Source organism: Stenotrophomonas sp. YJH_SMC_37 (genome assembly GCF_059370035.1).
The window spans coordinates 1-42,144 of the sequence record NZ_JCAFTG010000021.1; the positions used below are offsets into that span (position 1 = coordinate 1).

General features: G+C 67.5%; 41 protein-coding genes. 1 reads left to right on the forward strand and 40 read right to left on the reverse strand.

Features of this window, described 5'->3' with window-relative positions; genetic code table 11:
* From AC5P8J_RS19395 to flhB, 16 genes are all read right to left on the reverse strand, one after another.
* A partial coding sequence (locus AC5P8J_RS19395) for a HAMP domain-containing methyl-accepting chemotaxis protein (protein WP_495217070.1) occupies window positions 1–1,623 on the reverse strand: 1,623 nt, incomplete at its 3' end.
* Between the two features lie 386 nt (window positions 1,624–2,009).
* Window positions 2,010–3,998, reverse strand: a complete 1,989-nt coding sequence (locus tag AC5P8J_RS19400) for a chemotaxis protein CheA (RefSeq protein WP_049397386.1) — start codon at window positions 3,996–3,998, stop codon at window positions 2,010–2,012.
* A 45-nt stretch (window positions 3,999–4,043) separates the two neighbouring features.
* Window positions 4,044–4,409, reverse strand: a complete 366-nt coding sequence (locus AC5P8J_RS19405) for a response regulator (protein ID WP_005409521.1) — start codon at window positions 4,407–4,409, stop codon at window positions 4,044–4,046.
* Window positions 4,406–4,714 (reverse strand): STAS domain-containing protein, encoded by a 309-nt coding sequence (locus tag AC5P8J_RS19410; protein WP_019659587.1) that lies wholly within the window; start codon window positions 4,712–4,714, stop codon window positions 4,406–4,408. The genes AC5P8J_RS19405 and AC5P8J_RS19410 overlap by 4 nt, the downstream gene beginning before the upstream one ends.
* 112 nt (window positions 4,715–4,826) lie before the next feature.
* Window positions 4,827–6,038: a chemotaxis protein CheW gene (locus AC5P8J_RS19415; protein ID WP_494540128.1), complete on the reverse strand. Its 1,212-nt coding sequence runs from the start codon at window positions 6,036–6,038 to the stop codon at window positions 4,827–4,829.
* Window positions 6,035–6,817 carry a ParA family protein gene (locus AC5P8J_RS19420; RefSeq protein WP_019659589.1) on the reverse strand — a complete coding sequence of 261 codons (783 nt, stop codon included), beginning with the start codon at window positions 6,815–6,817 and terminating at the stop codon, window positions 6,035–6,037. The genes AC5P8J_RS19415 and AC5P8J_RS19420 overlap by 4 nt, the downstream gene beginning before the upstream one ends.
* Before the next feature lie 4 nt (window positions 6,818–6,821).
* Entirely contained in the window at window positions 6,822–7,838 is a 1,017-nt protein-coding gene (motD, locus tag AC5P8J_RS19425) for a flagellar motor protein MotD (RefSeq protein WP_049397376.1), read from the reverse strand.
* Window position 7,839: 1 nt separating this feature from the next.
* Window positions 7,840–8,580, reverse strand: a complete 741-nt coding sequence (locus AC5P8J_RS19430; RefSeq protein WP_010482457.1) for a flagellar motor protein — start codon at window positions 8,578–8,580, stop codon at window positions 7,840–7,842.
* A 103-nt stretch (window positions 8,581–8,683) separates the two neighbouring features.
* Window positions 8,684–10,516, reverse strand: a complete 1,833-nt coding sequence (locus tag AC5P8J_RS19435; RefSeq protein ID WP_026346971.1) for a chemotaxis protein CheA — start codon at window positions 10,514–10,516, stop codon at window positions 8,684–8,686.
* A 2-nt stretch (window positions 10,517–10,518) separates the two neighbouring features.
* On the reverse strand, window positions 10,519–11,124 hold the full coding sequence (locus AC5P8J_RS19440) for a protein phosphatase CheZ (RefSeq protein ID WP_019659591.1): 606 nt from the start codon (window positions 11,122–11,124) through the stop codon (window positions 10,519–10,521).
* Window positions 11,124–11,516, reverse strand: coding sequence for a chemotaxis response regulator CheY (gene cheY, locus AC5P8J_RS19445; protein ID WP_019659592.1), 393 nt, complete (start codon window positions 11,514–11,516; stop codon window positions 11,124–11,126). The genes AC5P8J_RS19440 and cheY overlap by 1 nt, the downstream gene beginning before the upstream one ends.
* Window positions 11,517–11,573: 57 nt before the next feature.
* Entirely contained in the window at window positions 11,574–12,317 is a 744-nt protein-coding gene (locus AC5P8J_RS19450; RefSeq protein ID WP_019659593.1) for an RNA polymerase sigma factor FliA, read from the reverse strand.
* Window positions 12,314–13,201 carry a MinD/ParA family ATP-binding protein gene (locus tag AC5P8J_RS19455; RefSeq protein WP_005409532.1) on the reverse strand — a complete coding sequence of 296 codons (888 nt, stop codon included), beginning with the start codon at window positions 13,199–13,201 and terminating at the stop codon, window positions 12,314–12,316. Before AC5P8J_RS19455 ends, AC5P8J_RS19450 begins: the two co-directional genes overlap by 4 nt.
* Window positions 13,188–14,804 carry a flagellar biosynthesis GTPase FlhF gene (flhF, locus tag AC5P8J_RS19460; protein WP_026346972.1) on the reverse strand — a complete coding sequence of 539 codons (1,617 nt, stop codon included), beginning with the start codon at window positions 14,802–14,804 and terminating at the stop codon, window positions 13,188–13,190. The genes AC5P8J_RS19455 and flhF overlap by 14 nt, the downstream gene beginning before the upstream one ends.
* 145 nt (window positions 14,805–14,949) lie before the next feature.
* Complete coding sequence (gene flhA, locus AC5P8J_RS19465; protein ID WP_180832666.1) at window positions 14,950–17,010, reverse strand: flagellar biosynthesis protein FlhA; 2,061 nt, start codon at window positions 17,008–17,010, stop codon at window positions 14,950–14,952.
* Window positions 17,011–17,054: 44 nt separating this feature from the next.
* Window positions 17,055–18,185: a flagellar biosynthesis protein FlhB gene (flhB, locus tag AC5P8J_RS19470; protein ID WP_134732470.1), complete on the reverse strand. Its 1,131-nt coding sequence runs from the start codon at window positions 18,183–18,185 to the stop codon at window positions 17,055–17,057.
* A 196-nt stretch (window positions 18,186–18,381) separates the two neighbouring features.
* Here flhB and AC5P8J_RS19475 point away from each other — a divergent pair, with 196 nt between their 5' ends.
* Window positions 18,382–18,801 carry a hypothetical protein gene (locus tag AC5P8J_RS19475; protein ID WP_235643019.1) on the forward strand — a complete coding sequence of 140 codons (420 nt, stop codon included), beginning with the start codon at window positions 18,382–18,384 and terminating at the stop codon, window positions 18,799–18,801.
* Between the two features lie 292 nt (window positions 18,802–19,093).
* Here the strand turns inward: AC5P8J_RS19475 and AC5P8J_RS19480 are convergent, their stop codons facing one another.
* The 24 genes from AC5P8J_RS19480 to AC5P8J_RS19595 all read right to left on the reverse strand — a co-directional run.
* A complete protein-coding gene (locus AC5P8J_RS19480; protein ID WP_207049056.1) occupies window positions 19,094–21,229 on the reverse strand; it encodes a putative bifunctional diguanylate cyclase/phosphodiesterase in 2,136 nt (711 codons plus the stop codon).
* A gap of 274 nt (window positions 21,230–21,503) precedes the next feature.
* Window positions 21,504–22,295, reverse strand: a complete 792-nt coding sequence (fliR, locus tag AC5P8J_RS19485) for a flagellar biosynthetic protein FliR (protein ID WP_049397365.1) — start codon at window positions 22,293–22,295, stop codon at window positions 21,504–21,506.
* Between the two features lie 13 nt (window positions 22,296–22,308).
* The gene (locus AC5P8J_RS19490; RefSeq protein ID WP_005413254.1) at window positions 22,309–22,578 is read right to left on the reverse strand and encodes a flagellar biosynthetic protein FliQ; all 270 of its coding nucleotides are present in this window, start codon (window positions 22,576–22,578) and stop codon (window positions 22,309–22,311) included.
* Window positions 22,579–22,638: 60 nt separating this feature from the next.
* Window positions 22,639–23,418, reverse strand: coding sequence for a flagellar type III secretion system pore protein FliP (gene fliP / locus AC5P8J_RS19495; protein WP_207049057.1), 780 nt, complete (start codon window positions 23,416–23,418; stop codon window positions 22,639–22,641).
* 1 nt (window position 23,419) lies between these two features.
* Window positions 23,420–23,839: a flagellar biosynthetic protein FliO gene (gene fliO, locus AC5P8J_RS19500; RefSeq protein ID WP_014037105.1), complete on the reverse strand. Its 420-nt coding sequence runs from the start codon at window positions 23,837–23,839 to the stop codon at window positions 23,420–23,422.
* Window positions 23,836–24,171, reverse strand: coding sequence for a flagellar motor switch protein FliN (gene fliN, locus AC5P8J_RS19505; protein ID WP_005409543.1), 336 nt, complete (start codon window positions 24,169–24,171; stop codon window positions 23,836–23,838). Before fliN ends, fliO begins: the two co-directional genes overlap by 4 nt.
* Window positions 24,168–25,172, reverse strand: coding sequence for a flagellar motor switch protein FliM (gene fliM, locus AC5P8J_RS19510; RefSeq protein WP_021203860.1), 1,005 nt, complete (start codon window positions 25,170–25,172; stop codon window positions 24,168–24,170). The genes fliN and fliM overlap by 4 nt, the downstream gene beginning before the upstream one ends.
* Before the next feature lie 10 nt (window positions 25,173–25,182).
* Window positions 25,183–25,698 carry a flagellar basal body-associated FliL family protein gene (locus AC5P8J_RS19515; protein WP_019659602.1) on the reverse strand — a complete coding sequence of 172 codons (516 nt, stop codon included), beginning with the start codon at window positions 25,696–25,698 and terminating at the stop codon, window positions 25,183–25,185.
* A 192-nt stretch (window positions 25,699–25,890) separates the two neighbouring features.
* Window positions 25,891–27,036: a flagellar hook-length control protein FliK gene (locus AC5P8J_RS19520; protein ID WP_494540130.1), complete on the reverse strand. Its 1,146-nt coding sequence runs from the start codon at window positions 27,034–27,036 to the stop codon at window positions 25,891–25,893.
* Window positions 27,036–27,503 (reverse strand): flagellar export protein FliJ, encoded by a 468-nt coding sequence (fliJ, locus tag AC5P8J_RS19525; protein ID WP_021203862.1) that lies wholly within the window; start codon window positions 27,501–27,503, stop codon window positions 27,036–27,038. The genes AC5P8J_RS19520 and fliJ overlap by 1 nt, the downstream gene beginning before the upstream one ends.
* Before the next feature lie 3 nt (window positions 27,504–27,506).
* Window positions 27,507–28,892 carry a FliI/YscN family ATPase gene (locus tag AC5P8J_RS19530; RefSeq protein WP_005413257.1) on the reverse strand — a complete coding sequence of 462 codons (1,386 nt, stop codon included), beginning with the start codon at window positions 28,890–28,892 and terminating at the stop codon, window positions 27,507–27,509.
* Window positions 28,889–29,530 carry a FliH/SctL family protein gene (locus tag AC5P8J_RS19535; protein ID WP_019659606.1) on the reverse strand — a complete coding sequence of 214 codons (642 nt, stop codon included), beginning with the start codon at window positions 29,528–29,530 and terminating at the stop codon, window positions 28,889–28,891. Before AC5P8J_RS19535 ends, AC5P8J_RS19530 begins: the two co-directional genes overlap by 4 nt.
* A complete protein-coding gene (gene fliG / locus AC5P8J_RS19540) occupies window positions 29,527–30,513 on the reverse strand; it encodes a flagellar motor switch protein FliG (protein ID WP_024958226.1) in 987 nt (328 codons plus the stop codon). Before fliG ends, AC5P8J_RS19535 begins: the two co-directional genes overlap by 4 nt.
* A 7-nt stretch (window positions 30,514–30,520) precedes the next feature.
* Entirely contained in the window at window positions 30,521–32,167 is a 1,647-nt protein-coding gene (gene fliF, locus AC5P8J_RS19545) for a flagellar basal-body MS-ring/collar protein FliF (RefSeq protein WP_021203865.1), read from the reverse strand.
* A 13-nt stretch (window positions 32,168–32,180) separates the two neighbouring features.
* Window positions 32,181–32,546, reverse strand: coding sequence for a flagellar hook-basal body complex protein FliE (gene fliE / locus AC5P8J_RS19550; RefSeq protein ID WP_005409552.1), 366 nt, complete (start codon window positions 32,544–32,546; stop codon window positions 32,181–32,183).
* Between the two features lie 889 nt (window positions 32,547–33,435).
* Window positions 33,436–34,941, reverse strand: coding sequence for a sigma-54 dependent transcriptional regulator (locus tag AC5P8J_RS19555; protein ID WP_494540131.1), 1,506 nt, complete (start codon window positions 34,939–34,941; stop codon window positions 33,436–33,438).
* The gene (locus tag AC5P8J_RS19560) at window positions 34,938–35,315 is read right to left on the reverse strand and encodes a response regulator (protein ID WP_005409556.1); all 378 of its coding nucleotides are present in this window, start codon (window positions 35,313–35,315) and stop codon (window positions 34,938–34,940) included. Before AC5P8J_RS19560 ends, AC5P8J_RS19555 begins: the two co-directional genes overlap by 4 nt.
* A gap of 14 nt (window positions 35,316–35,329) precedes the next feature.
* The gene (gene rpoN / locus AC5P8J_RS19565) at window positions 35,330–36,739 is read right to left on the reverse strand and encodes an RNA polymerase factor sigma-54 (protein ID WP_049395886.1); all 1,410 of its coding nucleotides are present in this window, start codon (window positions 36,737–36,739) and stop codon (window positions 35,330–35,332) included.
* Between the two features lie 323 nt (window positions 36,740–37,062).
* Window positions 37,063–37,695, reverse strand: a complete 633-nt coding sequence (locus tag AC5P8J_RS19570) for a response regulator (protein WP_005413261.1) — start codon at window positions 37,693–37,695, stop codon at window positions 37,063–37,065.
* Window positions 37,696–37,787: 92 nt separating this feature from the next.
* Window positions 37,788–38,366, reverse strand: coding sequence for a PilZ domain-containing protein (locus tag AC5P8J_RS19575; RefSeq protein WP_494540132.1), 579 nt, complete (start codon window positions 38,364–38,366; stop codon window positions 37,788–37,790).
* Window positions 38,363–38,656, reverse strand: a complete 294-nt coding sequence (locus tag AC5P8J_RS19580; protein WP_019659610.1) for a hypothetical protein — start codon at window positions 38,654–38,656, stop codon at window positions 38,363–38,365. Before AC5P8J_RS19580 ends, AC5P8J_RS19575 begins: the two co-directional genes overlap by 4 nt.
* Window positions 38,653–39,069 (reverse strand): flagellar export chaperone FliS, encoded by a 417-nt coding sequence (gene fliS, locus AC5P8J_RS19585; protein WP_019336597.1) that lies wholly within the window; start codon window positions 39,067–39,069, stop codon window positions 38,653–38,655. The genes AC5P8J_RS19580 and fliS overlap by 4 nt, the downstream gene beginning before the upstream one ends.
* A gap of 128 nt (window positions 39,070–39,197) precedes the next feature.
* Entirely contained in the window at window positions 39,198–40,616 is a 1,419-nt protein-coding gene (gene fliD / locus AC5P8J_RS19590) for a flagellar filament capping protein FliD (protein WP_111104208.1), read from the reverse strand.
* Between the two features lie 441 nt (window positions 40,617–41,057).
* Window positions 41,058–42,144 (reverse strand): flagellin (locus AC5P8J_RS19595; RefSeq protein WP_495217075.1); only part of this gene is annotated, 1,087 nt, incomplete at its 5' end.

A 42,144-nucleotide genomic window follows, 5' to 3' on the forward strand; every position in this document is an offset into this window, starting at 1 on the left:
CTCGGCGATTTTCTTCGACGAGGCTTCGATGGCCGACATGGTGGTAACCACCTGGCCGACCACCTCACCGCCCTGCGAGGCGACGCCATGGGCGCCGATGGCGAGCTGGTTGGCCTGGCGGGCGTGTTCGGCGTTCTGGCGCACGGTGGAGGTCAGTTCCTCCATCGAGGCGGCAGTCTCTTCCAGGTTGGCGGCCTGCTGCTCGGTACGGCGCGACAGGTCGCTGTTGCCGGACGCGATCTCGCCAGCGGCGAGGGTGATGCTGGAGGCACTGGCCTGGATCTGGCTGACGATCTGGGTCAGCTGTGCGACGGTGGTGTTGGCGTCGTCGCGCATGCGCGCGAACACGCCGTTGAACTGGCCGTCCATGCGTGCGGTCAGGTCGCCGGCGGCGATCGACTGCAGCAGCTGCGAGAGCTGGCCGAGGTTGCCGTCGGCGACCTGCATCATGCTGTTGAGCTGCTCGATCATCACGCGGAAATCGTGATCGAAGCGCTGCGCGTCACCGCGCTGGCTGAAGTCGCCCGCAGCGGCGGCCGAGGCCAGGTGCTGGATCTGCGTATTGATGGCCAGCAGGCTGGCCTTGGCGGCGTCCATCGATTCGTGCAGGATCGCGCGGCTGCCGGGCAGGCGGCGGGCGTCCGGAGCAAGGTTGCCGATGGCGTACTGGTTGAGCACTTCAATGGCATCGACGATCGCATCGAGGTGTTCGAAGATCACCGTGTTGATGCCGCTGGCCAGCTGGCCGTAGACGCCCGGGAAGTCTTCCGGAATACGGTGGCTGATGTCCGGGCCGGCATGCATCTGTGCCATCAGCTGCGTCTGCTCGCTGAAACGGCGCAGCATTGCGGTCATTTCGGCCGTGGCCGTAAGCATCCTGCCGGCTTCGTCCCTGCTGGTGGCCTGGGTGCTGACGCTGAGATCGCCGCGGGCGACCGCCTGGATGGCATGCACGGCCTTGCCCAGCGGGCCGGTGACCGCGCGCGAGATGACGATGGCCAGCGCGGCGGCCACCAGCGACAGCAGGATGATGCAGCCGATGATGGCGATCATGCTGTTGCGATGGGTGGCGTTGGCGTCGGCGATCTTGCCGTCCATCTGCCCGGCGATATGGGCGCCCAGTGCCTTCATCGCAGCGAACAGGTCGCGGCGCGCCGGGCGTGACTGCTCGTCGGAGATCTGCCGCGCCAGGGCGCCGTCACCGGCGGTCACGGCGTCGCGCATCGCCTTGTTGGCGGCGAAGTAGCGATCCAGTTGCGCGCTGGCTGCGCGATACAGTTCACGCTCCTTGTCCAGCGCCGGCAGCGCCGCGTACGCCGCCAGTTCGTCATGTACGGCCTTGGCGGTGTCGTCCATGCGCTTGTTGTAGTCGGCCACCTTTTCCGGCTGGTCGAGCATGCTCAGCTGGGCCAGTTCGTAGGTGCGGAACTCCCCGAGCTGCGAGCGCGCCTCGCCCAGGTGCTGGACCGAGGGGATATCGTTGCCAGCCATGTCGCGTAGCTGCGCGTTGGCTTCGCTCAGTCGCAGCAGGGCGAACGCGCCGAGGATCAGGGTCATCAACGTGGTGAGGGTGAACCCCACAGCCAGCTTGCGGGCGATGGGCAGATCTTGGAACCACTTCATGCAGGGTGCTCCAGGTGGGCAGAGTGCCGGCGTCTGTGCGCCGGTTTGGGGGTGGTTGCAGAGCGAACGGTGGTTCCCGGTGGGGTTCGGTGACGGCCGTCAATGCGAAATAGCGGCGCAGTCTCGATGGACTTTATGGACGCAGATCACATTCGGATGCGTAGGGAGGGCAGCACGGAAGCGTTGCAGCGAAGCGGTTTTCGATTGGATGAAGTGGTTGCGACAGCAACTAGCGTGCCGACGGAGTTCACGATTTGGTTTCGGGGTGCCGTCCCGCAGTCAGATTCCGTTCCTGCGGAAGGGAATCTGACCCCACTGGCAGGGCGAACACAAACGAAAACCGCCGCCCCGAGGGGCGGCGGTCCATGGTTCGCATGCAGCGTGGATCAGGCCGCCTGCGGCATCCGCAGCGAGCGCACCAACCCACCGATGTCGACGATCAGCGCGACCCGGCCGTCGCCGAGGATGGTGGCGCCGGATACTCCGCCGATGCGGCGGTAGTTGTTCTCGATGTTCTTCACCACGACCTGCTGCTGGCCGACCAGTTCGTCCACCTCCAGCGCAATCTTCTGGCCATCACCTTCGACCACCACCACCAGCGATTCGCTGCCGGGTGCGCGGTTGCCGTAGCCGTAGTACTCGCTCAGCGAGAGGATCGGCAGGTACTCGCCACGCACGCGCAGCACGCGGCCCTCGCCGGCCATGCTGCGGATGTCCTCGGCCTGCGGCTGCAGCGCCTCCAGCACGTACGCCAGGGGCAGGATCAGGGTTTCGCCGGCCACTGCTACGGTCATGCCGTCGAGGATGGCCAGGGTCAGCGGCAGGCGGATCAGCGTGCGGGTGCCGGTACCGAGGCTGCTTTCGATCTGCACCTCGCCGCCCAGTGCCTGGATGTTGCGGCGGACCACGTCCATGCCGACACCACGCCCGGACAGGTCGGTGACCGCATCGGCCGTGGAGAAGCCTGGCTGGAAGATCAGGTCCCAGACCTGCGAATCGGTCGGGTTGTCCGGCACGGCCAGGCCGCGTTCGTGAGCCTTGGCCAGGATCTTGGCGCGGTCCAGGCCACGGCCATCGTCGCTGACTTCGATGACGATATGGCCGCCCTGATGCGAGGCCGCCAGGGTGATCGTGCCGGTCTCGTCCTTGCCTGCACCGCGGCGCACGTCGGGCATTTCCAGGCCGTGGTCGATCGAGTTGCGCACCAGGTGCACCAGCGGATCGGCGATCTTCTCGATCAGGCCCTTGTCCAGCTCGGTACCTTCGCCGACGGTGCGCAGGCGCACCTGCTTGCCGAGACGGCTGGACAGGTCGCGGACCAGGCGCGGGAAACGGCGGAACACCGCATCGACCGGCAGCATGCGCACGCCGATTACCGCTTCCTGCAGGTCGCGGGTGTTGCGTTCAAGCTGGTCCAGGCCGGCGAACAGGCTTTCGGCGTGGACCGGGTCCAGTGCGTGCGAGACCTGCTTGAGCATGGCCTGGGTGATGACCAGTTCGCCGACCAGGTTGATCAGCGCATCGACCTTGTCGACGCTGACGCGGATCGAGGTTTCCGCTTCCTGGTTGGCGCCGCCACTGGCGGCTGGCGCGGCAGGTGCCGACGGCGCCGCTGCCACCGGAGCGGGGGCAGCTGCGGCCGGGGCCTGGGTGGCCAGGCTTGGCGGCGCGGCCGGACGGATGTCCAGTTCGCAGTCGTCCAGCACCCAGGCGAAGGTGTCTTCGATCTTGCTGCGCGGCACCTTGCCGACCAGGCCCAGATCCCACGCCAGGTGGGCCTCCAGCGGGTCGAGCTGGGCGAAGCCGGGCAGGCGTTCCATGCGCGCGGCGACCTGCAGCGAGCCGAGGTGTTCCAGCTCGCGGATGATGCGCAGCGGGTCGTTGCCGCTCATGAACAGCGACGGCGCCGGAGTGAATCCGATCTGCCAGGCTTCGGGGGTATCGTCCACCTTGGCCGCTGCCGCGACCGGAGCGCTCGATGCGGCCTGGCCGGAGAGAACGGCTTCCAGGCGCGCCTTCACTGCGGCGACAGCGGCGGGGTCGGCAGCCTGGCCGTGTTCGGCTTCGCGCAGCAGGGCGCGAAGCACGTCCACCGAAGACAGCATGGCGTCGACGGCATGGCCTTCCAGCGCCCGCTTGCCGGCACGCAGCTCATCGAGCAGCGTTTCCAGCACGTGGGTCAGGCCGGCGATGGCATCGAAGCCGAAGGTGCCGGCGCCGCCCTTGATCGAGTGGGCGGCGCGGAATACCGAATTGATGATCTCCGCGTCCTGCTGCCCCGATTCCAGGGCCAGCAGGCCAGCCTCCATCGCGTCGAGGCCTTCGCGGCTCTCCTCGAAGAAGGTGGCGTGGAAGCGTTGCAGGTCCATGCTCATGGCATTGGTGGTCCGGAAGCGAAGAAGGGAAGCGGTGGGGGGCGATCAGCCCAGCACTTTCTGCACGGTGGCGACCAGCTGTTCCGGATTGAACGGCTTGACCAGCCAGCCGGTGGCACCGGCGGCCTTGCCTTCGGACTTCTTGTCGGCGGCCGATTCGGTGGTCAGCATCAGCAGCGGGGTGAACTTGTAGTCCGGCAGCTGGCGCAGTTCGCGGATCAGCGCGATGCCGTCCATGTTCGGCATGTTGACGTCGGTGACCACCGCGTTGAAGCGCTGGCCCTTGGCGCGACCGAGCGCGACCGCGCCGTCTTCGGCTTCTTCGACGGCAAAACCGGCCGAGGTGAGGGCGAAGGAAACCATCTGGCGCATCGACGCCGAATCGTCCACCACCAAGATACGTGCGCTCATGCAGCGTTCTCCACAGATTTCAGGTTGTCATGGGTTGCGTCCAGGCCCAGGGCCTGGGTGACGCCCAGCAGGCGCGCGGCGTCACGGAAGGTTGCGGTGCAACCGTGGAAGCCGGTGCCCAGGCCGGCCTCGCGGCGGGCCTGCACGAATGCACACAGCACCTGCACGGCGGCCGTGTGGATGCGGGCGACCTGGCTTGCATCCAGGGTCAGCTCGCCTGCCTGCGCCACCAGCGGGGCGAGGCGGTTCTTGAGCTCGGTGCTGCTCTCGATGCCGAGATCCCCACCCAGTTCGACAGTGCTCATCGTTGCTCCGGACAAACGGTTCCGTGATCCATAACGGCACCCCGGCAGGGTTCTTTAGGGGAATCGACGCGTTGCGTCCCCGACAGGCACCGCGTCGGCGCAAAGCGCCGACTCAACTCAACAGCCGTGTGGCGTCGAGCAGGATCATCGGACGCTGGCTGACCCGGGCGACGCCACGGAACAGGTCGTTGGAAATCTGGCAGATGCGCGCGGTATCAGGCGGCTCGATCTGCGAGTCGGTAAGGTTGGCGACATCTTCCACCGCCGATACGCGCAGGCCGATGGTTTCGCCGTCTTCCTCCAGCACCACGATGCGGGTCTGCGAATCGTCTTCGGCAGCGGCCGCACCCAGGTGCAGGCCGAGATCCATCACCGGTACCACCTGGCCCCGAAGGTTCATGATGCCGAGCATCGCTGGTGCGGTGCCGCGCAATGGCAGCAGGGGAACTGGCAGCACCACTTCCTGCACCTTCAGCAGTTCCAGCGCATAAGCCTGGGCGCCGCAACGCAGGCGCAGCCAGCGCGAGGTGCGCTCGCCGGCGCGGCGGTTCTGCGGATGCGGGCTGCTGGCGGGCTGGAGAGCCTGTGCCTGCAGTTCCTGCCAGGTGCCGGGACGGTTGGTGGCCGGGGCATCCACGGCAACGCGGGGCGGCGGCGCGACGGCAGCGGGCGCAGCCGGGGCAGGCGCGGGCGCAGGGCGCGGCGCCGGGGGCGCTACCACGGCCGGGGGCGGCGTGGGGACATCCGCGCCGCCGGCAGCGGCCTCGAACGCTGCCTGCAGGCCGGGGCTGTCAGTGTGGGCGAGGTGATGGCTGTCGGCCGCGTCGGTCTCGTAGATCACTTCGTCGGGCAGGTCGTCCCAGGTGGGCTCCGGGTCGGCCTTGGCCGGGGCCGTCTCGTGGATCACCTCGTCAGGCAGATCATCCCAGGTCGGTTCCCGCTCGGGAGCGGCGACCGGCATTGCGGCGGCCTCGAAGGCGGCCTCCAGTGCTGCGTCGTCCTCTGCCGGTGCAACGGCAACAGTCTCCGTTTCGTAGATCACCTCGGCAGGCAGATCGTCCCAGGTGGGTTCGCGCCCGGCCGTTGCGGCGGCCTCGAAGGCGGCTTCGAGCGCGGCGTTGTCCGCGGCAGGCGCCGCGGCGACGGTGTCGGTTTCGTAGATCACCTCGGCCGGCAGGTCATCCCAGGTCGGCTCATGGTCCGGTTGCGATATGCTGGCCGGGGCCGGGGCGACGCTGTCAGGCGTTGGAAGCACGACGGCCGGAGCGATCGCTTCGCCCAGCAGTTCGTCCAGATAGTCGTCCAGTACGCCGGTGCTGTTCATGCGGCCTGCTCCAGGGCGCGGGCATCCTCACCGAGGATCCAGTTCAGTGCGCGGCGATAGGCGGCCAGGCCGCGGCCCGGGTACTCCTCACCAACGCTGGGCAGGGTCAGGCCTGCGGCATTGCTGATGCGGGTGTCGATCGGAATGGCGTCTTCCCACACGCGGGTGCCATGACGATCCTGCATGGTGCGCAGCGACTCGTTGCCGGCGCGGGTGCGGCGGTCGAACAGGGTCGGCAGGATCGAGATCGGCAGCGGGCGGCGGCGCGAGCGCTCGACCATCTCGCCGGTGCGGACCATGCCGTCCAGGCCATGCAGGGCCAGCGGCTCGGCCTGGGTGGGGATGATCAGGCGGTCGGCAGCGGCCAGCGCGTTGATCATCAACAGGCCAAGGGTGGGGGCACAGTCCAGCAGGATGTAGTCGTGCTGGCCCTGGTGGCGCGCCAGTGCGTTCTGCAGGGCCAGGCCGAGGCCGGGCTGGTTGGCGCTGCGGCGCTCCAGCGTGGCCAGCGCCGACTGCGCGCAGACATAGTCCAGGCCTTGGATGCTGCTGGCATGGCACAGGCTGGAAAGATCGGCCGGCGGAGCGCCGAACAGTTCCAGCACGCCGGCCGGCGGCGGATCCACCGGTACGCCGAAGGCGCGGCTGAGCGAGGCGTGCGGATCGAGATCGATCAGCAGCACGCGATGGCCCAGCGCGGCCAGGCCGCGGCCGAGGGCGAGGGTGGTGGTGGTCTTGCCGACTCCGCCCTTCTGGTTGGCGATTGCCCAGATGCGCATCGGTTTACTCCTTCATTGCCGGGGGAACGGCGGCGCCGACGCGGCTGCCAGCCGGCACCGGCGGCAACTTCACCGGTGCGATGGGGGAGGTGGGGGCGCTGGCCGGAGTTGCGGCGGCTTGTTCGGTGGTGCTGTTGTCGACGGCGCCGGTGGCCGCATTGAGGCGCTGGCCGAGCGGATCCACCGAATGCGAGGTGTCGGCCAGGATGATGACCATCACCCGGCGGTTGCGGTTGCGCCCCTGCGCGCTGTCGTTCTCTTCGCGCGGACGAAACTGGCCATAGCCGACCATCGCCAGCCGCGACGGCTGCACGCCCTGGTCGGCGAACAGATGCACCACGCTGGCGGCGCGTCCGGCCGACAGTTCCCAGTTCGAAGGGAAGGTGGCGGTGGCGATCGGCACGTTGTCGGTGTGGCCTTCCACGCGCACGCTGTTGGGCACGTCACGCAGCACCTCGGCGAGGCTGGCCAGCGTCTGCCGTGCATGCACGTCCAGCGCGGCCGAGCCGGTGGGGAACAGGATGTCGCTGTTGATCTCCACTTCAATCCACAACTCGGTGCGGCGCACGCTGATCATGCCGCGGTCGATCAGCGGCGCCAATGCAGCGGTGAGGCGGTCGGCGATGCTGTTGAGCTGGCGCTCGGCACGGGCGATCTGTTCCTGGTTGTGCACGGAGACCGGCATGCGCATCTGCGAGGCCATCGACGGCAGCAGGGTCGGGTCGTGCGACGGCGCCGGCGCGGAGGGGCCGATCTTGGTGCCGGACTTGATCACCGAAGGGCTGTCCCAGCCGCCACCCTGCACCTGCTTGTTCCCCACCTGCACCGGGTTGATGGTGCGCGGTGCGCCACCGAAGGCATCGGTGAGCGCGTCGGCCATGATCCGGTACTTGCCCTCGTTGACCGAGGAGATCGCGTACATGACCACGAAGAAGGCGAGCAGCAGCGTCATCAGGTCGGCATAGGGGATCGCCCATGCTTCATGGTTGGCGTGCTCTTCGTGGTGCTTGCGGCGGGCCATGTCAGTGCAGGAAGCCGGAAAGGTTGGTTTCGATGTTGCGCGGGTTCTCGCCCTGGGCGATCGAGATCAGCCCTTCAATGACCATTTCGCGGTCGCGGGTGTTGTGCGAGATCACACTCTTGAGCTTGGCAGCCACCGGCAGGAACAGCAGGTTGGCCGAGGCGATGCCGTAGATGGTGGCGGTGAACGCGGCGGCGATGCCGTGGCCGAGCTTGCTCGGGTCGGCCAGGTTCTTCATCACCGCGATCAGGCCGAGCACGGCGCCGATGATGCCGAGGGTCGGGGCGTAGATGCCCATCGCTTCGAAGACCTTGGCGCCGGCCTGGTCCTGGTGTTCCTGGCTGCCCAGTTCGATTTCCAGCATGTGCCGCATCGATTCGGGCTCGACGCCGTCCACCAGAAGCTGCAGGCCCTTGCGCAGGAACGGGTCCTGCTGCGCTTCCACCTGCGATTCCAGACCCAGCAGGCCCTGGCGGCGGGCGATGTTGCTCCACTCGACGATCTGCTGGATCAGTTCGCGGCGATCACTGTGTGGCGGGCGTACGACCCAGCGCACGATCTTGAACGCATGCTTGAACACCGCCGGCGAGGTATGCAGCAGGATCGCGGCGACGGTGCCGACGATGACGATCACGAACGCCGCAGGCGACCACAACGACGCCAGGCCGGCGCCCTTGAGGATGCTGCCGCCGACCAGCGAGGCCAGGGCGAGAAAGAGTCCAATGAGGCTGAGTCTATCCATGGTTCCGGTATCGGCGTGTATGAATGGGACTTGAGACACCGGTAGATCGCGTACAGACGGTAGTCACAGTTTTTCGGGTCGCCGGGCATGGCCCTGGCGGGGTTCAACGCAGCCCGTCCACGTCCAGGATCAGGGCCATGCGACCATCGCCGATCAAGGTTGCACCGGCATAACCGCGCAGGCCGCGCAGGGCTTTTGGCAGTGGCTTGATGACCACTTCCTCACGCCCGCGCACCTGGTCCACGACCAGCCCGAAGCGGGCTTCGCCGGCCTGCAGCACCACGATGGTCAGCAGGGTTGACGCGGCCGGCGTCACATCCAGCCACTGGCGCAGGTCGACCAGCGGCAGGGTGTGCGAGCGGCGATCAAGCACGGCGCGGCCATCGAACCAGCCCAGCGAGGTGCGCGGCGCGTGCAGCACTTCCATCACGCGTGCCAGCGGTAGCGCGTAGACGTCCTCGCCGGCCTGCACCAGCAGGGTCGGCAGGATCGCCAGGGTGAGCGGCACGCGGATCAGGAAGCGGCTGCCACGACCCAGTTCCGACTGGATCTGGATCTGGCCGCTCAGTTCGCGGATGCGCGACTGCACCACGTCCATGCCGACGCCACGGCCGGAGATATCGGTGACCTGCTGCTTGGTCGAGAAGCCCGGCAGGAACACCAGGTGCAGGCACTCCTCGCTGCTCAGGCGGGCGGCGGCTTCCGGATCGATCAGGCCCTTCTCGCGCGCCTTGGCGCGCAGCTTCTCCGGGTCGATGCCGGCGCCATCGTCCTGCACCTCGATGCTGACGTAGTCGCCTTCCTGCTGCGCCGACAGGCGTACATGGCCCATCCGCGGCTTGCCTTGTGCTTCGCGCAGGTCGGGCATTTCCACGCCATGGTCGATGGCGTTGCGGACCAGGTGCACCAGCGGGTCGGCCAGGGCCTCGACCAAGTTGCGGTCGAGCTCGGTCTCGGCACCGATCAGCTCCAGGTCCACTTCCTTCTTCAGCGAGCGGGCAACGTCGCGGGCGACCTTGGGGAACCGCGAGAACACCTTGCCCACCGGCTGCATGCGGGTGCGCATCACCGCCGATTGCAGGCGCGCGGTGGCGATATCCAGCGTCGACACGGCGCGGTCCAGCTCTTCATCTCGCAGGCGTGCACGCAGGGTCTTGAGCCGATTGCGCGACAGCACCAGTTCGCCGATCAGGTTGACGATCGCGTCCAGGCGTTTGGTATCAACGCGCACCGTGTGTTCGGCCTCGGCCAGCGGCTTGGCCGCCGGCTTGGCCACGGGTGCCGGTGCAGCGACCGGGCGCGGCGCGGGCGCCGGCGCCGGTGCCAGGACTGCAGCAGGCTTGGCACCCGGTGCGGCGCCACCGTGCAACTGGTCGAGCAGGGCTTCGAACTCGTCCTCGCTGATCAGGCCGTCGTCGGCTTTTTTTGCCGGCGCGATCGCAGTCGGAGCATTGCCACCGTGCAGCTGGTCGAGCAGCGCCTCGAATTCGTCGTCGGTGATCAGGTCGCTGCCCCCCGCGGCGGGTGCTGCGGCGGCGGCGGGCGCAGCCACGGCACCCCCGTGCACGTCGAACTGGGCGATCAGGTCCGGCGGCGCATAGCCCGGCTCGGTGCCGGACGACACGGCGTCCAGCATCGACTGCAGGTAATCCAGTGATTGCTGGGCCGCGTCGAAGTGGTGGGCCTGCAGCACGGCCTGGCCGGCGCGCGCCGCGCCCAGCGCCTCCTCAGCGGCGTGGCACAGCTCGACCATGGCAGTGACGCCGAGGAAGCCGGCGCCGCCCTTGAGCGTGTGGTAGCCGCGGAACACCGCATTGAGCTGGTCGCTGTCCTGCGGTGCCTGCTCCAGCGACACCAGCTGTTCGCCGAGGCGGTCCAGGATCTCCTGCGCCTCGATGATGAAATCGGCAGTGATGTCGTCGGATACCGCGCTCATGCTTACAGCCCCAGATCCGACAACAGGTCGTCGGCGTCGTTCTGCGAGACCGCGTGGCGGTCCAGTCCCTTCAGTGCCGGCCCGGCCAGTGCCGGGTCGGTGCGATGCTGTTCCGGCGGCAGGCCGAGTGCGCCGAAGCCCTCGTGCACGCGGCGGACGATGCCGACCACGCGACGGATGATCTGCCCGGTCAGGTCCTGGTAGCTCTGGGTCAGGGCGATCTCGGTCAGGTTGTGGCGGATGCGCTCGAGCTGCGCGTCCTGGCCTGGCTGCAGGCCTTCGGCACGCAGCTGTTCGGTCAGGCTGCGGCATTCCTCGGCCAGGTCCAGAGTGCGGTGGGTGGCCTGTTCGGTCATCGCCACCACGTGGTCCAGGCGCGCGCAGGCGTCATCCAGTTCACCGGCCTCGCTGGGCACGGTCGGCAGTTCACCCAGCGCCTGTCCCAGCTCGCGGGCCAGCCGCGACAGGCCGCTCATCATCGGCTGCGTGCGCAGCGCGACCAGTCCGTCGATGCGTTGCCGCCAGGCAGCTTCGTCACCGGACTCCAGTGCGTCCAGGGCTTCCTGCAGGCGCAGGGCGAGGGCGTTCTTGTCGACCGTGGTATCCATCAGGCGCTGGCCGCCAGGCGTTCGAAGATCTTGCCGAGCTTTTCTTCCAGCGTCTGCGCGGTGAAGGGCTTGATGATGTATCCGTTCACGCCGTTCTGGGCGGCTTCGATGATCTGTTCGCGCTTGGCTTCGGCAGTGACCATCAGCACTGGCAGGGTCTTCAGCTTGGCATCGGCGCGGATCGCCTTGAGCAGCTCGATGCCGGTCATCACCGGCATGTTCCAGTCGGTGACGACGAAATCGAACGACTGGCTCTGCAGCAGCGACAGCGCGGCATGCCCGTCCTCGGCTTCGGCGGTATTGGTGAAGCCAAGATCGCCCAGCAGGTTCTTGACGATGCGACGCATGGTCGAGAAGTCGTCGACGATCAGGATGCGCATGTTCTTGTTCAAAGCAGAGTTCCTTTGTTGTTCATTCCGGGTGGCCGGGGGCAGCCGCCTCGGGCATGTTCACTCTTCCAGGCCGGCGTCGGCCGCCTCGAAAATCTTCAATCGTCCACGCAGGCGCAGCACGGCCTGGCCGTGGATCTGGCAGACCCGCGACTCGCTCACGCCGAGCACCGCGCCGATCTCCTTCAGGTTCAGTTCCTGCTCGTAATAGAGCGAGAGCACCAGCTGTTCGCGCTCGGGCAGGTGGCCGATGGCCTTGCCCAGCTCGCGGCCGAACTCGCCGCGCTCCAGCACCTGCTGCGGGGTCGGGCCGCCCTGGGCGACGGTGTCCAGCTCGCCCTGGTCCTCGATGCGTGACTCCAGGCTCAGCACCTGGCCACGCGCGGCGTCTTCCATCAGCCGCAGGTATTCGGGCAGCGGCATCTCCATCGCGGCGGCCACTTCGGTGGCGCTGGCGGCACGGCCGGTGCTCTGTTCCAGGCGGCGGATGGTGGCAGCGGCGTCGCGTGCGCGGCGATGCACCGAGCGCGGCACCCAGTCGCCACGGCGGATCTCGTCGATCATCGAACCGCGGATGCGGATCGAGGCGTAGGTCTCGAACGAGGCGCCCTGGTCGGCGTCGTAGCTGCGCGACGCTTCGATCAGCCCCATCATGCCGGCCTGGATCAGGTCGTCCACCTCCACGCTCGCCGGCAGGCGTGCGGCCAGGTGGTGGGCGATGCGCCGCACCAGGTCCGAGTGCTGGGAGATGACCTCGTTGGCCGCCGAGCGCTGGACCTCCCGGTACTGGGCTGCGCCTTTCATGCGGCCACCCCGCGCTGCTTGAGAATGCGCTCGAGGAAGAACTCGACGCCGCCACGCGGTTCGGTCGGCGCCTGCCAGCGTGCGGTGCGGCGCGCGATCTCGGTGATCGCCAGCGCGGCCGGGCTGGACGGGTAGGCCTTTACCACTGGCTGCTGGCGCTGCACCGACAGGCGCAGCCAATCATCCTGCGGCACACAGCCCAGATAGTTCAGCGAGACATCGGCGAGGAATTTCTCGCAGACCCGGGTCAGCTTTTCGTACAGCACGCGGCCCTCGTTGGGGTCGCGCACCATGTTGGCCACCACCTGGATGCGGTCCACGCCGCGCTCGCGCGACAGCACCTTGATCAGCGCATAGGCGTCGGTGATCGAGGCCGGTTCGTCACAGACCACCACCACGGTGTCCTGCGCGGCCTGGCAGAAGGTCAGCACGCCGTCGGTGATGCCGGCGGCGGTATCGACCACCATGATGTCCAGCTCGCGTTCCAGTTCGGAGAACACGTTGACCAGGCCGACATGCTCGGCCGGGGCCAGCTCGGCCATGTGCCGGCGGCCGGAAGCGGCCGGGACGACCAGCACGCCGTTCGGGCCTTCGACGATGACGTCGTCCAGCGAGCAGCGGCCGGCCACCAGGTCGGCCAGCGTAAAGGTGGGGTTCAAGCCCAGGATCACGTCGATGTTGGCCAGGCCCAGGTCGGCGTCCAGCAGCAGCGTGCGCTTGCCCATGCCCGCCAGCGCCACAGCCAGGTTGGCCGAGACGTTGGTCTTGCCCACGCCGCCCTTGCCGCCGGTCACCGCGATGGTGCGCACAGGGCCGAGCGGCTCGCTGCGGGTGGCCGACAGCGGGAAGGTCTTGGTCAGCTTGGCGTACTCACGCGACGGCATGGTTCAACTCCGGGTTGCAGGGCATATCGGCCGCTCGGCGCAAATCTTCAAGGCGAAGTACGAGATTGGCTGCACTGGCCCGGTGCAGGTCCTCCGGGACGTCCTGGCCATCGGTCACCCAGGTGATCGGCAGGGCATGGTCCACGGCCACAGACAGGGCGTTGCCGAAGCGGCCGGTCTCGTCCAGCTTGCTCAGCACCAGACCCTGCAGGTTGGCGGCGCCGAAGCGGCGGACCACCTCGTCCATGTCGCCGAAGCTGGTATTGGCCGGCAGCACCAGCAGGGTGCGCACCTGGCGGGCGGCACGCAGCCACTGCAGCTGGGCGGCCAGCGCGCGGTCGCGCGGGCCCAGGCCGGCGGTGTCGATCAGCACCAGCTTGTAGTCCTTCAGGCGTTCCAGCAGCTGGTCCAGGTCGGTGCCGCTGTTGGCCTCGTGCACCGCGATGCCGAGCTGGCGGCCGTAGCCGTACAGCTGCTCGCGGGCGCCGATGCGGGCGGTATCGGTGGTGACCAGGGCGACGTCACGCGGCGCGTGCTTCTCGGCGAATCGCGAGGCCAGCTTGGCGATGGTGGTGGTCTTGCCGGCGCCGGTCGGGCCGACCAGGGCGATCACGCCGCCTTCTTCCAGCGGGTCGACCGGGGCGATCGGCAGCTTGCGCGAGATCAGCCCCAGCATCAGGCCGCGGCCACGATGGGCTTCGGTCTCCAGCGGGATCTGCATGGCCACGTCGCGGGCCAGGCCGGCATCGAAGCCATATTCGTCCATCAGGTCCAACGCGGTGGCGCGCACCGGGCAGCCGCGCAGGCGCTCGTCGGTGAAGCGGTTCATCTCGCGCTCGATCACCTGGCGCATGCCGGCCACTTCCTGGCGCAACTGGCGGATCTCGGCGTCGTCCTGGGCGACCACCGTCAGCACCGGAGCCGGAGCCAGGGTGGGGGCCGGCGCGGTTTCGACAATGGCATCGGCCAACGCCGGTTCGCTGGCGGCGCTGGCCGGCTGCGCGTCGGCGACGGCAGCGGTCGGCAGCGGCGGCGGCTGCACGGCCGGCGCCACGCTTTCGTGATGCGCCTCGTGCGGCGGATCGATCGGGAAGCGGGCGCGGTTGGCCGGCACGGCGGCGGCCGGTGCAACGATGGCCTCGGCGAACGGCGCGAAGATCTGTTCCGGCAGCGCCGGTTCGTTGACGGCGGCACGCGCGAGGGTGGCCGCAAAGCCGGTGCTGCCGCGGGTCGGCACGATCTCGTCGGCGCTGTCCAGGGTGCGGCCGGTGGCGCCGACCGCGGCGCGGGCGAGGGCGGCCACCGCCGAGGTGGTGGCGGCGACCGGCTCCGGTGCCGGGGTGGCGCTGCGACGGCGGGTGACGGCGGCGATTACCGCATCGGCGGCGGTGCGCGGCTTGGGCGCCGGCGGCGGCGCCACGTCGCGGCGCGAGGCTTCCAGCGCACGCTGCACGGCGCTTTCATCGTAGTTGGCGGCGGCGACGATCTCGATGCCTTCCTCGATCCGGCGGTTGGACAGGATTACGGCATCAGGACCATGTTCCTTGCGCACCAGGTTCATGGCCGAACGCATGTCGGCGGCGACGAATCGTTTGATTTTCATGCTGTGGTCACGAGGCGAAGACGGCGGAGTGGCGGCCGGGGAACTCGGGTGGTCGGTGGTCTGCACGGTGCGGGTTCCCCTTGGTATCTGTCTGTTGCGTTGGTTCGAAGGTGGTGTCTGTTTTCTGGCGCGTCGGCGGGCGGCGTCAGCTGATCGTTCCGACCAGCTTCAGGCGCTTGTCCTCCGGCACCTCGCTGTAGGCCAGGACCGACAGCGACGGAACGCTGTGGCGGACCAGGCGTGCCAGCGCAGCGCGCACCGGGCCAGGTACCAGCACGACCGCGGGCTCGTTGCGGGCTTCCTGCTTGCTGACACATTCGGCCAGGCTCTGGTGCAGTCGCTCAGCGAGTCCGGGTTCCAGCGCGGCGCCGTTGCCCTGCGTGGACTCCTGCAAGACACGTTCCAATTGCGGGTTGAGGGTGAACACCGGCAGCTCCGCCGACATTCCGGCGATCTCCTGCACGATGAAGCGGCCCAAGGCGGTGCGCACGGCGGCGGTCAGCACGGCCGGGTCCTGGCTGCTGGGCGCATGTTCGACCAGTGCCTCGGCGATCTTGCGCAGCTGGCGGATCGGAATGCGCTCGACCAGCAGGTTCTGCAGCACGCGCACCACCGCCGACAGCGGCAGCGCCTTCGGCGTCAGATCTTCGACGAGCTTGGGCGCGCTCTTGGCCAGGTTGGCCAGCAGGTGTTGCACTTCCTCATGGCCGAGCAACTCAGGTGCGTGCTCGCGGATCAGGTGCGAAAGGTGGGTGGCGACCACGGTGGCCGGGTCGACCACCGTGTAGCCCAGCGTTTCGGCCTGGGCACGCTGGTGCGGTTGGATCCAGGTGGCATCTAGGCCGAACGCGGGGTCCTTGCCGGCGATGCCTTCCAGCGTGCCAAGCGCGCTGCCCGGGTCCAGCGCGAGCTCGCGGTCGGGGTGGATCTCGGCGGTGGCCACCGGCACGCCGTGCACCAGCACGCGGTAGCCGTTGGCGGGCAGTTCCAGGTTGTCGCGGATGTGTACCGATGGAATCAGGAAGCCGACATCCTGGGTCAGCTTGCGGCGCACGCCCTTGATGCGCGCCATCAGTTCGCCGCCCTGGTTGCTGTCCACCAGCGGAATCAGCCGGTAGCCGACCTCCAGGCCCAGCGGATCGACCGGGCGCAGTTCGTCCCAGCTCAGTTCGGCGGTGGGCGCCGGCGCGGCCGGGCGGCCGAGGGCGCTGAGCGCCGCCGGGTCCTTGCCCGTTGCGGCGGCATCGGCGGCCGGGGCCTGGGTCTTGCGGTACAGCTTCCAGGCAATGAAGCCGAGGATCGACGCCAGCGTCAGGAAAGCGACGTTGGGCATGCCCGGCACCAGGCCCACCAGGCCGATGATGCCGGCGGTGATCGCCAGCGCCCGGTATTGGCCAAACACCTGGCCGGTCATGGCCTGGGCCATGTCCTGCGAGCGCGAGGCGCGGGTGACCAGCATCGCCACCGCACTGGAGACCAGCAGCGCCGGCAGCTGGGCCACCAGGCCGTCACCGATCGACAACAGGGTGTAGGTGGCAGCGGCTTCACCGAAGGGCATGCCATGCTGCAGCACACCCACGGCCAGGCCGCCGAGCATGTTGATGAACAGGATCAGGATGCCGGCGATGGCGTCGCCGCGGATGAACTTGCTGGCACCGTCCATCGCACCGTAGAAGTCGGCTTCCTCGCGGACTTCTTCGCGGCGCAGCTTGGCTTCTTCACGCGTCAGCAAACCGGCGTTGAGGTCGGCGTCGATCGCCATCTGCTTGCCGGGCATCGCGTCGAGGATGAAGCGCGCGGTCACTTCCGAGACCCGGCCGGCGCCCTTGGTGATCACCACGAAGTTGATGATGGTGAGGATCGCGAACACCACGATGCCCACCGCGTAGTTGCCGCCGATCACGAATTCGCCGAAGGCGGCGATGACCTTGCCCGCGGCATCGTGGCCGTTCTGGCCGTTGAGCAGGATCACGCGGGTGGAGGCCACGTTCAGCGCCAGCCGCAGCATGGTGGTGATCAGCAGCACGATCGGGAAGATGGTGAAGTCCAGCGGGCGCTTCACGTAGACCACCGCCAGCAGCACCATCAGCGAGATGGCAATGTTGAAGGTGAACAGCGCATCGAGCACCGGCGCGGCCAGCGGCACCACGACCATGGCCAGCAGGGCCAGCACGATCAGCGGCGCGCCAAGACCCTGGCGGATCATTTCCAGGGCGCGGCGGGTGTTGAAGCCGGTGGAGGGCTGGGCGCTCACGGGCGGCCTCCCTTGCCGAATTCATCCACCTGGATGTGCGGGGCGTCCGGCATCGGGCCAGTGCGCCACGCGCGCAGCTGGTAGACGTAGGACAGGACCTGGGCGACGGCCGAATACAGTCTCACGGGGATTTCCTTTCCGAGTTGGCCCTCCCGATACAAGGCGCGTGCCAAAGGTGGGGCAGAGACGATCGCGACCTTGTTGCCGTCGGCCACTTCACGGATGCGCAGGGCGGTCTCGTCCACGCCCAGGGCGACCACGGTGGGGGCGTTCATGGCGCCGCCCTCATACTTCAGGGCCACCGCGTAGTGGGTGGGGTTGACCACCACCACGTCGGCGGTGGGTACCGCTTCCATCATCCGGCGGTTGGCCATCTGCTGCTGCAGCTGGCGGATGCGGCCCTTCACCTCGGGGCTGCCCTCGCTTTCCTTCATTTCCCGGCGCAGCTCTTCCCGGGTCATCTTCAGCTTGCGCATCCAGTTCCAGCGCTGGTACGGCGCGTCGATGGCGGCCAGCACCAGCATCGCGCCGGCGGTGGCCAGCAGCAGGCGCAGGGTGAAGCCGAGGCCGTCGGTGATGGCCGTCTCCAGCGGGTGGTGGATCAGGCCGCGCAGGGTGTCAAAGCCGGTCCAGACCACCAGCCCGGCGGCGACGCCGACGAAGGCCACGCGCAGCAACGATTTGGTGAATTCGGCAATGGCCTCCGGGCCATACAGGCGCTTGAACCCGCTCATCGGGTTCATGCGGTTGATGTCGGGTAGCAACGCCTTCTGCGACCAGCGCAGTCCGCCCATCACCAGCGGGGCGACGAAGCTGGCCAGCAGGCAGACCAGCACCAGCGGCGCGATCACCAGCATGAACTGCAGCAGCAGGTCGCCGAAGTGGCCGAACAGTTCCTTCGGGTTCTGCCGCAGGCTCTGTTCCGGGCTCAGCGCCTGCTTCATCCAGGCCGTGGCGCCGCGGCCGATCGAGCCGCTCATCGCCATCACCGCCAGCACGCCGGCGCCGAACACGGCGGCCGTGCCGAGCTCGCGCGAGCGCGGCAGGTTGCCCTGTTCGCGGGCGTCGCGCAGGCGTTTTTCGGTCGGTTGTTCGGTCTTTTCGCCGGCGGATTCGTTCTCGGACATCACGGGCACTGCGGCAGGGGTTGCCGGGGTGCGTGCAAGAACCGTGCCGCTATCCGTCAGCCGCGAACGGCAGCACTGTGTGTCTGCTCCTGCTCATTCTGGCGTTCGCAGTGCTGTATGCGCTGCCGCGCTATCGCATCCAGACGGTGAGGAAGATCGTTCAACTGCTGCTGTACAGGGGGCAGCTAGCAGCTACATGAGGCATGATGCCAAGACACGCAGAGAGAAGGGCGGTGCTGAATGGGTTGCAGGATGGGATATCGCAGCAATGAGCTTTGACATAGTCGTTTTGAAGCTGGAAGACCTCGGTGAAGAAGACCTCTCCAATGTCGAGGCTGTGCAGGACATCGGATGTCCCCAGGCCATAATCGCATCATTGGAGTTGGTGTTCCCCGGATGTGTCCAAGGTGCATTCTCGGATGGTGAGCGCTACTCGCTCGAGTCCGCTCTGAATGGAGACCCGGTGAGCTCCATACACCTTACTCTTCGATTCGGTCGAGCATGGTCTGAGGCAGCCAATTCTGAGTTCATGGCCCTGCTTTCAACACTTTGCCAGCGGTTGCAGTCAGTCGCGTTTGCCGTCTCCGACAACTCGAGGATTACCCCTCCCTGCTGAAGCGGACGATCTTGCTCGCGACAACGGCATGGGAGGCCAGGGCTCGTTGAGCATCGGGTGACTGGCAGGAGGAAGCATCCCCAAGATGAAGCTGGATGGCTTGCCGGCACGTCAGCGTTCGACCTGGTCGCTCCAGGGATGACGCAAATGGCAACGTCGACGTTACCGTGAATTTCGTATTCCTGCAGAAGAGTCCAGAACTCTTGCAGACAACCAACGCACCCTCCGACCATCAGGTCGGTGCGCCGAGCGCATCTCAGCAGGCCATCACCTGTTGCATCGCCAGGTGGATTCAGCGTCCCCCACCTTCGGGCGCTTTGAAGCCGGTGCTCAGCTCGATCCGCGGCCGCGGCAGGTCGTGCAGCTGCATGAAGCGCGCCGCGTCGACCGGGCGGCCGAGCAGGTAGCCCTGCAGGTAGTCGCAGCCCAGGCGCTCCAGGTAGGCGCGCTGGGCGGTGGTTTCCACGCCTTCGGCGACGATGTCCATGTCCAGCGCATGGCCCAGCGCCACGATCGCCGAGACGATCACCACGTCCTCTGCACTGTGTTCCAGGTCGCGCACGAACGCATGGTCGATCTTGATCTCGGTGGCCGGCAGCCGCTTCAGGTACAGCAGGCTGGAATAGCCAGTGCCGAAGTCATCGATGGATATGCCTACGCCCAGCGCCGACAGCGCCTGCAGCAGGCGCAGGCTGGTGTCGGTATCGCGCATCACCGTGCTTTCGGTGATTTCCAGCACCAGGTGGCGCGGAGCGATGTTGTGGCGTTCGATCATCGCGCGCACATCCTGCAGCAGGTGCGGCGAACTGAACTGCACCGGCGACAGGTTCACCGACATCGACCAGCCTTCGTGACCGGCATCGTGCCAGCGCCGCAGTTGCAGGCAGGCCTGGTCCAGCGCCCAGCGCCCGATCTCGTTGATCGCGCCGCTGCGCTCGGCCAGGCGGATGAACCGATCGGGCGGAATCAGGCCATGCTCCGGATGGTGCCAGCGGATCAACGCTTCGGCACCGGCCACCTTCTGCGTGGCCACGCGGATCTTGGGCTGGTAGTGCAGGAACAGCTGCTCGCTGCCAATGGCCCGGCGCAGGTCGGCCAGCAGCCGGAACTGTTGTTCGGCGCTGTCATTCATCCAGTCGGCGAACAGCACGAAGGCGTTGCGTCCGGATTCCTTGGCCTGGTACATCGCCGCATCGGCAAACGCCATCAGCTGCCGTTCGCTGGCAGCGTGGTCGGGGCAGATTGCCACGCCGATGCTGGCGGTTACCTGCAGTTCGTTGTCCGGCAGCAACGGGCCGCTGCCCACCGCCTGCAGGATGCGCCGGGCGAGGGTGGGCAGGTCCTCGTCGTGTTCGATGCGTACCACCAGCACGAACTCGTCACCGCCCAGTCGTGCCAGCATATCGTTGGGCCGCAGCAGCTGGCGGGTGCGCTCGGCCACCGCCACCAGCAGTGCATCGCCGGCCTGGTGGCCGTAGGCATCGTTGACCTGCTTGAAGCCGTCCAGGTCCATGAACATCACGGCGAAACGGCTGCCGCCCTGCTCGGCCTCGGCCAGTGCCTGCACGATGCGACGCTGCAGCAGCAGGCGGTTGGGCAGGCGGGTGAGCGGATCATGCAGTGCGGCCTGGGTCAGTTCCTGCTGCGCATCGGTCAACGAGGTGCTCAGCATGGAGTTGCGCAGTCGCAGCAGCTGCGCCTCCACCCGCTGGTCCAGCCAGGACACCACCAGCACCACCGCGAGGATCGCCACGGACAGCACCACCACCAGCATGGCCAGCCATTCGCTCTGCAAGCCGTCGCCGACGGCTGCGCCGCAGATGCTGCCCTCCGGAAAGCGAGCAGCGGCCATGCCGGTGTAGTGCATGCCGACGATCGCCAGGCCGAGCAGCCCCGCCGCGGCCAAGCGGTCGCCGATACGGGTGCGCTGCCCACGCAGGCGGAACGCAACATACAGGGCTGTCCACGAGGCGGCGACCGCCACCATCAGTGATAGCAGCAGCCAGCCCGGGTCGTAGTCGATGCCTGGCTGCATGCGCATTGCGGCCATGCCGACGTAGTGCATGCCGGCGATGCCGGTGCCCATCAGCAGGGCACCGCCGGCCAGCCGTGGATGCGGCAGAGTACGCAGCGAGACCAGCCACAGTGCGAATACCGACGAAGCGATCGCCAAGGCCAGCGAGAGCAGGGTGATCGGCAGGTCGTAGCCGAGCGGAATGGGCAGATCGAAGGCGAGCATGCCGATGAAGTGCATCGACCAGATGCCCAGGCCCATGGCGAAGCCACCACCGAGGCGCCACCACCAGGCCGCGGCCTTGCCGGGCGCGGTAATCGTGCGCCCGGCCATTGCCAGTGCAGTGTAGGAAGCCATCACGGCTACCAGCAGCGAGATTGCGACCAGCCACGGGTTGTACGTGCCTACCAGCATTCGTCAGTCTCCCGGACCGGCCTGTCGACGGAAACCACGGTGGGGCATGCATGAGGCAGGCCGACGCAGGGCGGCGGCCACGTGCGGCATCCCCCCGGTTGCCGCGCATTCACTCTAACGCGCAGACCCGGGGGAAGGGCAAGCAGTAAAACGTGAAATTGCGCCCCGTAGAGCCGAGCCCATGCTCGGCTGCCGCTCCTGCCGAAGACAGCCGAGCATGGGCTCGGCTCTACAGAGACAAAGGCATGGCAAGCAGTAAAACGTGATGATCAGGTCAGTGTGTGACCGCGTCCGCAGCCTGGAAGGCGGCATCGAACAGGCGCTGTACCGGCGGGCCCATTTCCCCGGCCAGCAGCGCCAGCAGGAACAGACCCAGCAGCAACGAGACCGGCAGGCCCAGCTGGATCGGATTCAGCGCCGGAGCGGCCCGGGCCAGCACGCCGAACGCCAGATTCACTGCCAGCATCGCCACCGTCAGCGGAATCGCCAGGGTCAGTGCGCCGCGTAGCACGGTCAGCAGGAAAGTCGGGGCGATGCTGAAGAACGCGTGCGGGTCCGGCAGCGGAGCGCCGATCGGCAGTGCGCGATAGCTGTCCACCAGCAGCGAGATCAGCGCCAAGTGGCCGTTGGCGGTGAAGAACAGCAGCCCGAACAGCAGATAGAACCACTGTCCGATCACGCCGGAGGTACCACCGCGCAGCGGGTCGCTCATCTGCGCGAAGGCCAGGCCGGTGCCCTGCGCGATCAGTTCGCCCGCCATCGCACCGGCTTCGAACACCAGCCGCAGCAGGAAGCCGATGGAGACGCCGATGGCCAGCTCGCGCGCGATGGTCAGCACCGTGGCGGCGTCGAAGCCGGTCCAGTCCGGCACCGGGGGCAGCAGCGGGGCCAGTGCGATGGCCAGGGTGCCAGCCAGCACCACGCGCACCCGTGACGGGACGGCGCGGGTCCCGACCATCGGCATGGCCATGGCCACAGCGCCGATGCGCAGCATGGTCCACAATACGGTGCCGATCATGCCGAAGGCCTGAAGGCCGTCGGCAGCCATCTGGGTGGCGGCGTCCATCGAAGCGCGTGTCCTAGCCGATCAGGTGCGGAATTCGCTGGAACAGCAGCGTGGTGAATTCAACCAGGTGGCCGATCAGCAGGCTGCCCAGCGCGAACAGCACCGCGGTCAGTGCCGCCGCCTTGGCGACGAAGGCGATGGTCGGTTCGTTGAGCTGGGTCGCGGCCTGCACCACGCCCACCACCACGCCCACCACCAGCACGGTGAGCAGCAGCGGGCCAGCCACCCACAACACGGTGATCAGGCCGCCACGCAGTTCAGTCAGGGCAAGTTCGGGAGACATTCGGGGGTCCATCTGCTCTTGTAGAGTCGAGCCATGCTCGACTGCGCTTTGCGCGGGATATCAAGCCGGATTGAAGCTGGCTGCCAACGTACCCACGGTCAGCACCCAGCCATCCACCAGCACGAACAGCAGAATCTTGAACGGTGCCGACACCAGCATCGGCGACAGCATCATCATGCCCATCGACATCAGCACGCTGGCCACGACCAGGTCGATGATCACGAACGGGATGAAGATCAGGAAGCCGATCTCGAAAGCGGTTTTCAGCTCGCTGGTGACGAACGAGGCGACCAGTACCGGGAACGGGATCGCATCGGGGCTGGCGTAGGTGCCGTGCCCGGCGATGCCGGCGAAGGTCATCAGGTCGGTCTCGCGGATCTGCGCCAGCATGAAGGCGCGCAACGGCGTGGTGGTCAGCGTCCAGGCGGTCTGGAAGTCGATCTCGCCATTGAGGTACGGCGCCATGCCGGTGCTCCAGGCCTTGTCCCAGGTCGGCATCATTACCATCGCGGTGAGGAAGAGGGCCAGGCCCAGCAGCACCTGGTTGGACGGGGTCTGCCCGGTACCCAGCGCCTGGCGCAGCAGGCCCAGCACGATGATGATGCGGGTGAACGAGGTCAGCACCAGCAACATCGACGGGATCAGGGTGATCGCCGTCATCAGCAGCAAGGTCTGCAGCGGCAGGCTGACCGGTGCACCGCCGATCTTGCCCACGTTGATGTCCGGCAGCGGCGTGTTCGGGGCGCCGGGCGCGGCGAACGCCAGTGCCGGCAACAGGCACAGGGCAAGCATCAGCAGCCACGGCATCACGGTGGCAAGACGGGTACGGGTGACACGCATGTCAGGGGTCCTTGCGCAGCCGCTGCTGCAGCAACTGGGCGAAATTCGGCAGGTTCTTGAAGTCCGGCACGCGCACCGGTGCCGGCGGCGGCAGCGGTTCGGGCAGGGTATGCAGGGTGTTGATGCCGCCGGCGGTGACGCCCAGCAGCAGTTGCTGGCCGTTGACCTCGACCACCACCACGCGCTCCTTGGCGCCCACGCTCAGGCTGGCCACCAGCTTCATGCCTTCGGCCGGGCGGAAGCCACTGCCGGGCATGCGCTTGAGCAGCCAGCCGAGGCCGATGACCAGCGCGAGCACTGCCAGCAGCGCCAGCACCGCGCCGAACAGGCTGGGTGCGGCGGCCGCATGCTGGCCGACCTGGGGCCCGATGGGCGCGGCGGTCTTGCCGACCGCCAGCAGGGTGGAGGCCAGCAGGCTCAACGCAGTCTCCGGATCCGCTCGCTCGGGCTGACCACGTCGGTCAGGCGCACGCCGAAGCGGTCGTTGATCACCACAACCTCGCCGTGGGCGATCAGGGTACCGTTGACGAACACGTCCAGCGACTCGCCGGCACCCCGTTCCAGTTCCACCACCGAGCCCTGGTTGAGCTGCAGCAGGTTGCGGATCGGCAGGCGCGCGCGACCGACTTCCAGCGACAGAGTCACCGGTACGTCCAGGATCACGTCCAGGTTCAGGTCAGGACCGTTCGCCTCATCGGCCTGCAGGCTGCTGAACTGGGCCGGGGTGGGTTCGAGGGCGTCGATATCGTTCATTGCGGGTCTTCCTGGATGACGGGTACGCGCGGGCGGGTGCCCGGCGGATGGGTAGCGGTGATCTTCACGGCGTTCATGCCGTTGGCGATGCCGAACTCGCCGGTGAACACCGGGATGTTCTCCACGCACAACGGCACCTGCGGGCTGAGTTCGATCGGCAGGATGTCGCCGACCTTCAGCTGGGTCAGGTCGCGCAGGGTCATGCGCTTGCTGGCCAGTACGCTGGACAGGGTGACTTCGGCGATGTTGAGCTGCTCACGCAGGGTCTGGCCCCAGCTTTCGTCGCGATCGTTGCGGTCGCTCTGGATGCCGGCGTCGAGCAGCTCGCGGATCGGCTCCAGCATCGAGTACGGCAGGGTGACGTGGATGTCGCCACCGCCGCCATCGAGTTCGACGTGCAGGCGGCACACCACCACGTATTCGCGTGGCGTCACGATGTTGGCGAAGTGCGGGTTGATCTCCGAGTTGATGTACTCGAAGTCCACGTCCATCACCGGCGCCCAGGCCTCGCGCAGGTCGGCGAAGGTCTGCTTCAGCAGCAGGTGGATCACCCGCATTTCAGTGGCGGTGAACTCGCGGCCTTCGATGCGGGTCGGGTAGCGCCCGTCGCCACCGAAGAAGTTGTCGACGATGGCGAACACCAGGGTCGGCTCGAACACGATCAGGCCGGTGCCGCGCAGCGGCTTGAAGCGGATCAGGTTCAGGTTGGTCGGTACATACAGCGAGTGCATGTAGTCGTTGAACTTGATCAGTTCGATGCCGCGCACCGACAGCTCGGCCGAGCGGCGGATCAGGTTGAACAGGCCGATCCGCCACAGGCGGGCGAAACGCTCGTGGACCATTTCCAGGGTCGGCATGCGACCGCGGATGATGCGGTCCTGGCTGGCGAAGTCGTACGAGCGCGCTTCGCCTGACGGCGGTTCCGGATCGGTTTCGACCGCGCCAGTGTCCACGCCGTGGAGCAGGGCATCGATCTCGTCCTGGGACAACAGATCATTCATGGGTGGGCCCTTACTGGGTCACGAAGCTGGTGAACAGCAGGTCGTCGGCACCATTGCTGCCGGTCTCGGCCTTGAGCACTTTCTGCACTTCGGCCAGCGACGCAGCCTGCAGCTTCTGCTTGCCGGCGACATCGGCGATCTGGTCCGGGCTGACCTGCGAGAACAGCATCAGCAGGCGTGCGCGGATGGCGGGTGCATGGGTCTTGATCGCTTCCAGCGCAGCCGGGTCACGGGTCATCAGCTGCACTTCCAGCTGCAGGTAGCGCGGACCATCGACCGGGCCATTGAGATTGACCACGAACGCCGGGTCCAGCGCGAAGTACTGCGCGGGGGCCGGGGTGGCGCTCTTCTTCGGCGCCTGCGCAGTCTTGTCTTCGTGCTTGGACTGGGTGAAGAACCATACGCCGCCACCGGCGGCAGCGGCGGCCAGCACGGCCACCAGTGCGGTGATCAGGATCGGACTGCGCGGCTTGGCGGCCTTGTCCTTCTCGGCGGTCTTCTTGGTTTTGTCAGCGGCTGCGGCCACGGGGTGAAGCTCCTGAGGGTTGCTTCACCGGGATATGCAAGGGGTGTGCCGGAGCCGGGGCAGCGGGGGGCGACGGAATTCCGTCGGGGTGCCTGTGGGGCCGTGCGGAGCAAGCTCCGCACCCACCAACGCGATACTGGCAGGTGCCAACCGCACTGCTCTGGTGGGTGCCAACCTTGGTTGGCACGCCTGTCAGGCGTAAGCGTCCAGCAATCCGCGCTGGCGGATCAGCTGCGCCGACGACACGCTGCCATCGCCCGGCGTCGGTTCTCCGTCGCCGGGCAGACCGCCGCCACCGGCCTGGCCCGACGCATTGCCGTCACCACCGGGCGCCTGGTGGCCGACATCGGCATGAGCCAGCTGGAAGCCCTGTTCGCCCAGCAGTTCGCGCAGGCGCGGCAGGCTGCTTTCCAGTGCCTGGCGCACGTCCACATGCGGGCTGCTGAAACTGGCATGCACCTTGTCGCCGTTCAACTGCAGGCGCACATCCACCGGGCCCATGTCGTCCGGGCTCAGGCGGATGTGGGCGTGACCGATCTTCTGGTCGGCCAGCCAGCCCAGGCGCGCGCCGACGGCCTGGTCGAAACCATCGTCGCCGAACACGGGCCTGGGCGTCGGTTCGCCGTTGAAGACCGCAGTGCCGGTGGCGAGCGCAGCCTTGAGGTCCTGCAGGGCCGCCGGGGCCGGGGCGTGCAGGAATGGGGCAGCGCTACGGTCGCCGATCGCGGTCACGTCGTTGCTGTCGCGGTCGCCATGCTTGCTGCCCGGCAGGACCGTCTCCGGTAGTGGCAGGGTCGTGGCATCGCCGGCGCTGGCGGCCGGCGGCGTGCTGTCAGTTATGGATGCGACGGCTGCGCCCGGCGCCTGGGTCGGCGTCGGGGCAGGCAGTCCCGGTCCGGCAGTGGCCGGCAGCGCCGCGCCCGCACCCGTTGCAGCAGGAGCAGTGGCGGCAGGATCGGAGGAGGCCGGCATCGCCAGGACCAGGCCGGCCAGGCCCAGCGGCGGCCACGGCGCGTCCTCGGTGGCCACCGGCGTGTCCTTGTCCGTCGCCCGATCACCCGCAGGCGGAGTTTGCGGCGGCAAGGGCGACGTCTCGTTTCCCGTCGCCGCCGCATCCATGCTGCGTTCCTCCGGCGCCTGGCCATTTCCATCGGCGCTCGTCTGCGGCTTCGGTGCCGAGGTGGGCGGTGACGTAGCGGCGCCGGCGAGCGCGTCCGGCGCGCCGCCCTGCAACAGCTGGCTGAAATCCTTGCTGGCCTCGCTGCGTGGCGTGCGCGCTGCGGCGCCGCCGGCAGTCTGTGCCTGCGCGTTGGCGCTGCTGGCGAGCGGGGCGGGCATCACGGGCGGCCTCCCTGCTCGGTGCCATCCTGGTCTTCGGCCTGCACCAGACGCGCACGGCGCGCACCGATGTCGTCCATCTCGCGCTGGTCGCGGCGGTCGGTGACCACTTTCTCCTGCGCCCGGTAGCTGGCCGCCAGCTGTTCCAGCACGGCCTTGTCACGGCTGGCCAGGATCAGGCGGGCGCGCTCGGCCTCCACCTTCTCGCGGTTGCCGTTGACCGTGGCCTGCTGCTGCTCGACCGCACTGTCGAGGCGGTCGAGAAATGCACGCCGGTTGAGCAGCTGCGCCGGGCTGGTCGCCGCCATCTGCGCGTTGGCGTACTCCTCGGCATAACGGCGCAGTTCGTCCAGTCGCGATAGATGGGTGTCGAGCACGCGCTGGCGTTCGGCCAGGTCGCGGGCGACCGCGTCCTCGTGTTCCTGGGCCCGCTTGAGCAGGGGATCGATGCGCTTGGACTGGTTCATGGCTTAACTCTCTTGTTCCACCAGGCGCTGCAGCGCCGCCTGGCTGTGCGGGAGATCTGCGGCCTTGGCAACGTCCTGGCCGAGGAACTCCATGATTTCCGGCCAGCGTTCCAGGGCTTCGTCGGTGGCCGCGTCGTTGCCGCGCTGGTAAGCGCCGATGGCGATCAGGTCACGGTTGGCCGAATACGCCGAGACCAGTCGTTTCAGTTTGCGGATGCGCAGGCGCCACGGTTCGTCGGCGATTTCCGTGACCACGCGGCTGACCGACGATTCGACGTCGATGGCCGGGTACAGACCGCTGTCGGCCACGCGCCGCGAGAGCAGGATGTGGCCGTCGAGGATCGCGCGCGCCGCATCGGCGATCGGGTCCTGCGGATCATCGCCTTCGGTGAGCACCGTGTAGAACGCAGTGATCGAGCCACGGCCCTTGGCGCCGTTGCCGGCGCGTTCGACCAGTGCCGGCAGCTTGGCGAACACCGACGGTGGGTAACCGCGGGTGGTCGGCGGTTCGCCGACCGACAGGCCGATCTCGCGCTGCGCCTGAGCAAAGCGGGTCAGCGAGTCCATCAGCAGCAGCACGTTCAGTCCCTGGTCGCGGAACCATTCGGCGATGGCGGTAGCGCGGTAGGCACCGTGCAGGCGCGCCAGCGGCGGCCGGTCGGCGGGACTGGCCACCACCACGGCGCGGCGCAGGCCTTCCTCGCCCAGCGTGGTCTCGACGAAATCGCGGACTTCGCGTCCACGTTCACCGATCAGGCCGACCACGATCACGTCGGCGGCGGTATAGCGGGTCATCATGCCCAGCAGCGTCGACTTGCCGACGCCGGAGCCGGCGAACAGGCCGACACGCTGGCCGCGGCCGATCGGCAGCAGCGCGTTGATCGCGCGCACGCCCACGTCCAGCGGCTGGGTGATCGGTTCACGCGCCAGCGGATTGATCGACACGCCGGCCATGCCAACGTGGCCCTCGGCGCGGATCGGGCCCTTGCCGTCCAGCGGCACGCCATCGCTGTCGATGACGCGGCCGAGCAGCCCTTCGCCCACTTCAACGCCGCCACGGCGCGCAGACGGCACCACCCGTGCGTTGGGCAGCAGGCCGTGCAGTTCCGCGCTCGGCATCAGGTAAGTGCGCTCGCCGGCGAAGCCGACCACTTCGGCATCGACCCAGCCACCATCGACCACTTCCACCTTGCAGCTGGCACCCAGCGGCGCTTCGCAGCCGACCGCTTCCAGGGTCAGTCCGACCGCGCGGCGCAGCACGCCTTCGCGGATCAGGCCACGGCCATGGGCGGTATCCACGCGCAGGCCGTCAAGCCGACGGGCCAGGCGCAGGTTGCGGGCCATGGCCCAGTCGGCCGGTGGCGGCGTCGGCTGCGGATCGGGATTCATGTATTGGCTCCGGTCTGGCGGATCACCGCGTCCAGCGCGCCGCGCAGGCGCGCTTCCAGGGTGCCGTCGATGCGCACCGCTTCGGCGTGCACGCGAAGATCGCCGCGGCTGAGACTGGTATCCGGCACCAGGCGTTGCTGTGGCGGCAGGCTCAACAGCGGGGCGAGCGCGGCGATGTCGTCCGGGTGCAGCCGCACTTCGACCTCGCGGGTGCTGCCACCCACCGCGTCGATCGCCTCACCGACCAGCTGTGCCAGCAGTGCCGGCTCAGCTTCGTAGGCACGGCCGACCAGCGCACCGGCGATGCGTACGGCCAGCTCGCCGAGCGCGCCGACCACTTCGTTTTCCAGCCGCACCAGCGGTCGGCTGAAGTTGTCGAGGATGCCTTCGATCTGCGCGGCGAGGCGACGCACTTCGGCCTGGCCCTGGCCGTAACCTTCAGCATGGCCGTGCTGGAAGCCTTCCTTCTCGGCGCTGTCCTGTATTGCCTGGATTTCCTCCAGCGTCGGCAGCTGCAGCGGTGGCTCCGGCTCGTGTGCCGGGTCCGGCTCGGTGAGTTCGAACGCATCCTCCTGCTCCAGCACCGGTTCGGGTTGGGCCAGCAGGTCCGGGGCAAGCCAGCGCACGACGTTGCTCACAGCATGGCCTCCGCGCTGCCGCCGATGGTGACGGTGCCTTCATCGGCCATGCGCTTGACGATGGCCAGGATCTCGCGCTGTGCGCCTTCCACGTCGGACAGGCGCACCGGGCCACGGGCCTCCATGTCTTCCAGCAGGATTTCGGCCGCGCGCTGCGACATGTTGCGGGTGATCTTGTCGCGCACCTTGATGTCGGCGCCGCGCAGGGCCAGGCCCAGGCGCTCGCCGCTCACTTCGCGCAGCACAAGCTGCATCTCGCGGTCATCCAGGTCGACCAGATCGTCGAACACGAACATCAGGTCCTGGATGCGGTTGCTCAGCGGCGCATCGATGCGGGCGATCTCGCCCAGGATGGCCTGATCCTGGCCGCTGTCCATGAAGTTCAGGATGTTGGCCGCGCACTGCACACCACCGATGTTGGACGATTTCAGGTTCTGGTTGCCGGCGAACTGGCGCTCCATGATCTCGTTGAGTTCATTGAGTGCGTTCGGCGGAATGCCGTCGAGGGTGGCGATGCGCAGCAGCACGTCCACGCGGGTACGGTCCGGCAGCAGCTTCAGCGCGTCGGCGGCCTGGTCGGTTTCCAGGTGCGCCATCACGATGGCGATGATCTGCGGGTGCTCGTTGCGCACCAGGTCGGCCACCGCACGCGGGTCCATCCATTTCAGCGCGTCCAGGCCGGTGGTGTTGCGGCCCAGCAGGATGCGGTCGATCAGGTTGCCGGCCTTCTCGCTGCCCAGCGCCTGCACCAGCATGTTGCGGATGTAGTCGTCCGAACCCACACCCAGCGAGGTCTTCGAGCCCAGCTCCTGGCCGAACTGGTCCATTACCCGTTCCACCTGCTCGCGGGTGATGTCGGTCATGGTGGCCATGGCGATGCCGATCTTCTGCACTTCCTTGGGTTCCATGTGGCGCAGCACTTCGGCCGCGTCCAGCTCACCCAGGGACAGCAGCAGCACGGCCGCGCGCTGTACGCCGGTCAGTTGTGCCTCAGTCATTGGCCACCCATCCCTTGACCACCTGGGCCACGCGCTTGGAGTCGGTCTTTACGGCTTCACGCGCCATCCGCAGTCGTTCCTCATATGAATCCACCGGCAGGGCCAGGGCCTCCGGCCCAGCCAGGCTCGCCCGGTCGGCGCCCAGCGCCGGCAGCGGCATGCCATCGTCATCCACCAGCTGCACGTCCGCGGTGTGCGGCTCCAGTGCCTGCGGGTCGTCCTTCCTGTTCTGGCCGGTGATCGCGCGCAGCGCCGGGCGCAGTACGCCGAACAACAACGCCAGCACCACCACCGCGCCGAGCAGCATGCGGCCGGCATCGTGCACCCATGGCAGTTCCCACCAGGCCGGCCCTTCGACCGGCGTGGTGTCACGCACGAACGGGGCATTCATCACCGACACGGTGTCGCCACGCTCGGCGTTGAAGCCGACGGCCTGCTTCACCAGCGCCTCGACGCGGGTCAGTTCCGCGGCCGACAGCGGCTGCGGGCTGACCTTGCCGTTGGCACCGGCGCGCGGCACGTTGTCCACCAGTACCGCCACCGACACGCGCTTGATGCGGCCGGCCGGCTGGCGGGTGTGCTGCAGGGTGCGGTCCAGCTCGTAGTTGCGGGTGGCGTTCTTGCTGCTTTCGGTCGGGGCCTGCGCGGTGGCCGGCGTGGCCTGCTGGCCCGGCGGACTGTTGCTGGTGGCACCCGGCACGCCCTGCGGGCCCGGGGTGCTGGTGGTGTTCTCGCTCATCTGCTCGCTGCGCAGCTTCTGCGGTTCACCGTTGTAGAGCTCACGGGCTTCCTCGGTCACCGAGAAATCCATGTCCACGCTCACTTCCGGGTTGACCCGGCCGGGGCCGGTCATCGGTTCCAGCAGCTCGCGGATGCGCTGGTTGAACGAGGTTTCCTGGCGGCGCACCTGTTCGAACTGGGCAGCGTTGACCGCCGCCTCACTGTTCGGGTCGCTGACGCTGAGCATGCGCCCGCTCTGGTCAACCACGGTCACCCGTTCCGGGGCGAGATCCGGGATGCTGGCCGCGACCATGTGCACGATGGCGTCCACCTGGCTGCGTTCCAGCTGCTGGCCGCCACGCAGTTCCAGGGTCACCGAGGCGCTGGCCACGTCTCGCTGGCGGGTGAAGGCGCTGGGCTTGGGAATGGCCAGGTGCACGCGCGAATCGCGCACCGGGCGCAGCGTGTTGATGGTGCGCGACAGCTCGGTTTCCAGCGCATGCTGGTAGCGCGCGCTTTCCACGAACTGGCTGACGCCGAAGCCCGGGTCGCGCTCCATCAGCTCGAAGCCGAGCTTGCCGCTGTCGGTCAGGCCGGAGCCGGCCAGCTTCAGGCGCGCGTCGTGCAGGTTCTTTTCCGGCACGGTGATGCCACCCGTGGCCGGGTCGAGTGCGAACGGAATCTGTGCGGCGCGCAGCAGGTCGGTCGCTTCAGCGGTCGCCTTCTGGTCCAGGCCGGTGTACAGCGGGACCATGCCCGGCTTCTGCGACCAGAAGAACACGGACAGGCCTGCCGCCACCGCCACCGCGATCATCGCCATCAGGCCCAGCCGACGGGTGATCTGCAGACTCTGCAGGCGGTCGAACCATTGCCCGGCCTTCTCGGCGTTCAGGCTGTCCTTGGAGAGCGTCAGTGCCATGCGTCAATGTTCCTTACAGCGGCATGTTCATCACGTCCTGGTAAGCCTGGACGAGACGGTTGCGAACTTCCACGGTGGCGCGGAAGGCGATCTGGGACTGCTGCGAGGCGACCATCACCTTGGCCAGGTCGGCGCTGGGGTCGCCCATTTCGAAGGCCTTGGCGAGGGCGCCGGACTTCTGTTGCGCATCGTTGACGCCGGCAATCGCACCACGCAGGGTTTCGGTGAAGCTGGCCGGCTGGGCCTGCGGTGCATCGAGCACCGTGCCCGGCAGGGCGTTGCTGCGCGGCGTTTCGCCCAGCGGGTTGAGCGCCGGCTGTCCCATCTGGGTCTGATAGGAGCGGATCTGCGAAAGGATCGAAGTGACGGAGTGGGACATCTGCAACGGTTCCAGAAACAGGGATGGGGTTGTCTGCTGTAGCCAGTGCAAGTGCCGTGCCGAAACCGGTTTTCGATTCAGTGAAGTGAGGGTGGGGGTGTTTGGTGGCAGGGCTGCGCCCTGCACCCGCCGACGCGACGTCAACATCAACGTCAAAATCGGGCTATCCGTGGGGTGGCGGGGTGGGTCCGGTTGCGGGGGACGCCGTGAATACGTCCCTGTAGGCTCGGTCGCGCCATCCATGGCGCTCACGCCCCCGCAACCGGACCCACCCCGCCTTCGACAGTGGCCGCGATCTGTTGGAACCTGCTGCCTATGGTGCTTCTGATGGTGCTTCTGATGGTGGTGGGTGCCGACCGTTGGTCGGCACGGGGTCGGATCCCGTTGTAACGCAACCGGCTCTGACTCCGGTCGTGGCGCCATTTAACCGGCGTCGGTTTTCTGGCCTAGGGCTGCAGGGTCCATCGGCCGGAAATCTGGCGCTGGCGCGGGGCGATGGGGCCGTCGTGCTGGGTGTAGATGAAAGGGCCCTGGCGGTCTGTCTGGCAGGTCAGCAGGAGGGTGTAGTGGGCGGGACCGGCTGGGTGGCTTTCAGTCATCTGGATTGGGCAGGGTGCAGCCGGTGGCGGCGGCAATGCCGGGGCAGAGCAGGGCGGCGAGCAGGGTGAGGCGATGCATGGTGGAGCCTCGTTGGAAGGTCTCACTCCATCCTCCGGAACGCGGCAACGTTGTCTGTAGGAACTTGTGCAAATGCGCGGCGTTGTCAGCGCGCGTCCACGGTCCCTATCCACACATGGCGTGGATCTACTGACGTCGTGCAGCGGCGCCAAAAACACCAACGCCTGGGCAAGCCCAGGCGTTCGTGCCCCCTTCATGCTGACAGCGCGCTTCAGCCGGCCAGTTCGGCCTGCTCGCGTTCGATGCCGTACTTGCGCAGCTTTTCCACCAGGGTGGTGCGGCGCAGGCCGAGCAGCTGGGCGGCGTGGGCAACCACGCCCTGGGTGCGTTCCAGTGCTTCGTTGATGAGGCCCAGTTCGATGTTGGCCATGTGGTTGCGCAGGTCCATGCCTTCGTCGGGCAGGGCGGCCGGTGCCGCCGGGCGATTGACGGCGATGCCGTGCTCCAGCGCCGGCTGGTTGCCGCTGCCGGGGGTGTGGAACGAGAAGCTGCGCAGGTCCAGGCGTTCTTCGTTGGCAACCGTAGCTGCCGGTGCCGGTGCAGCCACCGCTGCCAGCGCGGCATCGCCACGGTAGCGGGCCGGCAGGTCCTGCACGCGTACTGAACCGCCCGGATGCAGCACCGCCAGGCGCTCGACCAGGTTGGTCAGCTCGCGCACGTTGCCCGGCCATTCGTAGCTGGACAGCGCCTGCAGCGCTTCGGGAGTGAAGCGCACTTCGCCACGGCCGGTGCGGGCCAGCTGCGCGGCGATGGTTTCCACCAGCGCCGGCAGGTCCTCACTGCGCTCGCGCAACGCGGGCACTTCGATCGGGAACACGTTGAGGCGGTAGAACAGATCCTCGCGGAACTTGCCCTCGGCGATGCGGGTCTCCAGGTCGCGGTGGGTCGCGGCCACCACGCGCACGTTGCAGCGGATGGTCTGGTTGCCACCGACGCGCTCGAAGCTGCGTTCCTGCAGCACGCGCAGCAGCTTCACCTGCATCGGCAGGCTCATGTCGCCGATCTCGTCGAGCAGCAGGGTGCCGCCTTCGGCCATTTCGAAACGGCCCTTGCGCGCGGTCAGTGCGCCAGTGAAGGCACCCTTTTCGTGGCCGAACAGCTCGCTTTCCAGCAGGTCAGGCGGAATGGCGCCGCAATTGATCGCCACGAACGGGCCATCACGGCGCGGCGAACGCTGGTGGATCGCGCGCGACACCACTTCCTTGCCGGTGCCGGATTCGCCCAGCACCAGCACGGTGGTGTCGAACGCGGCCACCTGTTCGATCATGGTGCGCAGCGCGGTGACCGCCGGGCCGTTGCCGGTCGGTCCCTGCTCCTGCGCGGCACCGGCCTGGTGCTCGGCATCCAGGCGCTTGAGGCTGGCGCGGCGCAGCAGCGCTTCCATCTGCGCATGGCGCAGCGGGGTTTCCAGCGGCCAGATGTTGGCTTCGTGCAGGCCATGCTGCTGCGCGAACGCAGCGGCATCACCGTCGGCCAGCAGTACCGGCGGCGGCAGGCTGCTGCCGCCCAGCCAGTGATACAGCGCGGTGCTGGCGGGGCTGTCGTCCAGGCTGCCGACGATCACCGCCATCCAGTCGTTCTGGCGCTGTCGGCCCAGGTCGAAGTCGGCTGCGTCGGACACCCAGCGCGGGTTGAAGTCCATGAATTCCAGCAGGGCAACGGTGCGCTCCGCGCGCACGGCGTCGTTGTCCAGCACCAGGATGCGCGATTCGCTCACGACTGTTCCTCCCTGAGGCCTTCCAGGATCGGCATGACTTCCTGGATGTAGGACAGCTTGCTGACAAAGTTGTCGGCGCCGGCGCGCAGCGCGTGTTCGCGGTGCTCGGCGTCGTCGAAGTGGCTGGCGATCACGATGTACGGCGCATCGTCCTGCGACTTGATCAGGCGGGTGGCCTGCAGCCCCCCCATTTCCGGCATGGCCAGATCCATCAGCACCACCTGCGGGCGCAGCGTTTCCGAGCGCTCGATCGCTTCCAGGCCGTTGCCGGCGCTGCCGACGATCTGCAGCCAGTCGATCTTGCGGAAATGGCGCATCGCCGCGTTGATGAAGCCCTCGTGGTCATCGACCAGCAGGACCGTGAGCTTGTTCATGTCCAACATCCTTTTCAGCCCACCCGGGCCAGCTGGGGTTGCCTGGCGCTGAGCCGGCGCCGTTCGCGGGCCGGGGCGATATCCAGTTGTTCTCGGTATTTTGCGACGGTTCGGCGGGCAATGTTCACCCCCTGGCGCGACAGCAGGCCGGCAATGGCCTCGTCGGCCAGCGGGCGGCCGGCCGGTTCGGCGTCGATCAGGCGGCGGACCATGGCCTTCACCGCCTGGCCGGAGACGCTGGCGCCCTCCAGGCGCACGGCGAAGAAGTGCTTCAGCTCGAAGGTGCCGCGTGGGGTCTGCAGGAACTTGCCGGTGGTGATGCGCGAGACGGTGGACTCATGCATGCCGATTTCCTCGGCCACTTCCTTCAGGGTCAACGGCGCCATGGCCTCTTCGCCCCGCACCAGGAAGGCGGCCTGGCGCTCGACGATCACCCGCGCGGTGCGCAGCAGGGTGTCGTAGCGCATCGACAGGCCGCGGCTGAACCAGCGCGCTTCCTGCAGCATCTCGCGCAGTGCCGGGGCGGCCTCACTGGTCTCTGCCAGCGCCTGTTCGTACTGGCTGTTGATGGAGACGCGGCGACTGGTGGCCGGGTTCAATGCCACTTTCCACTGGCCATCGGCGTGCCAGGCGACCACATCCGGAACCACAACGGCATTGCGTTCCGGCAGCAGGCTGTCGCCGGGGCGCGGCTGCAGCGACAGGATCAGGCGCACCGCCTCGCGCACGTCGTCGATCTCGGCGTCGTGCTGGCGGGCGAGGGCGGGGTAGTCGTGGGCAGCCAGTGCGTCGAGCGCGCCGTCCAGGATGCGCGCAGCCAGATGGCGGGCCGGCACCACGCCGTGCAGGCTGCGCAGCTGCGCCTGCAGGCCTTCGCGCAGGTCCTGTGCGGCCATGCCGGCCGGCTCGCCGTGCAGCAGCTGCTGGCGGATGGTTTCCACGCCAGCGGCGGCGATGTCGAACTGGGCGCTGGCCAGCAGCTGCAGCTGTGCCAGCGGCGCCTGCAGGTAGCCGGCCTCATCGCAGTGGTCGAGCCAGAACGCGGCCACTGCCAGTTCGCGGTCATCCATGTCCAGCGACAGGCGCTGCAGCACGCGCAATTGCGGGTCGGTCGATTCGCCGGCGGCGATGCGCGCCATGCGATCGTCGTCGCCGTCCTGCCAGCTGGCGCCGGCCACGTCCCACATCGAAGACTCGGGCAACTCGTCGAACGCGGCGGTTTCCAGCGTGGTCGCGCTGGCCTCGGTGGCTTCGGCGGCAGGCGCTTCGGCCTCTTCGATTTCGAGCAGCGGGTTGGAGTCCAGCAGGCGCTGGATTTCCTGTTCCAGGTGCAGGCCGTCGAGTTGCAGCAGCCGGATCGACTGCAGCAACTGCGGGGTGAGGTGAAGTTGTTGGCCCAGCTGGGTCGAGAGTGCAGCCTTCATCGTGGTTCCCCGGCGCCGCTCCCCGGCGCCTTGTGGAACGCATCTTGCTTTTGATCCGGCGGGGGCGGAATCGGGGGGTTCCTGAGGGGATTCGTGGTTGTCCCGACAGGATGTAGGGGTTATCCCTACATTGGCTCGGGATATTGACGAAACGGGCCGCCAAGTCATTGATTCGTCGTGCCGACGCAGCGGGTTTTGCAGCGGCCGGTGTACGGATTCCTGTCAGGGAATGTCGGGGTGACGGGAATTCGTCGCCGGTGCAGTGCCGGGCAGGGGTCAGGTCCCTTTCCTGCGGAAAGGGATCTGACCCCATTCGCAGGCAATCACTCCAGCTCGTGCTGGTGGCGCGCGGCCAGCAGCAGCAGATCGTTGGCGCGGCGGCAGCCGAGCGATTCCATCATGCGTGCGCGATGGGTCTCCACCGTCTTGACGCTGATGCCGAGGTCGGCGGCGATTTCCTTGTTGCTCTCACCCTTGCCGATGCGGCGCAGGATCTCGCGCTGGCGCGGCGACAGCGCGGCGATGCCGGTGGGCTTCTCGCGGCCCAGCATCGGTGCCAGCATCTTGGCGGAGATCTGCGGGCTCAGGAACACCTGGCCGGCGTGCGCGGCGCGCAGCGCCAGTTCCAACTCCTGCGGTGCTGCATCCTTGACCACGAACCCGACCGCGCCCCGATCCAGCGCATCGCGCACGTGAGCGGCATCGTCGTGCATGGTCATCATCACCACCCGGGTACCGGGCGCGCGCAGGCGGATGTCGCTGAGTGCTTCCAGGCCGGTGCGGCCCGGCAGCGAGAGGTCCATCAGCACCACATCCGGTGCGTGCTGCAGGGCCAGCTGCAGTGCCTGCTCGGCGTTGCTGGCCTCGGCAACAAGCTGCACGTCGGCAAACCCTTGCAGCAGCCGCGCCAGGCCGGCGCGGACGAGGGTGTGATCGTCGACGATGAGAACTCGCACAGGCACGCAACAGATCCGTGTAGGGGAGTCCACCTTAACTTAGCTGAACGGGCGCGCCAAGGCTTGCCCGCAAAGCGTGATGGTGGCAGGTTTCAGCGGGCGCGGCGCGCCTCGGCCACCTGGCGGCGGTGCAGGCGGAACAAGTGCCGCTCCATTGCCATCTCAAGGCCATCGCCAGGACGCTGGAAACGCAGCCACAGGTAGTGACCGCCGCCACCGTCCGCCGCTTCGGCGATCACTTCCACCGGCAGGTCGATATGGTCGGGCAGCCAATCGCTGGGCTGCAGGCGCACCACGCCGGCCTGGCCGGGGCTGGCGCCACTGCGTGGGCCCAGCTGCAGGCGGATGCCGCGGCGCGACCAGCGCACGGGGCGCAGCGTCAGTTCCTGGCCCTGCTGGCGTACCAGCCGGCCCAGCAGCACCATCGCCAGATCCAGCTTGGCCTCCAGCCGCTGCAACTGCAGGCTGGCCTCATTGCGGTCGTCATGTTCGTCAACGCGGCTGTCTTCAACCAGCGCCAGGCTGCGCAGCAGGCCTTCGGCGCTGCTGGTGCGACCGGCCGCGCTGCCTGCCTGGAACTCGGCCGGCAGGGCCAGCTCGCAGCTGAGCGTCTCGTCGAACAGCTCGCTTTCAGCCGGGTGGTGCAGCGACGTGGTCGGCAATTGGGTCATGCCAGCGATTCTGCCTGCAGGTAGGCATGCGCTGCGCGAAGGGAACGCTGGCCGTCATTCATCAGTGCTGCCACCGCATCGCGGCGCTGGCGCAGCAGGCCGAGCAGATTCTGCTGGCGTTCGAACAGCGCAGCCAGCGGTGCGTGGTCGGTGGCGGCCAGCGGCTGGCTGAGCAGCGCATGCAGCGTGCTGTCGTGGCCGTCGAGCAGGCTGTCGGCCTGGTCGAGGGACTCTTCGCCCAGGGCCTTCTCGAAGGCATCCAGCTGGGCGTGCAGTTCGTGCAGGCTCATGGCGCCACCGCCGCCGGCCGGCGCTGCTCGTGCGGGATCGCGTTCCAGGCGCTGTCGATCTCGCCCAGCAACTGCAGCGATTCATCCAGCGCGGCACGGTCGTTGTGCAGGTTGGCCTCGGTCAGGCGCTGCAACACGTAGTCGTACAGTGCCGACAGATTGCCGGCGATCTCGCCGCCGGCTTCGTGATCCAGCGAGCCGTTGAGGTGGCCGACAATCGCGCAGACTTCGCCGATCGCCTTGCCCTTTCCGGCCTGGTCGCCACGCTCAAGACTGGCCTGGGCACGGCGTACGCGCTCCAGCGCGCCCGCCAGCAGCATCGCCACCAGCTTGTGCGGATCGGCGTCGGCAACCGCACTGGTCACTCCCACCTGGCGGTACTGCTCGGCATATTGACGGCTGGAACCGTACATTCGTGATTCTCCTTGCGCTGGGTGCCGTCGGGTGGTCGTGGGGACCGTGGCCGGCGGTGCGGCGTTGATTGCTGTTGCGTCCGTTATCGGTGCGAACCACGCCAAACTTGAGCGTTGCACGCCGTCCTTTAGCGGTTCAGCTGTGCCAGTTGCTGCTGCAGTGCGGTGTTGCTCTGCTGCAGCTTGCCCATCAGGCTGTCGAGCGCCAGGAACTGCTTCTTGTAGCGTTCCTCGACGTTCTTCATGCGCGTGTCGAGGTCCTTGCGGCGCTTGTCGATGTTGTCCAGCGTGGTGTTCAGGCCCTTGGTGCGGGCGACGAACGCCCCTTCCTTGCCGACGGTGGTGCTGACATAGCCGTCGACCATGGTGTACAGGGTGCCAGCACCGCCGGTGTCGCCGGTGATGGCCGAGCGGATCTTCTCAGGCTGGCTGGCCAGTGCGGCGGCAAACTTGGTGGTATCGAGAACGAGGCTGCCGTCGGCGTTGGGATAACCGCGGGTCTGCAGGCCCAGCACCTTCGGATCCAGGCCGTCGGCCGAGAGCTCCTTCAACACGCTCGACATCATCGAACGCAGCTGGCTGGAGGCGCCGCGCATCTGCGCGTCACCCGTCAGGGTGGCGGCTTCCTTGGTCTTGGCGTCGTACTTGGTCTCCGTGTTGATCGCCGCGATCGCCGCGTTGTAGGCGGTCACGAATTCCTGCATGACCTTGGTCGCGGCGGCCGTGTCGGTGCTGATCACCACGGTACTCTTGCCGGGAACCTTCAGGTTCAGGGTCAGGCCCGGTACCGCATCGGTCACCGTATTGCTGGCACTGACCACTTTGACGCCGTCGATGGTCAGTTCGGCGTCCGCAGCGGCCGTGTTTTCTTTCAGGCTGCCTACCAGTGCACCCAGCTTCGGGTCGCTGCCTGCATACTCCAGCTTGATCGCGTTGGCGGCACCGGTCTTTTCCTGGGCGATCGACAGATACTGGTTGTCGCCCGAGCTGATAAGCGTGGCCTGCACGCCTTCCTTGCGCCCGGCGGCATCGATCTTGTTGCGGATGGTGGTCAGCGTGTCGCCGTCCTCCACCGTCACGTTCATGGTCTTGGCCTTGTCGCCCACGCCAACGGTCAGCGTCAAGGTTCCGGCACCGAAGGTGTCGGTCTTGGGCACCGAGGTATCGGCGATCAGCTTGTGTGCCGTGGCGAGGGATTTCACCTCCACCTGGTGCGTGCCGTTGGAGGCCGCTGCCTTGGTCGTGCCCACGTCGTACAACGCGACCGACGCCGTCAGCACATCATCTGCATTGTTCGGACCGGCCTTGCCGGTGGCGGTGACGGTGCGGGTATCGAAGGCCGTCGTGGCCTTGAGGGCCGTCAGCGCGGTCTTCAGCTTGTCGAAGGCCGCCGTAACGGTGCCGATCGACGACAGCTGCATCTTGGCCTTGGACTGCTGCAGGTTCAGCGCATTGTCGGCGGGCTTGCGGTCAGCTGCGACCAGCTGGTTGACGATGCTGGAAATGTCCAGCCCCGAGCCAATGCCACCGTATCCAAAGTCTGCCACGTCGTTTCTCCTGGTATCCGGGCCTGGCCGTCGTGCGGCGGCCCGTCGTCAACGAAAATAGCGGCCTGCGCCGCTGGGTCTTGAGGACTTCGTTGATGCATGCGCCGTGCCAATGGTCTGGCGCAGGTTCTGGCACGCAGATTGCAGGAGGGTTGGGGCAGGGTGCGGGGACATTCACCGCAGGCTGCCGGGGGTCTGCAAAAAGCCCTCCCCCAATGCAGGGGAGGGATCAGGCTACTGACAATCGGGGGGAGACGAAGCCGCCCGGTACGTACAGTCAAAGGTACAGCGCTGAAAGAGAGGTCCGCAGGAGCGGGCGATGCCGAGCCGGTTCGGGAGGTTTCCCGGGCCGGGCATGGCCCGCGCCTTCGAGCACCATGGCGTCCAGGTTGCCGCTACCGTCGATTCACTTCGACGGTAGCGGCGCCTTCTTGCCGTGGATCAGCGCAGCAGGCTGAGCACGCCCTGCGGCACCTGGTTGGCCTGGGCCAGCATGGCCGTGCCGGCCTGCTGCAGGATCTGGGTGCGGGTCAGCTCGGCGGTTTCCTTGGCGAAATCGGTATCCTTGATGCGACTACGCGAGGCCGACAGGTTTTCCGTCGAGGTCTGCAGGTTGGCGACGACCGAAGTGAAGCGGTTCTGGATCGCGCCGAGGTCTGCACGGGTGTTGTTGATCGAACCCAACGCCTTGTCGACAATCTCAATCGCCCGTGAGGCATCCTTGAAAGATGTTACGGAGAGATCTTGAGCGACGTTGACGGTCGCGCCGGCGGCAGTAGCGGTGTTCGAGGTCGCAGTGAAGCCCGCAGTGGCTGAAGCTTCTACCGCTAGAGTGGAGTCGGCCTTGATCGAGCTCAGTGTGATCGAGAAGGTGGACGGATCGCCAGCAGCCGCGCCCGCAGTTTCGATTACCTTTGCGACCGCTCCAGTCTCACCGGTCTTGGCATTGATGGCTGCGACCAAAGATGTTGCGACCTCCTTATCGGTCGCTGCATTCGTGAACTTCACTTTGTCGACGGTGACGCCGTTGACCTTGAATCCACCCACCTCAGCGCCAGCGGCGGCACCAGCTACGTCTGCACCAGCGATGTCAGCCGCAAATGCAGCCCGGCCCAAGCTCGAGGTCTTCGCGTCGACGATCTGATCAATGGCAATTGCCTGGCCTGCGTTGGCGCCCACCTGGAAAAGCTGGCTCGAGAATGAACCATCCAGCAGCTTGGTGCCGTTGAAGTCCGACTGCTTGGCAACGCGATCGATCTCGCTGACCAGCTGTGACACTTCGGCCTGAAGCGCTTTACGATCACTGTCAGAGTTCGTAGCGTTCGTTGCCTGCACGGCCAGTTCGCGGACACGCTGCAAGTTATTGCCGATTTCCGAAAGCGAGCCCTCGGCGGTCTGTGCAAGCGAAATGCCATCGTTGGCGTTGCGGATGGCGACGTCGATGCCGCGGATCTGGGTGCCGAAGCGCTCCGAGATCGCCAGGCCGGCGGCGTCGTCCTTGGCGCTGTTGATGCGCGAACCGGAGGAC

Bases quoted from the DNA above. Each gene is read 5' to 3' on its own strand.
- AC5P8J_RS19400 (WP_049397386.1), bottom strand. From the start codon at position 3,998: ATGAGCATGGACCTGCAACGCTTCCACGCCACCTTCTTCGAGGAGAGC.
- AC5P8J_RS19405 (WP_005409521.1), bottom strand. From the start codon at position 4,409: ATGAGCGCACGTATCTTGGTGGTGGACGATTCGGCGTCGATGCGCCAG.
- AC5P8J_RS19410 (WP_019659587.1), bottom strand. From the start codon at position 4,714: ATGAGCACTGTCGAACTGGGTGGGGATCTCGGCATCGAGAGCAGCACC.
- AC5P8J_RS19415 (WP_494540128.1), bottom strand. From the start codon at position 6,038: ATGAACAGCACCGGCGTACTGGACGACTATCTGGACGAACTGCTGGGC.
- AC5P8J_RS19420 (WP_019659589.1), bottom strand. From the start codon at position 6,817: ATGCGCATCTGGGCAATCGCCAACCAGAAGGGCGGAGTCGGCAAGACC.
- motD (WP_049397376.1), bottom strand. From the start codon at position 7,838: ATGGCCCGCCGCAAGCACCACGAAGAGCACGCCAACCATGAAGCATGG.
- AC5P8J_RS19430 (WP_010482457.1), bottom strand. From the start codon at position 8,580: ATGGATAGACTCAGCCTCATTGGACTCTTTCTCGCCCTGGCCTCGCTG.
- AC5P8J_RS19435 (WP_026346971.1), bottom strand. From the start codon at position 10,516: ATGAGCGCGGTATCCGACGACATCACTGCCGATTTCATCATCGAGGCG.
- AC5P8J_RS19440 (WP_019659591.1), bottom strand. From the start codon at position 11,124: ATGGATACCACGGTCGACAAGAACGCCCTCGCCCTGCGCCTGCAGGAA.
- AC5P8J_RS19450 (WP_019659593.1), bottom strand. From the start codon at position 12,317: ATGAAAGGCGCAGCCCAGTACCGGGAGGTCCAGCGCTCGGCGGCCAAC.
- AC5P8J_RS19455 (WP_005409532.1), bottom strand. From the start codon at position 13,201: ATGCCGTCGCGTGAGTACGCCAAGCTGACCAAGACCTTCCCGCTGTCG.
- flhF (WP_026346972.1), bottom strand. From the start codon at position 14,804: ATGAAAATCAAACGATTCGTCGCCGCCGACATGCGTTCGGCCATGAAC.
- flhA (WP_180832666.1), bottom strand. From the start codon at position 17,010: ATGATCCGCCAGGGTCTTGGCGCGCCGCTGATCGTGCTGGCCCTGCTG.
- flhB (WP_134732470.1), bottom strand. From the start codon at position 18,185: ATGTCCGAGAACGAATCCGCCGGCGAAAAGACCGAACAACCGACCGAA.
- AC5P8J_RS19475 (WP_235643019.1), top strand. From the start codon at position 18,382: ATGAGGCATGATGCCAAGACACGCAGAGAGAAGGGCGGTGCTGAATGG.
- AC5P8J_RS19480 (WP_207049056.1), bottom strand. From the start codon at position 21,229: ATGCTGGTAGGCACGTACAACCCGTGGCTGGTCGCAATCTCGCTGCTG.
- fliR (WP_049397365.1), bottom strand. From the start codon at position 22,295: ATGGACGCCGCCACCCAGATGGCTGCCGACGGCCTTCAGGCCTTCGGC.
- AC5P8J_RS19490 (WP_005413254.1), bottom strand. From the start codon at position 22,578: ATGTCTCCCGAACTTGCCCTGACTGAACTGCGTGGCGGCCTGATCACC.
- fliP (WP_207049057.1), bottom strand. From the start codon at position 23,418: ATGCGTGTCACCCGTACCCGTCTTGCCACCGTGATGCCGTGGCTGCTG.
- fliN (WP_005409543.1), bottom strand. From the start codon at position 24,171: ATGAACGATATCGACGCCCTCGAACCCACCCCGGCCCAGTTCAGCAGC.
- fliM (WP_021203860.1), bottom strand. From the start codon at position 25,172: ATGAATGATCTGTTGTCCCAGGACGAGATCGATGCCCTGCTCCACGGC.
- AC5P8J_RS19520 (WP_494540130.1), bottom strand. From the start codon at position 27,036: ATGCCCGCCCCGCTCGCCAGCAGCGCCAACGCGCAGGCACAGACTGCC.
- fliJ (WP_021203862.1), bottom strand. From the start codon at position 27,503: ATGAACCAGTCCAAGCGCATCGATCCCCTGCTCAAGCGGGCCCAGGAA.
- AC5P8J_RS19530 (WP_005413257.1), bottom strand. From the start codon at position 28,892: ATGAATCCCGATCCGCAGCCGACGCCGCCACCGGCCGACTGGGCCATG.
- fliF (WP_021203865.1), bottom strand. From the start codon at position 32,167: ATGGCACTGACGCTCTCCAAGGACAGCCTGAACGCCGAGAAGGCCGGG.
- fliE (WP_005409552.1), bottom strand. From the start codon at position 32,546: ATGTCCCACTCCGTCACTTCGATCCTTTCGCAGATCCGCTCCTATCAG.
- AC5P8J_RS19560 (WP_005409556.1), bottom strand. From the start codon at position 35,315: ATGAACAAGCTCACGGTCCTGCTGGTCGATGACCACGAGGGCTTCATC.
- rpoN (WP_049395886.1), bottom strand. From the start codon at position 36,739: ATGAAGGCTGCACTCTCGACCCAGCTGGGCCAACAACTTCACCTCACC.
- AC5P8J_RS19575 (WP_494540132.1), bottom strand. From the start codon at position 38,366: ATGACCCAATTGCCGACCACGTCGCTGCACCACCCGGCTGAAAGCGAG.
- AC5P8J_RS19580 (WP_019659610.1), bottom strand. From the start codon at position 38,656: ATGAGCCTGCACGAACTGCACGCCCAGCTGGATGCCTTCGAGAAGGCC.
- fliS (WP_019336597.1), bottom strand. From the start codon at position 39,069: ATGTACGGTTCCAGCCGTCAATATGCCGAGCAGTACCGCCAGGTGGGA.